The following is a 56871-nucleotide window of genomic DNA, read 5'->3' on the forward strand; positions in this document are numbered from 1 at the left end:
AGACGTGGATGCCCGGGACAAGCCCGGGCATGACGGAGTTTGTGGGGAGTCGCGCGCATATGCGATAGCCCTACGGATGCAGGCGAAAGGCTATTCTTTCGGCCGCTTGTCGTAAACACGTTTCGCCTTGCCGAGCGAACGTTCCAGCGTTTCGGGCGCAACGACGCGAACGCGGGTCGAGATGCCGATCGTGTTCTTGATGAAGGCGGAAACCTTCTCGGCATGCGCGGTCAGCCCTGCGCCGTCCCAGCTCTCGGGACGGGCCTCGGCGAGCACCGTCATCTCGTCCATGCGGCCTTCGCGGGTCAGCTCGATGACGAAGTGGCCGCCGCACCAGTCGGTCGCCAGCAGGGCCTCCTCGATCTGGGTCGGGAACACGTTGACCCCGCGCAGGATGATCATGTCGTCGGAGCGGCCGGTGACCTTCTCCATCCGTCGCATGCCGGGCCGCGCCGTGCCGGGCAACAGCCGCGTCAGGTCGCGGGTCCGGTAGCGGATGATCGGGAAGCCTTCCTTGGTCAGCGAAGTGAACACCAGCTCGCCCTTCTCGCCGTCAGGCAGCACCTTGCCGGTCAAGGGATCGATCACCTCCGGATAGAAGTGATCCTCCCAGATGTGCAAGCCGTCCTTGGTCTCGACGCATTCCTGCGCGACGCCCGGGCCGATCACTTCCGACAGGCCATAGATGTCGGTGGCGTCCATGTCGAAGGCCTGCTCGATCTCGACGCGCATCGCGTTGGTCCAGGGCTCGGCGCCGAAGATGCCGAACTTGAGCGACGACTTGCGCGGGTCGAGGCCCTGCCGCTTGAACTCGTCGAGGATCGCCAGCATGTAGCTCGGCGTCACCGTGATGATGTCGGGCCGGAAGTCGTTGATCAACTGCACCTGGCGCTCGGTCATGCCGCCGGAAATCGGGATCACGGTGCAGCCGAGCCGCTCGGCGCCGTAATGCGCGCCGAGGCCGCCGGTGAACAGGCCATAGCCATAGGCATTGTGCATCAGCATGCCCTTGCGGCCGCCGGCGGCGCGGATCGAGCGCGCCATCACATCCGCCCAGGTGTCGATATCAGCCCTGGTATAGCCGACCACGATCGGCTTGCCGGTGGTGCCGGACGAGGCATGGACCCGCACCAGTTGCTCGCGCGGCACCGCGAACATGTTGAAGGGATAATTGTCGCGCAGATCGGTCTTCACCGTGAACGGGAACTTGGCGAGATCGGAAAGCTGCCTGAAGTCCGTCGGGTGCACACCCGCGGCATCGAACGCCTTCTTGTAGTGCGCGACATTGTCATAGGCATGTTTGAGCGACCAGCCGAGCCGCTTGGTTTGCAACGCCATGATCTCGTCGCGCGAGGCGCACTCGGCTGCATCGAGCTCGGCATGATAGCCGCCATCCTTGACCTTGAGCTTTGCCGTTGCCATCGACGTTTCCCCCAAAACCTATGCCTTGATGTCCGTGTCCGGCAGCCAGGTGCCCTGGATCACGCGCGAATGTCCGCGGAATTCGGCGATCACGCTGTCACCGGCGGTGACGCGCACGTCGTAGATTCCGGAGCGGCCGCTGCGCGAGATCTCGCGCGCCGTCGCCACCAGGCGATCACCGAGCTTGCCCGGGCGGATGAACGTGACATTGCCCTGCGCCGCCACCGCGCGATCGTTGCGGCTGTTGCAGGCAAACGCGAACGCCGAATCGGCGAGCGTGAAGATGTAGCCGCCATGGCAGATGCGCTGGCCGTTGACCATGTGCGGCTGCACCGTCATCGCCATCGTCGCCTGCCCCGGCTTGATCTCGACCAGCTCCATGCCGAGACCCTTGCTGGCGTCGTCTTCCTTCCACATCGCATCCGCGCAGGCGCGGGCCAGATCTTCCGGCGTCAAGTCTTCTGATGATAGCGTGGCCTTCACGTTCACATCGAACTCCCTGTGGGCGAGCCCGTTACAGCGGGCCTCTTGGTGTCAAACTAATCTCAAGCGCAACGCTCGGCGGGTCAACGCTACTTCCGTCATTCCGCGGCGCGCGGAGCGCGAGCCCGGAATGACCGCTAGACATGGTCATAATCGACCACGACCTTGCCGGAGCACGGCTTGGCCTGACAGGTGAGGATGAACCCCGCCTTGAGCTCCCACGGCTCCAGTGAATAGTTCAGGTCCATCGGCGCCTCGCCTTCGACCAGCTTGGCGCGGCAGGTCGAGCACATGCCGCCCTTGCAGGCGAACGGCAGGTCCATGCCGGCGCGCAGCGCGGCATCCAGGATCGACTCGCCATCGGCCACCGGCACCTCGCGGCGCTTGCCGTCGATGATCAGTCCTGCGATCGCCTTCGGCGGCGCACCGGCGGCAACGACGACCTTCGGACGCGGCTTGCCGCCAAACTCCGATACGAAGCGCTCGACATGGATGCGCTCGTCGGCGATGCCGATCTCGCGGCAGGTGGCCTCGATCGTCTCGCTCATCGCGGCGGGGCCGCAGACGAAGACGTGATCGACGGTCGCGGCCGGCACCAGCGAGCGCAGCAGCAGGCGCACCTTGTCGCCGTCGAGCCGGCCGTGCAGGATCGGGATGTCCTGCTCCTCGCCTGAAATGACGTGGAACACCGACAGCCGCTGCATGAAACGGTCCTTCAATTCCTCCAGCGCCTCGCGGAACATGACGCCTTCGGTGGTGCGGTTGCCGTAGAACAGGAAGAAGCGGCTATCCGGTTCGCGCGCCAGCACGCCCTTGATGATCGAGAGGATCGGCGTGATGCCGCTGCCGGCAGCGAAGCCGACATAGGTCCGCGCTTCGCCTGCCGCGTGAGCGATGCCGAAACGGCCGGTCGGCGTCATCACGTCGAGCTCGTCGCCGGTTCTGAGTTCGTCGGCGGCCCAGTTCGAGAACGCACCGCCGTCGACCTTCTTCACCGCGATGCGCAGCTCGCCATCGTCGGGGCCGGAGCAGATCGAATAGGAGCGGCGAACCTCCTCGCCGTCCATCGTGGTACGCAAGGTCAGGTACTGGCCGGGCGTGAAGCGGTAATCGCCTTGCAGATCGTCGGGGATCGCAAAGGTCATCGATACGGCGTCCGACGCCTCGCGGCGCAGATCGCTGACGGACAGACGGTGGAATCGCGGGGTCAAGGACATCGCCTATCTCTCCCCGTCATTGCCAGGAGCGAAGCGACGAAGCAATCCATCTATCTCCGTGTAGAGAAATGGATTGCTTCGCTTCGCTCGCAATGACGGACTTGGCAGCTCGAAACGACATCATGATCAATGACACTTGAAGTAGTCGAAGGGTTCACGGCAGCTCTTGCAACGCCACAGCGCCTTGCAGGAGGTCGAGCCGAATTCGGAGAGCAGTTCGGTATCGCCGGAGCCGCATTGCGGGCACGCGACCGCCTGCTCGCCGAACAGCGCGCGGCGCGAGGAGCCCGGCAGCGGCGGCGCGATGCCGTATTCCCTGAGCTTGCGACGGCCGTCCTCGCTCATCCAGTCGGTGGTCCAGGCCGGCGACAGCACGGTACGGACCTTCGGCGCATGAATGCCCTCGCGCTCGAGCGCGAGCTCGATCTCTAGCGCGATCATGTTCATCGCCGGACAGCCGGAATAGGTCGGCGTGATCGCAACCTCGACACGGCCGTCGTGGACCGCGACGTCGCGCAGCACGCCGAGATCGGCGATGGTCAGCACCGGGATTTCCGGATCGACCACCTGCGCGGCCGCGCTCCAGGCGCGCCGGCGCAGATCGGCATCGCTGAGTGCTGCCGTCACCATGTCGCCCCCGGGAAGGTGCGCTGGAGGGACTGCAACTCGCTGAGCAGATGACCGAGATGCTCGCTGTGGCTGCCGACGCGGCCGCCCTGCTGCATCCAATCGCTCTTCGGCAGCGCCAGCGTCGCCTCGTCGACGATGTCGCCAATCGTCTTGAGCCAGCGCGCCTTGAGCGTCGCAGGATCGATTGCGATGCCGGCATCGATCAGGCCGCGCTCGCCATCGTCGACCGCGAACATCTCGCCGGTATAGGCCCAGAGGTCATCGATCGCGTTCTGCGCGCGGCGGTGGCTCTCCTCGGTGCCGTCGCCGAGCCGGACAATCCACTCCGACGAATGCCTGACATGATAGGCGCTTTCCTTCTCCGACTTCGCCGCGATCGCGGCCAGCGTCGGATCGGACGATGCCATCATCGCGCGCCAGTACAGATCGGCGAACGCCGCATAGAAGAACTGGCGCACCATGGTGCGGGCGAAGTCGCCGTTCGGCTGCTCGACCAGCAGCAGATTGCGGTACTGCCTGACGTCGCGCAGATAGGCGAACTTGTCCTCGTCGTTGCCACGGTCTTCGACCTTGGCCGCGTAGCTGTAGAGCTCGCGGGCCTGGCCGAGCAGATCGAGGCCCATATTGGCGAGCGCCATATCCTCTTCCATCGCCGGCGCATGGCCGCACCATTCGGACAGCCGGTGGCCGAGGATCAGCGCGTCGTCGGCGCGGCGCAACGCGTACAGCACCAGCGGCGTTTCGGAGACTTCGATGTTGGCGGTTGCCATGTTCTAGTTCACCTGCATCCACTTGCCCGGCGTCATCCTGAGGAGCCTGCGTAGCAGGCGTCTCGAAGGATGGCCGCGGTTACGATCGGGGCGTCGTGGTTCGAGACGCCGCATACGCGGCTCCTCACCATGACGGGTGAAATTCACATATGCCCGACTTCGTCGGGCACGTCGTAAAACGTCGGGTGGCGATAAATCTTGGATTCCGCCGGCTCGAACATCATGCCCTTCTCGGACGGGTCCGACGCGGTGATCGCGTTCGAGGGCACCACCCAGATCGACAGCCCCTCGCCGCGGCGGGTGTAGATGTCGCGCGCGGCCTGCAACGCGAGAGTCGAATCCGCCGCGTGCAGCGAGCCGACATGCTTGTGCGCAAGCCCGTTGCGGCTGCGGATGAAGACTTCCCAGAGCGGAACGTTCGGCGTGGCCATCTTGAGCGCTCCTTATTCGGCGGCTTGTGCGAGCTGGCGACGCTTGCGCTTCTCGGCATAGGCCGCAGCCGCCTCGCGCACCCAGGCGCCCTCCTCATGCGCCTTGCGGCGCGCGGCGAGGCGCTCGCGGTTGCAGGGACCGTTGCCGGCCAGCACCTGCTTGAACTCGTCCCAGTCGATCAGGCTGTGCACCCAATTGCCGTTCTCGTTCTGCGTCATGCCGGGATCGGGAATCGTCAGCCCGAGGAATTCGGCCTGCGGCACGGTGGCGTCGATGAATTTCTGGCGCAGCTCGTCGTTGGAGAAGCGCTTGATCTTCCATTTGGTCGAGGTGTCGCTGTGCTGGCTGACCTGATCCGGCGGGCCGAACATCATCAGCACCGGCCACCACCAGCGATCGAGCGCGTTCTGCGCCATCGCCTTCTGCTCGGCGGTGCCGCGGCACAGCGTCACCATGATCTCGAAGCCCTGGCGCTGGTGGAACGACTCCTCCTTGCAGACGCGGATCATCGCGCGTGCATAGGGACCGTAGGAGCAGCGGCACAGCGGGATCTGGTTCATGATCGCCGCGCCGTCGACCAGCCAGCCGATGGTGCCGATGTCGGCCCAGGTCAGGGTCGGGTAATTGAAGATCGAGGAATATTTCGCCTTGCCCGAGAGCATGCCGTCGACCAGCTCCTCGCGCGAGGTGCCGAGCGTCTCGGCGGCGGCGTAGAGATAGAGCCCGTGGCCGCATTCGTCCTGCACCTTGGCGAGTAGCGCAGCCTTGCGGCGCAGCGACGGCGCGCGGGTGATCCAGTTGCCCTCGGGCAGCATGCCGACGATTTCGGAATGGGCGTGCTGGGATATCTGCCGGGTCAGCGTCTTGCGGTAGGCCGCGGGCATCCAGTCGTTCGGCTCAATACGCTCATCGGCATCGATGCGGGCCTGGAACTGACTGGCACGGGCGACATCCTCGACGCCGCGTTCGTCGCCGTCGGATGAGTTGAGCGCCTGCGTGTACATGGCCGACCTCCCAGTGTGTTGTTAGGCAGTAATATATAACACAAATTTTGAAATGCAACCTATTTTTGTAATATGTTCAGACATCCTCGAAACGGCGTGCCACAGCCCCGTTGGGCCTTGGCAGCGCCCCGTCTTCATTGGTTGCGTGCGCGTCAAGCCATTGTTCCGACAGCGAAAGCACGCCACGATAGATCTCGCCGCAGAGTTTTCGCGCCGCCCTGCCCGGCCAGTCCTTCGGCAGCAACTGATAGGGCAGCAGCGGGTCGCGCAGCACGACCCGGCGGTAGTGGTGGATCAGCAGGATGCGCGCGGTGAAGGCATCCGCGTCGCTCAGCGTCTCGCCCCGGACGATCGCGCCGTGCAGCGGCGCGAACGTCTTCATGAACTTCAGATAGGCGTCCGCGGTGCGATCGAGCGGCCAGCTCTCGCTGAGCAGGCGGCGGCCGCTGTCGTCTTCCGCTGACACTTCGAGACGGATCGCGCGCGACGCTTCATCGGGGATCGGCACGCCCGACGGCGCGACCCACACACCGGGCAGCGGACTGCCGAAGCCGGCATTCTTCAGCGCCTCGCGCGCGGCGTCGCGGTCCTCGGCATTGCCGATCAACAGCAGCTCGAAGCGGCCGGTCCAGTCCGACGGCGGCGGATCATAGATGTGCCGGGTCGCGGTGTCGAAGGTCTGCCGCCCCTTGGTGTTGAGACGATAGAAGCTGTTGCGGCCGAGCTTGCTGCGCTCGAGCCAGCCGTCGGCGGCAAGCCGCGACATCGCGGTGCGCACCACATTGCCGTCGATGTCGAGCGCCTTGAAGAATTCCAGCAGCGTGCCGAGCCACACCGCGCCGCCACGCGGCACGATGGCATCGCCGAACACGGTGATGATGATCGAGCCGGTGCGCGACGGTTCGCGCTTCAGTTGGTCGACGATGCGGGCAAGCGGCTGCGGCATGCCTCAACGCATAGCGCGTTTTGTCGAGTCACGACAATGCGGGTGCTTCCCCTTCTCCCCGCGTTCGGGGCCGAGACGAGCGAAGCTCGCTCTGAGAAAGTCGGGATGAGGAGGGCTCTCCGCGTTCACGGTGAGAGTTGCTCTCGTGGAGACTCCCCTCACCCGGATCGCATTGCGCTTCGCTTCATGCGATCCGGCCTCTCCCCGCAGGCGGGGCGAGGCAAGCAAGTCAGCGGTTCGGATCCGGATAGACGAAGCTGCGCCAGCCGCTGCGATCGAACGGCGCCCACTCGCCGTCCTTCTGCGCGAGGCGATCGGCGACGGCGTAGACCACGGCCGGGTGATGACCCATGCCGCAATGGCTGCTCTCGACCTCGATGCTGTCGGTCATCGACGAGGCCTGCTCGCGGCAACCCTGCCAGGCGCAGACGCCGTCGGTGCGGCTGAAGATCGCGGTGGTCGGCACCGGCGGCGCGCTCGCGAGCGAGCCACCGAAACGAGAATCCTCTTCGTCGGCACGGCGGCCGCTGGCCATCTCGTAGACGCGCCAGGCGTTGGTCGACTTCGGGCCGGCAGCGAACGGGCTACCGAGCGTGATCACCTGGCGCACGCGCTCCGGCATCATCTTGGCGAGCTGGCGCGCATAGAGGCCGCCGAGGCTCCAGCCGACCAGCGAGACCTTGCGGCCGCTGGTCTCGTTCATCTCCTGGAGCAGGTCGACCATGCCGTCCTGCACGCCGGAGCGCAGCCCGAGATTGCGGCCCTGGCGCCAGCCGCTGACGGCGTAGCCCTTGCTCTTGAGGAAGTCGCGCAGCGGCCGCGTCGACATGTCGGAGGCAATCAGGCCGGGCAACACCAGCACCGGATGCCCATCGCCGCGCGGCGCGAGGCTCAACAGCGGCAATGCACCCAGGAAAGCTCCGAGCTCGTGAATGGCGCGGCCTTCCAGAAACATCAGCGTCCGGGACGGCGGGCGTAGCGACTGCGCAGCAACCGACATTTCAGCTCCTCTTCACGGCCCCTGACGTCGCGGCGGCCGGCAATGGGATCATCAGGAATGGGTCAGCAGGATTGACGCAAACCCGGCGGAATCGTTCCGCAACGCAACAATCAACCTTGAAAAGCTAGGAAACCGATCACTTTCGCGCAAGCGGTTCAGGTCACACTTGCCACAACTAAAGTCACTTGCGTGCCCAATCGGTCACAGCAGCCGCAGCACGTATTCCAGCGTGTAAAGTGCGAGCCCGGCAAGTCCGCCGATCAGCGAACCGTTGAAGCGGATGTATTGCAGGTCCTTGCCGACATTGACCTCGATCAGCGCGATCAATTGCTCCATGTCCCAGCTCTTCATCTGGTCGGCGATGAAGCTCGAGACGCCGCTCTTCTGCTCGGCAACGACCGTGCGCAGGATCGCGACCAGGCCCTGGTTGATTTCGTTGCGCAGCTCGGCATCGCCATCGAGCGCATCGCCGGCTTCGACGAACATTCGCGCCAGCTGATGCTGCAACACCTGCGACTCGCCCGAGGCACTGCGCGCGATGAAATCCTTGACGTTGGCCCAGATGGTGCGCCCGAGATTGGCGAGTTCCGGCCGCGCCATCAGATCGCGCTTGAGGCCATCGATGCGGTCGGCAAAGGTCTTGTCGTTGCCGAGCCGGTCGACGAACGACAGCAGCATGCGATCGAACTCGCCGCGGAACGGATGCTGCGGATCGTTGCGCACCTCCTCGAAGAATTTCGTGGCCGAGGCGATGATCCGGTTCACCACGAACTTGTCGGCACGATAGAGCTTGAGCAGCGTCGGCATCTCCGCGCGGACCTTGTCGCGGATCACGGCCATGGTCTCCTGCTGCGTCAGCGTCTGGTGCAGCACGCGCAAGAGGTCGTCGAGCAGCCCCTCATGCTTGCCGTCCTGCACGAAGCCGCGCAGCGCGCCGGCGGCGAGCGGCGCGAGGTCGATCGAGAGCACCTGCGTCGTGACGCGGCGGCTGATGAACTGCATCAGGCCCGAGCTCTCGGTGGCCGCAAACGCTTCCGGCAGCATCCGCAGCACGAAGCGGGCGAGATCCTCCGACCGTTTGCGGTCGCGCAGCCAGTCGGCGATGAACGAGCCGAAATCGATCTCGCGCAGCTTGGCCTCGACCGGGCCGGCCTCCAGGAAATTGTTCTCGATGAACTCGCCGAGCTTCTCGGCGATGCGTTGCTGATTGCTCTGGATGATCGCGGTGTGCGGGATCGGCAGGCCGAGCGGCCGCTTGAACAGCGCGACGACGGCATACCAGTCGGCGAGGCCGCCGATGGTCGCGGCCTCGGCGAAGGCCGCGACGAAGCCGAAGGCCGGATGCAGCGGCAGCAGCGCCTTCGCCGCGATGAAGATGATCAGGGTCGCCACCAGCACGCCGGTCGCCAGCCACTTCACGCGCCGCAGCTCGGCGGCACGTTCGGCATCGACGGGCGTAGAGGCAAGGGCTGCGGGAAGGGTCATGGGGACTTTCGAATGTATGCTAGTTTACGTCCGCTCGCACCCCTCAGCTTGCTCAGTGTCATCACCCGCGCAGGCGGTGATCCAGTATTCCAGAGACGGTGGTGCTTGAGCGGATAGGCCTCGGCGTACTGGGTCGCCCGGTCGAGCCGGGCGACGACACCTGTGGATGAGGACTAGCTTCACGTCAGGATGACGACTGTGAGGCAAAAAAGAAGGCCCGCGACATGGCGGGCCTTCGAAAAGCGGCAGTTGGTCGGCGCGAGCGCGATCAGGCGGTCTTGCCGTAGACCTTGGCGAAGTTGTCCTGCGCGGACTTGGCACCGTCGGTGACGAGCTTGCCGAGATACTCGGTGGTGGCCTTCGCCCGCGAGACGAACAGTTCGCCACGCGCACGGACCAGGTCCGACTGGATCTGGGCGGCTTCGCTCAGCGACTTGGCGGACGCGAGCTTGTCGATGCCGGCGAAGAACGCCTCGGCGTCGTGGTAGATCGCCTGCTGGATGTTGCGGCTGATCTTGGCGGCTTCGGTCACCGAACCGGCAACAGCGGACTCGATCACGGAGGTCACCTTCTCGGAGCCGGCATAGGCATCGGCGGCGCGGGTCTTGCCGGCCTCGGCCTGCTTCTTCACGAACTCACGGGCGGCTTCCGGAACTTCCAGGTTCTGGAGCTTGGTGAACGCCTCGGTGACGGGCGCGAAGGCTTCCTTGACGCTGTTCAGCACGGAATTGGTTTCGGTGGTCATTGGGGTCTCTCCATCCTCAGGTTTGAGCTATGGGCTCACCCCGTCCGGATTGGCCCGGGGCAACGGTGTTATGGCACACCCCATGGTGCGCTGCAATATTAATGTTGCAGCGCGATATCACGAACCTGTGAATTGGATGAAAATCCGGCAGATTGCCTAACGCGTCAGCGGTTAACGGTTTCTAATTACCCCCAACCGCGTCCGACACCCCATATGCCTCCATTTGCGCCCGGACCTGCGCCACATTGTGCCCGAGCACGACGATGTCGTGGGTCTTGCCCTCGACATCGCGGACATGGTCGCGCAGCAGGGCCTCCGCCTTGAAGCCGAGGCTTTCGAACAGCGCGATCGCCGCGCGCTGGTCGACCGTCATCTGTACCGAGAACTTCTCCAGCCCGGCGCCAAGGGCAATGGCGAACGTCTCCTGTGACAGCGCCCGGCCGACGCCCTGCCCGCGCACGTCGAGCGACACCACCATCCGGATCTCGCCGACATGCGGCGACCAGGAGTGCGGATCGCGCACCAACGTGCCGCAGCCGACCACCTTGCCATCCTTGATCGCGAGCAGGCTCGTGATGTCACCGCGCTCGATCTCGTTGACCCAGGCCGACAGCACCTTCGGCTGGCTGATGTTGCGCGGCAGGAACAACAGATCGTGCGTCGGCAGCTTCTGCGCGAAGGCCAGCACCGCGGCCTCGTCGGCCCGCGTCATCAGCCGGAATTCGATGTCGCCGGCCTCGGTCGTGACGTGGCGCGGATAGGAACGTTGTTCGGTCATATCGATCTCTTGCCCAACCAGTTGTCCAGTTTCGGCCACAGCCGCTTGATTGCATTGGCGCCGGCGACCAGCGAGACGTGACCGCCTTTCAGCATCACCTCCTCTTTGTCCTCGGAGCCGATCTTGGTGATCAGGTGCTTTGCCGCGTCATACGGCACGATGTGGTCGTGCTCGGCGACCGCGTGCAGGATCGGCACCTTGATGTCGGCAAGCCTGGCCGCGCGGCCGCCGACCGTCATGGTGTCGTTGTAGAGCTTGTTGTCCCACATCAGATCCTTGGTGATGGCGCGGAAATATTCGCCGGCCAGCGGCAGCGTGTCGGTCGCCCAGCGGTCGAACATCCGGTACGATTTGACGAACTCGTCGTTCCAGATGTTGTCCCAGAGCTGGATCTGGCCAGCTACGCGCGCGGCCGGCCGCAACATGTCGAACGATTGCAGGATCAGCTCGGGCGGCATGTTGCCGGTGCTGTCGATCAGGCGGTCGACGTCGAAGTAGCGGCGGTCGGCAAAATTCGAGAACAGCTTCATCTCGCGGAAGTCGATCGGCGTGGTGAAGCAGATCAAATTCTTCATCGGCCCGTCGTTGAAGATCGAGCCGTAGAGCAGCGACAACACGCCGCCGAAGCAATAGCCGATCACCGACACGTCCTTCTCGCCGGAGACCTGCTGCACACGGCGGACCGATTCCGGAATGAAGTCGAGGACGTAGTCCTCCATGCGCAGCGACTTCTCCTCGGGCTTCGGCGCGGTCCAATCCAGCATGTAGACATCGAAGCCGCGCTTGAGCAGAAATTCGATGAAGCTCTGCCCCGGCACCAGATCGAGGATGTAACCGCGGTTGGTGGTCGCCATCACGATCAGGACCGGCACGCGATAGACCTCGTCGGCCTGCGGCCGGTAGTGATAGAGGTTCATGGTGCCGCGCGAGTACAGCACGTCCTTCGGTGTCTCGCCGAGCGTGGGGCCCGAGCTCGAGAAATACTCGACGCCCTTGATGCTGCGCTGGATCGCACGCTGCACCTCGGACTGCACCCGCTCGGAGATCGAGGCGAAATCAAATCCGGTGGGAGCATTCATGTGCCGTCTCCCTCGGATGGCGGGCGCTTGGTGCGCGGCGGCCGCGGCGTCGCGCCATAGCCGTCATCCGGCGCCAGCGAATTGTGATGCACCTGCTGCAACAGCGTCTTGATCTCGTTGAGCTGGGTCTCCATCGATTGCAGGCGCTCGGCCATGCCGACGAGCTGGGCGCGGCTCGGCAGGTTCATCGCCAGCAGATACTTCTCCATCAGCTCGCCGAGCTGCTTCTGCGCGCCGGCCGCGACGCCGCCGGCCTGGTTCATCACCTTCGAGAACTCAGGCGAGCTCATCAACTGGTTGCCGAAGGAGTTGAACCCCTTCTCCATCTCGCCAATCATCGTCTGCCAGATCACGGCAGGGTCGTTGCCCTTGTCGGCCATGCGGCCCTCCTCCTCACCAATCCCGAGCGCTTGTCGCGCTTCCACTTGTTCGTGCCATACGACACTGTTGCCGCTGATCGGTCAACAGCGCGGCACGACCCGCGGCGTCGAAGCCCTTCTGCGCTGCGTCAATCCATGGCAGCATGCAGGTTCCTGACCTCGAATCCGGAAGAGGACGCCCGTGACCACGCTCGCCCATCAGCCGCCGCAGCTTGCCCGCGCCAACAACATCGACATCTGCTACGAGGTCTTTGGCGATGCGAATGCCGAGCCGCTGCTGCTGATCATGGGCCTCGGCGCCCAGATGATCCATTGGGACGACGAGTTCTGCCGGCAGCTCGCCGCGCGCGGTTTTCGCGTGATCCGATTCGACAACAGGGATATCGGCAAGTCGTCGCGGATGAGCGGCGGCAAGCGGCTGACCGCGCTCGAGCTGATCAAGCTGCGCTTCCTGAAGATTCCGGTCGCCGCGCCCTACAAACTCGCAGACATGGCCCGCGACACGATCGGGCTGATGGACGCGCTCGGCATCCGTACCGCGCATCTGGTCGGCGCCTCGATGGGCGGCATGATCGCGCAGGAGGTTGCGATCACCTTCCCCGAGCGGGTGCGCTCGCTGACCTCGATCATGTCGACCACGGGCAATCCAAAGATCCCGGGCCCGACCCGCGAAGCGACCGCGGTGCTGATGGCACCGCCGCCGAAGAGCAAGGAGGAGTATTTCGTCCGCTTCGGACAGACCTGGAAAGTGTTGCGCAACGGCTCGTTCCCGGAGGATGAGGCGCTCGATCCCGAACGTGCGCGGCGCACCTTTGAGCGCGGTCTCAATCCGGAGGGCGTCGGCCGCCAGCTGCGCGCCATCCTCGCCTCCGGCAGTCGCAAGGAGCGCTTGCGCAGCGTCAAGGCGCCAACGCTGGTGATCCACGGCACCATCGATCCCTTGGTGCATCCCGAGGGCGGCAAGGACACCGCGGTCTCGATCCCGGGCGCCAAGCTGCTGATGATCGAAGGCATGGGCCATGCGCTGCCGATCCCGATGTGGCCCGAGATCATCGACGCCATCGACAAGCACGCGCATGGCGCGGCGGCGAAGGCGGCATAGGGCCGGTATCTCCCGGTGACCATGTGAGCCAGGAGTGCGTTCTTTCGGGCGGGGGATGGACGCTGTAGAGAGCGCTATCCATCGCTCAGCCTCGGGAGCCTCCAGATGAACACCCTTCTCCGGCCACGGACAGTCGTCGCCGCTCTCCTCCTTGCGCTCGCGTCGTCGTCGGCTATGGCCGCGACCAGCGAAGCGCAGCAGGAAGCCAACCGCAAGGCGGTGCTGGCCTTCTACGAGAAGGGACTGAACCAGAAGGACGCCGACGCGGCGCTGGCCTATGTCGGCAACCGCTATGTGCAGCACAATCCCGGCGCGGCCGACGGACCGGACGGCTTCCGCAAGTTCATCGCCTTCCTGCGCGAGAAGTTCCCGAACTCGCACAGCGAGATCAAGCGCTCGTTCGTCGACGGCGACTATGTGATCCTGCACGTTCATGCCGTGCGCGAGCCCGGCACCCGCGGCAACGCGATCATCGACATCTTCAAGCTCGAGGATGGCAAGATCGTCGAGCATTGGGACGTGGTGCAGCCGATTCCCGAGAACCCGGCGAACAGCAACACGATGTTCTGAGCGGTTGAGGTTGACCTCTCCCTTGGGAGAGGTCGGCGCGTAGCGCCGGGTGAGGGTTTACGGTCTCTCGTTGGAGCTGCGCCCCTCCCCCGATTTGCTCCGCAAATCGACCTCTCCGCAATGCGGAGGTAAAGCGAGCACGGAGCCAACGCGCTTCGATTTGAACCCATCATGCGCTAGCCGCTGCGGCCGAGCCAGCGCTGGGTCGGGAACAGCTGCCATTGCCAGCGCCGCGCCGCCGCGCCCCACACGCCGCGCGGCATGAACAGCATGATCAGGATGGCGAGCGTGCCGAGCACGACGAGGTAGAGGCTGCCATATTGGGCGAGCCAGGTGACGAGCCCCCAGAGCAGCAGCACGCCGACCATCGGGCCTTCGATGGTACGCACGCCGCCGATCACGACGATGAAGATCACATAGGCGGTCCAGTCGGTGACGCTGAAGGCGGCGTCGGGCGATATGCGCGCTTTCTGGAGGTAGACCACGGCGCCGACCATGCCGGTGGCGAACGCGACCGCGATCCACAACACGTGCCGGATCCGCGCGGTGCGCACGCCGACGCTGCGCGCTGCCGCCGCGTTGTCGCGGCTCGCCGCCAGCGCCAGGCCATGGCGCGAGCGCATGAAGGCATAGATCGCGAGCGTGACGAGCACGGCGAGCAGCAGTGCCAGCCAGTAGACCAGCACGTCGCGCGCCGCTGCCGGGCGCAGGCCGAGCACCGCCTGTACCGCCTTCAGCCCGAACATCTGGGACAGTTCGCTGGGCGAGATCGACATCCCGGTGCCGCCGCCGAGCGATTTGAACTGCGCGCAGATCAGCCGCAAGGCTTCGGCGGCGACCCAGCTGCCGATCGCGAAATATGGCCCTTCCAGCCGGAACAGCAGCGGCCCGAGCACGGCCGCGCTCAGCGCCGCGAACAGCCCGGCCAGCGGGATCGCCGCCACGGGATCGAGCCCGGCCATCACGATGCCGGCGAACAGCGCATAGGCGCCAAGCCCGACGAAGGCCTGCTGCCCGACCGACACCAGTCCGCCCCAGCCGGCCAGCACGTTCCAGAGCTGCGCCAAGGTCAGCATGGTGAGAACGAAGATCAGATCCTGGATCAGATTGCGCGATGCGACCGCGGGCAGCACCGCGAGCACCACGACCAGCACCACGCCGGCCATGGCCGCGACGCGCGACAGGCGCGTGCCAACCCGGACTTGCCACACCGGCACATCGGCCTGACGATCCTTCCGATCTGCCGGGATATCGATGCTCTCGACGCTCATGTCCGCCTCGCCGGGAAGAGACCGCGCGGCCGCACCATCAGCACGGCCAGGAAGGTGAGATGGCCGGCCAGGATCTGCCATTCCGGATTGATCCGGCCGCCGATCGCCTGCGCGAGCCCGAGCACGATGCCGCCCGCCAGCGTGCCCCACAGGCTGCCGAGGCCGCCGATGATCACGGCCTCGAACGCGTAGAGCAGCCGCGCCGGCCCGATCGACGGATCGAAGCTGGCGCGGATACCGAACACGACAGCGGCGATCACCGACACCGCGAGCGAGAGCCCGACCGCGATGGCATAGACATTGCGCTCGTTGACCCCCATCAATTGCGCGATCGCCGGATTGTCGGCGGTGGCGCGGAAGGCGCGGCCGAGCGAGGTGCGATAGAAAATCAGCTGAAGCAGCGCGACGGCGGCGATCGCCGTCACCAGCGCCGTCAGCGGCGCGAGGCCGACGCTGAGACCCGGGGCCAGCGTGACCGATGATGATTCGAACGCGCCGGCTTGCAGGCGACGGCTGTCCGCGCCATAGCCGAGCAGCAGCCCGTTCTGGATCACGATCGACAGGCCGAAGGTGACGAGCAGCGGCGGCAGGATGTCGTCGCCGAGCACGCGCTCCAGCACCAGCCGCTGCAACACGAAACCAAGCACGAACATCACAGCGACGACCAGCAGCGAAGCGACCGCAAGCGGCACGCCGAGCGCGGTGGTGGCGCTGAGCACCAGATAGGCCGCGAGCAGGATCAGGTCGCCATGGGCCAGGTTGACGAGACGCATGATGCCGAAGATCAGCGACAGGCCGAGCGCGAACAGCGCATAGACGCCGCCGAGCAGCACGCCTTCGATGATGGTGTCGAATCCGCTCATCGCTCCCTCATGCTCCGAAATAGGCCGCGCGGATCGTGTCCTGATCCACATCGTCAGGCTTTCCGCTCAAGGTCACCCGCCCCTCCTGCAAGCAATAAAAACGATCGGCCGCCCGCAGCGCGCGGGCGATGTCCTGCTCGACCAGCACGACCGCGGTGCCGCCCGAGCGGATCTGCGGCAGCATGCGGTAGATGTCCTCCACCACGATCGGCGCGAGGCCAAGGCTGATCTCGTCGCACAGCAAGACCTGTGGGTTCGACATCAGCGCGCGGCCGATCGCCACCATCTGCTGCTGGCCACCGGACAGCGCCGTGACGGCGCCGCGCCGGCGCTCCTTGAGCACCGGAAACATCCGGTACACCGCGGCCAGATCCCACGGTGTGGTGCGCTCGCCGCCGTAAGCACCGATCAGCAGATTCTCCTCGACGCTGAGCGAGGGAAACAGCTGGCGCCCCTCGGGGACCAGCGCCAGCCCGAGCCGCACGATGCTGGCGGCGGACGCATCGCCGATCGCGCGCCCGTTGAGACGGATGGCATCGGAGCGGTTCTTCACGAGACCGGCCAGCGATTTCAGCATGGTCGACTTGCCGGCGCCATTGGCGCCGATCACCGCGACCGCCTCGCCCTGGCCGAGCTCGAAATCGACGCCGAACAGCGCCTGGAAGTCGCCATAGAACGCATCGAGCGCAGACACATTGAGCAGCGCGGTCATGCTGGCACGCCCATATAGATGGTCTCGACCTCGCGCGAACGCATCACCTCGGCAGGCACGCCCTGGGCCACGACCTTGCCGAAATTGAGCACGACCAGCCGCTGCACCACCGCGAGCAGTGCATGCACCACATGCTCGATCCAGACGATGGCGACGCCCTCGGCGTGGATGGTTCTGATGGTCTCGACCAGCTCATGACATTCGGCATCGGTGAGCCCGCCTGCGATCTCGTCGAGCAGCAGCGTGCGCGGTTTGGTGGCGAGCGCCCGTGCCAGCTCGAGCCGCTTGCGATCGAGCAGTGGCAGGCTGCCGGCAAGACGATTGGCCTTGGCTTCGAGGCCGGTCAGGTCAAGCATCCGGCCGCAGTGCTGGACCGCATCCGCCTCCGACAGACCGCCGCCGAACTGGGCGGCGACCGCAAGGTTCTCGAACACCGAGAGGTGGTCGAACGGCTGCGGGATCTGGAACGAGCGCCCGATGCCGGTGCGGCAGCGCGCCTCCGGAGAGAGATGCGTGATGTCGGCGCCATCGAGGACGATACGGCCGGCATCCGGCCGCAACAGGCCGGTGATCAGGTTGAACAGCGTCGACTTGCCGGCGCCGTTCGGCCCGATCACGCCGAGCGCCTCGCCGGACGACAGCGTCAGGTCGATGGCATCGGCGACCACGATGGCACCGAACCGTTTCGAGACGGAATGGAGTTCGAGCATGTTCGCTCACCGCATGGGTTCGCTGGGAGAGGATGCGCGGATGGGACGCGCATCCTCGATCGATGTTGTGCCGGTGACGCGCTCGCTAGCTCAGCGCCTGCATGTCGCCGCCGAGCGGGATTTGCGGCGCCAGTCTGTTGTCGGTGATCACCATGTCGTATTTGTCGCCGCTGAGCCGCCATTGGCCGCCGACCAGCGGCGTCTTGGCGATGTTCTTGGCCGCGAATGGCGGCACCGCGCTGGAGCCGAACGCGACCTGGCCCACTATCGTATCGAGCTTGGTGGCTCCGATCGCCTTCGCGAGCGCCGCGCCGTCGCCCGGGTCGCCCGAACGCTTGATCGCGTCGATCGCGACCTCGAACAGCGAATGCACGAAGCCGATCGGCTGGGTCCATTGCTTGCCGGAGGCCTGCTCGTAGCCCTTGGCGAGATCCTTCGCGCTGACACCGCTGAGGCTCGATTTGTAGGGATGCGTCGGCGTCCACCACACCTCGGTCGAGATGTTGTTGCCGCCCTTGCCGAGCGCCTGCACCGACGCAGGAAACAGCAGCGCCTTGGCGACGGAGACGACCTTCGGCTTCAGTCCCTTCTGCCGCGACTGGTTCCAGAAGGTGGTGAAGTCGGGCGGGATGATCACGCCGGTGATGATCTCGGCATCGGCGCCACGGAACGCGGCGATCTGCGAAGAGAAATCGTCGGTGAGATTCTGGAAACGGCCGGGATCGGTCAGCTTGAAGCCCTGCTTGGCCAAGACGGGCGGGAAGCCGATCGTGGTGTCGCCCCAGGCGTTGCCGTCGGCATCGTTCGGGAACAGCGCGCCGACCGATTTGTTGGTCGCGACCTGGCTCCACATGCTGGTGAAGACGCCGATCACGTCCTCGAGCCCCCAGAAGTAGTGGAACGTGTAGTCGAACGGCCTCCAGCTCTTGGGATCGCCGGGATTGGCTTGCCGGCCGATGAAATTGGTCTGCCATGGTGCAACCGTGGAGATGCACGGCACCTGCTCCAGCTCGCACTGCGTCGCCACCGGATTGTTGGTCTCCGGCGTGGCCCCGACCACGATCAGGCTGACATTGTCGCGGGTGATCAGCTCCTTGGCGACTTCGGCGGCGCGGTTCGGATTCGACTGGCTGTCCTTGGTCACCACCTCGACCGAATAGGTCTGCGGGCCGACCTTGACGCCATCCTTGATGAATTTCCGGAATTCACCGAGCACGAAATCGTCAGCCTCGGCGAAGGCGGCCAATGGCCCGCTCTTCGGCGAGACGTAACCGATCTTGATCGGCTTGTTGGCGGCGCGGACGGCCGGCGCGAACAATGTCGTCGTGCCTGCTGCGGCGAACCCACCGGCGATGCCTTGCAGCACGCGGCGACGATCGAAAGACATGATGTTCAAATGATCCTTGGACATTTTCCCCTCCCTTGAGGCAAGCCGGTCGCACGCCGGCTGCCGTTCATTTCGTTCTGAAAAACAATCGCCGGCGCCCCGCCGCATCAGGCGGCGGCGACGGACTTGGCTTGCGCACGGCCGAGGATCTGGCCGAACACATCCAGCAGCACGTCGCTGGCATTGGCCGCCGCCTCCTTGGCACGCCAGGCGACATACATGTCCGGTCGCACCAACACGCAGCCGTCCTCGTCGACCTCGCTCTGGCGATACCAGTCGGCATAGATGTCGAGCGCATCGCAGCCCTGTGGGCCGATCGTCACCACATCGACCGGCAGGCCGTAAGCCTTCTCGACCGCCGCCGCGGCCGCCTTCCAGCCATCGCCACCGATCCCGGTGAGCAGCGTGAAGCGGCCCTTGCCGGTGAGATCCAGCGTCGACTTGCGCTCGCCGTGATGCTCGACCCAGACATGCGGCAGATGCGCGCCGGGCCAGGTGGTGGCCTGATAATAGAGTTCGTGATCCCTGGTGAAGGCCGGCATCGGCGTGCCGTCGGATACGACCGCGGTCGATCCGTAGCGCTGGTTCAGCTCGACGCCGTGGCAGTTGAACTCGTAGCTCTTGTTGGCGATCGCCTCGTAGAGCTTCTTGCGCCGTGCCTTGCCCTCGGCGGTCGGCGCCTTGCGCGCGGCAATCGCCTTGCGCGCCTCGGCGGGATCGGTCGAGGCGACGAGGCCGACGGCCTCGAAGATCGGCGGGAAGTCGCCGATGCTCTTGTTGGCGCGGGTCACGATTTGCTTGCCGACCGGCTGACGCTCCGCCGAATAGGTCTCGAGCAGCGACGGCGCGGCATGGCCTTCGAGCACCAGCTTGAGCTTCCAGCACAGATTGAAGGAATCCTGGATCGAGGTGTTGGAGCCGAGGCCGTTGGTCGGCGGATGGCGGTGCACAGCGTCGCCGACGCAGAACACGCGGCCCGACGAATAGTGGCCGGCATACATCTCGTTCACGGTCCAGGTCGAGGTCGAGCGGACTTTGACCTCGAGCGTCTCGTCGCCGACGAGGTTACGCACGATCGAGATCGCCTCGTCGTTGGAGAGCTTGCGCTCGCCCTGCTCGATGTCGTAGCCCCAGATGATCAGCCATTCGTTCCACGGCCGCACCATGCGGATCAAGCCGGCGCCGATGCCGCCGATCTCGGCCCCCGGCTGCAGCACCCAGTACAGCACGCTCGGACGGTGCGCGACGTACTTGCTGAGATCCGCCTGCACGATGATGTTCATGCTGCCGGCGCGGCCCATCTGGCCCTCCATCGGCAGGCCGATCACTTCAGCGACCCGGCTGCGGCCGCCGTCGGCGCCGATCAGATATTTGGCGCGGATCTGGTAGGTTTCGCCCGACAGGCGATCCTTCACCGTCGCCGTGACGCCGTCGGCATCCTGCACGAGGTCGACGAACTCGGTGTTGAAGCACAGCGAGGTGCCGCGCTGGCCGGCGGCCTCGATCAGGATCGGCTCGAGGAAATTCTGCGGTAGGTCGCAGATGCGGGTCGGGCTTGCGAGATCGTAGTCGGCCTTGCGTGACGGATGATTGCCCCAGGAGTACAGCCGACCGAATTCCTCGCCGGCGAGGCTTTCGCAGAACACGTTGTTGGCCATCAGATTCTGCGGCACGGCCTGCGCAACGGCCTTCTCCTCAAGACCGAGATCGCGCAGCACTTCCATCGCACGCTGGTTGGAGATGTGCGCGCGCGGCGTATCGGCGAGCCAGCCATATTTCGTCACCAGGATGTGCTTGACGCCGTACATGCCGAGCAGCGCCGCGGCGGTCGCGCCGGCCGGGCCACTGCCGACGACGAGCACGTCGGTCTCAACGGGTTTGCTGGTCATGGTCCTCTCCTTGGTCGTGTTGTTGGTTGTGATCGTTATTCCGCGGCCATCATCGGCTGCGGCACCAGGCCGGCGCCCGGCTTCATCTGGAAATCGTAGGTCATCAGGTGCCACGGGCCGGAGACCCGCTCGCTGTTCGGCAGCACCGGATCGCGCTTCGGCTCGACGCGGGCCACGAGTTCGTCCTTGACGCCGAACACCACGTCGCTGCGCAGATACTCGTCGCCATCGAGGAAGACGTGGGTAATCAGCGGCTCGTAGCCCTCGGCCTTGACCAGGAAGTGCACATGCGCCGGCCGCATCGGATGACGTTTGGTCGCGGTGATCAGGGCGCCGACCGGGCCGTCGGTCGGGATCGGATAGCTGCACGGCAGGATGGTGCGGAACGAAAAGCGGCCGTCGGCATCGGTGACGAAGCGCGCCCGCAGCGACGGACCATGCGCGGCGTAGTCCGCTTTCTGCGAATCGTAGAAGCCGTCATCGTCGGCATGCCAGACGTCGATCTCGGCGCCGGCGAGCGGCTTGCCGGCAAGATCGGTGACGCGGCTCTGTACGAACATCACTTCGCCGTCGATCCCCTCCGAGATATTGGCGCCGTGCGGCGTGACGCGGTGCTCGCCGACATAGAACGGCCCGAGCACCGTGGTCTCGGTCGCGCCCTCGCGCTCGCGATGGTTGACCGCGTCGACCAGCATCGAGACGCCGAGCACGTCGGACAGCAGGATGAACTCCTGGCGCAGCGGCGTGCAGGTCTGGCCGGTGCGGGTCAGGAACTCGATCGCCTGATTCCATTCCTCGAAGGTAAGCTCGGTGCGGCGCACCAGGTCGTGCAACGACTTCACCGTCTCCTCGATGAGGAATTTCAGCCGTGGGTTCGGCGTGTTGGCGAAGCTGCTGATCACTTCGTCGGTGAGATCGTGCTCGTTGAAATTGGTCATCGTGTTGTCCTTTGATCTTGAGAAGTCAGTGCCGTGCGGGCGCGTCGCCGCGCCAGGCCGCCGCGATCAGGTGCTGGATCGCGACGCGCTCCACAGGTCTTGGATTGGCATAGGGGTTGCGCACCGCCATCTCGGCGGAGCGCGCGATGCCGTCCTCGGGCATTCCGATGTCGGCCAGCCGGCGCGGCAGTGCGAGCCGCTGCGCCAGCTCGAACAGGCCTTGCGGCGCATCATCGGTACGCAGCGCGCGCGCGATCCGGGTCATCGCCTCCGGTGCCGCGGCGGCGTTGTAGCCGGTCGCATGCGGCAGCACGATCGCATGGGTTTCGGCGTGCGGCAGGTTGAACATGCCGCCCAGCACGTGGCAGAGCTTGTGGTGCAGCGACATCCCGACCGCGCCGAGGCAGACGCCGCACAGCCAGGCGCCGTAGAGCGCGTCGCGCCGCGCGACGGGATCGGCAGGCTCGGCCACGATGCGCGGCAGCGCGCGGGCGAGCGCGGCGATGCCGTCTTCCGCCATCAGCGAGGTCAGCGGATTGGCGTCCGGCGCATAGAGCGCCTCGACTGCATGGGCGATCGCATTCAGGCCGCTGGCGGCGGAGACATGCGGCGGCAGGCTGACGGTGAGGTCGACGTCGTAGATGACGGCGTCCGGCACCAGATCCTGGGAATGCTGCGTGGTCTTGATGCCGTTGGCGGTCTCACCGAGGATCGGCGTCATCTCCGAGCCGGCATAGGTGGTCGGGACGGCGAGATGCGGCAGCCCGGTGCGCAGCGACAATGCCTTGCCGAGCCCGACCGTCGAGCCGCCGCCGATCGCGACCAGCCCGTCGATGTCGCGGGATTCCACGATGCGAAGCGCTTCGTTGGTGACCTCGACCGGCGTATGCATGCGCGCGCCGGCAAATAACCCTGCGAGCCGGTCGCCGAGGCCCGCGCCGAGCCGGTGTCCGAGGTCCTGCTGCTCGGGGGTGGTCAGCACCAGCGCCCGCTTGATGCCGAGGCGCTCGGCCTCCTCGCCCAGCCGCGCCGAGGTGCCGGCGCCGAACAGCACGCGATATTGCTGCGAGCAATAGGCGAACGTGCCGCTGCCGGCATCTCCAGCCGCCGCGATCGGCGGGCGTACGGCATCGAACGCTGCGATGCTCATGGCATTTCTCCCAGCCGGCGGACCGGCACATCTCGTTTTGTTGGGAGAAGCTAGCGGCGGGCGGCGGTCGCGGGCCTGCACGAAACCGGTGAGAATCTGCACAAAACCGGAAAAATCGTCAGTGGGGATACGGCGAGGCAGCGCCCTCACCGTCCCGGCTCGCAGCGTGCTAAAGCGGGATGAGTTTCGGCTGAATCGGCTTGGTGCGGTCTTGCTTCACCTCTCCCCGCCGGGGAGAGGTCGGATTGCGAAGCAATCCGGGTGAGGGCTCTTGCTCTCTCGATAGACCGTAACCCCTCACCCGATTTGCTGCGCAAATCGACCTCTCCCAAGGGAGAGGTGAACCTCCGACGCCGTTCCAGCTCAACCCAATCTCATGAGGCTTTAGTGGCTGCGCCGGTATCGTCCCGGCGTCACGCCGGTGAAGCGGCGGAACATGCGCGTGAAATGCTCCTGATGCGAGAAGCCGCAGGCCAGCGCGATGTCGGCGAGGCTCTGCGTCTCGTCGGCGAGCAGCGCCCTGGCGCGCTCGATGCGCAGATTGAGCACGTATTGGTAGGGCGAGATGCCGCTGGTGGCCTTGAACAGGCGCACGAAATATTCGGTGCTGCGGCCGCACAGCTCGGCCAGCTGGTCGAGCCGGATATCGGTCTCGAGATTGGTATCGACGAACTCGCGGATGCGCGCCATCTGCCTGACGCTGAGCAGGTTCGGATGCTTGCCGGCCTCGACGCTCGGCTTGTGGAAATTGATCGCGACAAAGCGGTTGGCGATCGCCTGCGCGATCGGATCGACGAACAGCGACGAGGCCGGCAGGCCGCTGGTGATGGTCTCGCCGATCGCCGCGGCGAGATGTTCGAGCACGGCATCCTGATCGCCGAGCATCGGCGCCAGCCCGCCGACCAGGCTGGACGCGCCCTCCCGGCCCGCGAACAGATCGGACCGCAGATAGATGTGGGTGGATTCCAGCGCCTCGCGCAGCACCACGTTGCAGGCGTGCCCCGCCGGCAGGAAGAACACGCCGCCGCGCGGGATCTGCCTGGCCACCGACTTGCCGTCCATCACATAGGTGATCTCGACCGGACCGCCCCGATGCAGCACCATGAGATTGTCGGAGAGTGCGTGGAAATGCCCGTCAAACGGCCGTTCGCGCTGCACCGACGCGAACGCCGACGACCAGCCGAGCCCCTCGCTCGAGCCGCGGAAATCAGCCTGGAAGCGGTTCAGGATCCCGTGCGTCTCCTGCACCCCGAAATTCGACGTCGCCTGCATCCGACAGACCAAAGGGCTCGAGGCTTCACGTGCCGCCGAGTGAAACCCAACGGCCCCGGATTTTCAATACAATCAGAACAAGGACGCCCAGCCAGCAATCTTGCTGCATCGCAATAGCGGCGCCGATTACTCCTTCACCGCGATCCAGATCACGTGCCGTACACCGCGGCCCCGGCCGGTGGCGCGGACGGCAATTTCGTTGACCGCGAACCCAGCCCGGGACAGCGATTTCGGGAACTTGGCATTCGGGCCGGAGGACCAGACCGCGAGCACTCCGCCGCGCCGCAGCGCGGTGTGTGCGAGCTTCAGCCCGGAGACATCGTACAGCGCGTCATTGGCCTTGCGGGTCAGGCCCTCGGGGCCGTTGTCGACATCAAGGAGAATGGCATCGAAGCTGCGTGGATGACGCTCGATCACATCGGCGACATCCACCTCCTTGATGCTCACGCGCGGATCGCTCAGGCTGTCGCCGAAGATCGCGGCCATCGGGCCTCGCGCCCAGGTGACGACCGCCGGCACGAGTTCGGACACCGTGACGGTCGCTTCAGGTCCGAGCACCTTGAGCGCTGCCCGCAGCGTGAAGCCCATGCCAAGGCCGCCGATCAGAAAATGCGGCCGCTCGACCTTGTCGATCTTCTTCGCCGCAAGTGTCGCCAGCGCCTCTTCCGAGCCCGACAGGCGGCTGTTCATCAGCTCGTTGGTACCGAGCATGATCGAGAATTCGCGGCCACGCCGCATCAGACGCAGTTCGCCTTCGGTGCCGGGAATGCCCGCGGTGTCGATCTTTTCCCAGGGAATCATGCCGCGGCTTCTAGCATGGCCGGCGCCTTTGCCGAAGGCTAGCCGCCAGCCCAGACGTCGAGCACGTAGCGGTTCCTGGTTCCCATCTCCTCGATCCAGCGCGTGGCCGCGGCGGCATCGGCACCGCTGCGCTCGCGATAGATCGACATCAAGGTCGCCTTGACGTCCGGCTCCATCTTGCCGCCGTCACCGCAGACATAGACGATCGCGCCGTTCTCGATCAGCTCCCAGACCCGATCCTTCTGCGCGGCGACGAGGTGTTGCACATAGGTCTTCGGCCCCTCGGCGCGCGAGAATGCAGTGTGGAGCTCGGCGACGCCATCGGCCGCAAACGCCTTCAGCTCATCCGCATAGATGAAATCCTGCTCCGGATGACGGCAGCCGAAGAACAGCATCGCGGGGCCCAGCGTCGCGCCCTGCGCCTTGCGCGCAGCACGCTCCTGCAAGAAGCCGCGGAACGGCGCGAGCCCGGTGCCCGGCCCGATCATGATGATCGGCACGGCATTGTCGTCCGGCAGGCGGAAGCCGGCCTTGGTCTCCTTGATGGTGGCATGAACGGTGTCGCCGGCGCGGCGGCGCGCCAGATAGTTCGAGCAGACGCCCTTGTAGATGCCGTGGCCCGAGCTGGCGGGCGCTTCGACCACGCCGACGGTGACGCTGCAATGCTGCGCCTCGCCGGCCGGGGACGACGAGATCGAGTAATAGCGCGGCGCCAGCAGCGACAACATTTCGAGATAGAGATGGAACGGCAGCTCGCAGGCCGGATGTTCCTCGAGCAGGTCGAACACCGATTTGCGCCTGGCCAGCACCTCGCTCCGATAGCGCTCGGCCGAGGCGTCGTCGTCGCCGACATAGGCCATCAGTTTCGGCTTGGTCACCGGGCAGCGGGTGTGCTCGGCCATGATCTGGATCTGCTTGCGGGTCGCGACCTGCTGCAACTCGACGAACTCGGTGAGCAGCCGCCCGACCGACACCGCGTTGCCGACCGGCAGTTGCGCGCGGCGGCCTTCCGAGACCTGCAAACGGATCTGGTCGGCGGGCAGGAAGCCGAACCGGCGCGCAACGGAATCGACCAGGGTCGGATCGTTGCGCGGCACCACGCTGAGATGATCGCCGACGCGATATTTCAGGGTAGCCGGCAGCTCGACCTCGATATGCCGGGTCGAACGCTCCGATGGATGGGCGCCGTCCTTGGTCTGCAACTCGGTGTTGGCGAGCACCTTCATCTGCACCGCGCCGCCCTGCGTCACGATGGTGTTGACCGCGCCCTGCGCTACCGGCTCGATCGCGTAGAGCGGCTCGTCCTCGGCGGTGCGGGTGAAATTCCAGTCGATGCCGAATTCCTTGGTCGCGACCTTCGCCGCTTCCGGGAACCATTTCTGGAACTGGCCGTCGAGATCGCTGCGCGCATCGCCCTCGCCGCGCGGATAGACCGCGCGTGCGCCATGCTTGGTCAATTGCTCATCGATCAAGCGCGGCACCGACTGGTAGGTCGCGGCCCAATCGCTGTTGCCGCAGCCGAACACGGCGTAGCGCACCTTGGCAAAGGCATCCTTCGGCAGGTCGCTTTCGAGCCATTTGACGAATTGCGTCGCGTTGTCCGGCGCCGCGCCATTGTAGGAGGCGCAGATGATCAGGACCCCGCCCTCCTCCGGCAGCTTGCCGACATAGTCGTCCAGCGGGCCAAGCCGGGTGGCAAAGCCATTGATCTCGGACAGATCGGCCATGCGGGTCGCCAGTTCCTCGGCCGAGCCGAGGTTGGAGCCGTAGAGCACGAGCATCGGCGTGTTGTGGCCGGGCCGCGTGGTCGGTGCGCGCGGTGCCTTCGGCGCGGCGGCCGCAACCACGCCCGTGCTGCCGGCGAATGCGCCGCGATCCTTGTCGTCACGCGGCCGCACCTTGATCCTGAAGCCGTCGGGCTTGACGGTCAGCGTCTCCTTCAGATGCATCTGGTAGCGATGCACGTCGAGCAGCTTGAAGCGTTGCAGGATCATCCCGATCGCGAGCGCCGCCTCGTGCATGGCAAAGCCACGCCCGATGCAGGCGCGCTGGCCGTTACCGAACGGCTTCCAGGCATTGATCGGGCGATTGGCTTCGGCCTCGCGGCTGAAATTCTCGGGATCGAATACGTCGGGGTTCGGCCCCCAGACCGAGGGATCGCGGTGCAGCGCCATCACCAGTATGGTGATGAACGTGTTCTTCTTCAGCTTGTATTTGCCGCCGATCGTCTCGTCGTTGAGCGGCGCGATGCCATAGGCCGGCGCCGGCGGCCACAGCCGCAGCGCCTCCTTCAGGCATTGGGTGATGTAGGTGAGCTGCGTCACCTGCTGATAGGTCGGCCTGGCATCGACGTCGGGGCCGAGGACGCGATCGACCTCCTCATAGGCCTTCTTCAGCACCTCGGGATGCTTGAGCAGCGCGTAGATCGTGCACGACAGCAGACCGCTGGTGGTCTCGTGGCCGGCGATCAAAAACGTATTGATCTGGTAGCGGATGTTGACGTCGTCGAGCTGCTCGCCGGTGGCGCGGTCGACGCCGGTCATCATCGCCGCCAGCATGTCCTTCTTGTCTTCGGTCGCAGCGGTATTGCCGCGCCGCTCCGCGATGATCTCGTCGACCATCTTGTTCATGAAGGCGACGTCGTCGGTCAGCGTCTTGCGGCGCTTCTGCATCCACAGGCCTTCGAGCGGCAGGCCGCGGGTCATCATGATGGTTTCGAGCGAGCGCACCAGCGATTCCACGAAGGGGTGATAGTCGCGGCGATAGAACGAATTGAACCGGTAATCGAAACCGCAGAGGCCGATGGTGTCGAGGGTCAGCGCCGTCATGTCGTGGACGACCTCGATCTCCTCGTCGGCGTTGAGGCGCTCCCATTTCTTGACCAGCTGCTCGGCGATATCGACCATGCTCGGGTGATACGACTGCATGGCGCGATTGCCGAACGGCTGCATCAGGATGTTGTGCGCCTTGCTCCAGTTCGGCTCCCTGGTGTCGGCGGTGAACAGCCCGTCGCCGCCGACCGCGCGCACCCGGCGCAGCGAGCCGCGCACCGCCTTGTCGAAACGCTTCTCGTCGGAAAGTTCATCGACCAGATCGTGGCCGGACACGATCACGATCGGCGCGCCCATCATGTCGAGCCAGAAGATCGGCCCGAACTCCTTGGAGAGCTTCACCAGATGCTGCACCGGCGCGGTCGAATCCAGCGACAGCATGTTGCCGACCACCGGCTTCGTCGGCGGATGCGGGATCGGACTCAGTCTGTTGCCGGACGCCATCTTGGAAGTGCCCCCTGTGTCGCTTCAATCCCGCTCGTTATTCCGGGATGCGCCGCAGGCGCAGGCCCGGAATCCATACTCACGATCATGGTTATGGATTCCGGGCTCGCGCTACGCGCGCCCCGGAATGACGACCGCCGGTCGTCAACCAAATCGTCTCTTGCGCCATTCGATCAGCTTGGCGCTGACTTCGTCAGGCTTTTCCTGCTGCGTCCAATGGCCGCTGTCCTTGACCAGGTATTTCTCGAGGTCCGGCACCAGCCTCTCCATGCCATCGGCGGCCGAGGGCGGCAGCACCGCGTCGTTCTCGGCCATGATCATCAGCGACGGCACCCGCACATTGTGATCCAGTCCGGCCGAGCGTTCCCAGTTGCGGGTGAAATTGCGATACCAGTTGATGCCGCCGGTGAAGCCGGTCCCGGTGAAAGTGTCGACGAACACCTTCTTCTCCTCCGCCGACAGGATCGGCGTGCGTGGATCATGCCTGGCATCGTAATTCGCGATCATCTGCGGGAACGCCAGATTGAGCCGGGCCGATGCGCCGACGCCCGCGATCGGCTGTTCGGGCGGCGCATCGGCGGGACGCGGCGCCGGCTTGCGCATGAAGGCATCGAAGGTCTGCTCGACCCTGCTGCCGAAGATGCGGTCGGGTTCGCGCGCCGGATCCTGAAACTGGACGATGTACATCTGGTCGCCGAAGCGCTGCCGAAACAGCGCGATCGGGTCGACAGGCGCGCGGTCCCAATGCGGCGTGTTGACGCCGACGACACCGGCGACCCGTGACGGGTATCGTAGCGGCATCTGCCAGACGACGAATCCGCCCCAGTCGTGACCGACGAAGATCGCCTTGTCGATCTTGAGATGGTCGAGCAGGCCGACGAGATCACCGGTCAGGTGCTCCATGTCGTAGGCTTCGACCGGCTCCGGCCGGTCGGTCGCGCCATAGCCGCGCTGATCGGGTGCGATCACCCGGATGCCAGCCTCGCCCAGCGCCTTGATCTGGTGACGCCAGGAGAACGCCAGTTCGGGCCAGCCGTGGCAGAGCACCACAGGCGGCGTGTCGGTCTTCGGGCCCGCTTCGTAAAACCCCATGCGGATGCCGTTCGTCTCGGCGAACTGGAGCGGTGGCATTTCGATCATTGACAGCAATTCCTATTCGGCCGCGCCCTTGATGTCCGCAGGCGGGGGAGCGAACGCCGCCTCGAGTGCATCGAACTCGAGCGGCAGCATGTCACACATCACCTGCACATGGGGAATGATGTTGGCACCCACGATGAAGCCGAAATCGAGCTGATCGCGGTAGCTTTGCACGGTGATGTTGAGTGCAATGCCGTGGGTCGAGATCGAGACCGGGAAGATGTGCAGCAGCTCGGCGCCCGCCGCATACAGCGTCTGCCGCGGTCCCGGCACGTTCGAGACCGTGATGTTGGTGGCCGGGGGCAGCACGTTGGAGAGGTCGGAGCGGCTGTACAGCAGCGCCATGATCTGCACCAGGATCGGCGCGCCCAACATCGAGATGTTGGAAACCTGCGGCATCAGGGCACGCAGCGGATGCGACATCTCCTTGGACTTGGTCGACTGCGCGATGATGGTTTCCAGCCGCTTCTTGGGGTCCTCGATGTCGCTCGCAATCGAGCAGATCATGCCGAACACCTGGTTGTTGGAATCGGCATTGCCTTCCTCGCGCAGCGAGATCGGCACCCCGGCCGTCAGCGACTTGTTCGGCAACGCGCCCTGGCTGATCAGATAGCGCCGCACCACGCCGGAGGCGAGCGCCAGCACGACGTCGTTGAGCTTGCCGCCCGAGGCCTTGGCCAGCGCCTTGGCGCGCGACAGCGAGATCGAGGTGCCGGCAAAGCTGCGCTCCGACGAAATCGCCTTGTTGAGGATGGTCGGCGGCGAGGCCATCGCTTGCAGGCTCTCGCGCGACCTGGGATCGGCGACCTTGGCGACGACGTCGGACAGGCTCTTCAAGACCGTCGGCATCGACCCGGCGAACTTCACCGCGCTCTCGATCTGGAACATGGCGTTGTCGAACAGGATCGAACCGAGGTCGCTCTTGCCGGAGCGCGGCAGCTCCAGGCTCTTCTGCGCGGCGGCCGCCGCCTCGAACGGCTGGGTCCAGAGCTGCTGATAGGCGTCGATCAGATTGGCCGCGATGTCGCGCGGCTCCGGCGCGACCTTCTTTGCGCTTGGCGGCTCGATCTCGCGCGGCACCGGCGTCAGGTCGTAGATCATGCTGGTCAGCGCGGCACCGGCGCCGCCATCGATGCAGGCGTGGTGCATCTTGGAATAGAGCCCGATCTCATTGTCCTTCATGCCCTCGAAGACGTAGAACTCCCAGAGCGGGCGGGCGCGGTTCAACAGCTTGGCGTGCATCCAGCCGACGATCCGTTCCAGGGTGGCGCGGTCGCGCGGCGCCGGCAGGCTGGCACGGAAGATGTGGCGGTCGATGTCGAACTGGTCGTCCTCGACCCAGGACGGATGATCGATGTCGAGCGGCGCCTTCTGCAAGCGCGCCTTGAGGATCGGCGCGATGTGCAGCCGCGAGGCGATCATCGCCTTGAACTCCTCGAAGAAGTCGCCCTTGTAGCCGTCGGGCAGCCGGAAGATCGCCATGCTGCCGACATGCATCGGCATTTCCGGCGTTTCCAGATACAGAAACGATGCGTCCAGCGAGGACAGCTTCTTGGCGTCGCTCATGATCTCCTCCCGAGAGCCAACTCACGCGGGCGCCTTGGCGGCGCTTCTCGTCGTCTGGTCAGGATAGTGCCTGTTCTGCCGCCCCGTAGGCAATGGCAAAGGGGCCCGACCGGTCAAAATGCCGGAACTCGCCTTCCGGCTGCGCCAGCCGGTCCGCGATGGCCCACAGCGCCGCGGGGTTGACCCCGAGACCGAGATGACTGGCGAAATGCACCTCGATGTTCTCCGCGGTTGCCGACGGCCGCAGCCGCGACGTCCGCCAGTTCACGATGCCGTCGGTGCGGGAATAGATCGAGGTTGCCGGCACCGGCATGTCGCCCGCGATCGCCGCGCGAATCTCCGGGATATCGTCCACCCTCTCACCGGAGAGCAGCTCGTACAGCCGGGTCGCGTTGGTGGCACGGATGTCGTCGGCGAACGGACTGCCGAGCGTGATGACGGAGCGCACCAGCTCCGGCATCTGCGATGCCAGGTCGCGCGCGTAGACGCCGCCGAGGCTCCAGCCGATGATCGAAACCTTGCGCCCGGAGGCCTCGTGGATCCGCTTCAGCAGGTCACGCAGCGCGTCCCGCCTGGAGGCGATGCCGCCGAAATTGCGGCCCATGTTCCAGGCGTAGGCGTCATAGCCGAGCTGCTTCAGGTAGCGCCGCATCGGCGCCATCGAAAGGTCGCTGGCAAGGAAGCCGGGCAGCGCCAGCACCGGATGACCGTCGCCTTTCGGCGCCTGCATCAGCAGCGGCGAAAGCAGCAGGCTCGAATTGAGTTCGAGCAGCCCGCGGCCTTCCGCCAGCATCAGGAACAGGCTTGGCGGACGCAACCGGCGCTCGGTCCCTTCAACGCTCCTGTCCATGCCGGTCACTATTTCTTCTTGGCCACGCTGCCGAAGCCGGCCATTGCCGCGAACATGTCCTGGAAGCGCTCGGCGAGCTTGGGATCGAAGGTGAACCAGCTCTGCATCAGCGATTCCGGCGAGATCTTGTCGATGTTCGACGTCATCTGCTGCTGCAGCTTGTCCATGACGGCGGCCTGCATCGGCGCCACATCCGGCAGACCGAAGAATTGCCGCGCTTCAAGGGGCGTACAATCTATCTCGACATTGACCTTCATATCCACCTCCTCAAATGCGCCTTGGCCCGGCTCAGTATCGCCGCGTCGGGGTGCGTTGCGCAAGCGAGCCTTGGCTGCCCCATGGTGCAGTCGGCCTCAATCATCCGTTATGGTCAACCAAACCGTTTGCGGCGGCCGGCATGCACGGCTCGTCGGCGATCATTCCGTAACCGGCGAGCGGCGGTCCGAAAGTCGAATGTCACGCGCTCGTCCCGGCCGCCTATGCTCGACCGCGCCGCACTGCGCTGCACCAGCGCGAACGGGTGCCCCTCGGGGAAATCGCGCTTGCGCGGCCGTTAAACTCTGGCAACATGCATCAATAATACCAGCCGGACAAAGCAGCCGGCGGATAAAAACGGGGACGCGGGTTCACATGTCGGTACGTTGGAGTTTGTTCGCGGCGGCCACTGCCGCACTCGTCGCCTTTGCATCGCCGGCGTCGGCCCAGACCTTGAGATATGCCAACCAGGGCGAGCTGAAGTCGCTGGATCCTTATACGCTGAAGGAAACCACCACGATCGCGCATCATGGCCATGTCTATGAAGGCTTGGTGGCGCGCGACAAGAACCTGAAGATCATCCCGGCGCTGGCGGAAAGCTGGGAGACGCTGAGCCCGACCAAGTGGCGCTTCCATCTGCGCAAGGGCGTGAAATTCCACAATGGCGACCCCTTCACCGCCGACGACGTGCTGTTTTCCGCCGATCGCGTCCGCGCCAAGGGCTCCAACTTCCTCAGCAATGTCCCACCCGACGCCAAGTTCACCAAAGTCGACGACTATACGGTCGACGTGACGCTGGACTCGCCCAATCCCATCCTGACCTCGCAGTGGGATAGCTGGTACATCATGGACAAGAAATGGTGCGAGGAGAACAACTCCGTCGCACCGACGCCGGCCTCGGCGACCACGCCGAGCTACGCGGCGCTGCACGAGAACGGCACCGGCCCCTTCATGATCGAGAGCCATCAGCCCGGCGTGAAGACCGTCTTCAAGGTCTACCCGGGCTACTGGCGCAAGCCGGAGCATAATCTCAAGGAAATCATCTTCACGTCGATCGCCTCGGACGCCACCCGCGTCGCCGCGCTGCTCTCGGGCGACGTCGACGTCATCGAGCCGGTTCCGATCCAGGACATCCAGCGCGTCAATTCGAGCGGCACCGCGACCGTGCTGACCGGTCCGGAGATCCGCACCATCTTCATCGGCATGGACATGGCGCGCGACGAGCTGCTGTTCTCCAACATCAAGGGCAAGAACCCCTTCAAGGACATCCGCGTCCGCGAAGCCTTCTACAAGACGATCGACGTCGATCTGATCAAGACCCGCGTCATGCGCGGCATGTCGACACCCTCGACGCTGATGATCGCGCCCGAACTCTACCCGCTGTCGAAGGAATTCACCCGACCGAAGCTCGATCCGGAAGGCGCCAAGAAGCTGCTCGCCGACGCCGGCTATCCGAACGGCTTCGAGGTCACGATGGACTGCCCGAACGACCGCTATGTCAACGACGCCCAGATCTGCCAGGCGGTGGTCGGCATGCTGGCCCGCATCGGCATCAAGGTGAACCTGCTGGCCCAGCCGAAGGCGCAGTATTTCGCCAAGGTGCTGAAGCCCGGCGGCTACCAGACCTCGTTCTTCATGCTGGGCTGGACACCGGCGACCTCGGATTCCCACAACGTGCTGCACGATATCCTCGGCTGCCGCAACGATCCGAAGGATCCCACAAGGGGCGAAGCCAATCTCGGCGGTTATTGCAACAAGGAAGTCGACGCGCTCACCGACAAGGTCCTGGTCGAGAGCGACACCGCCAAGCGCGACCAGCTGATCAAGCAAGCCTATGAGATCGTGATCAAGGATTACGGCTATATCCCGCTGCATCAGCAACCGCTGGTGTGGGGCGTGTCGAAGAAGGTCAAATTGACCCAGCGCGCGGACAACCAGGTGCTGCTCTACTGGGCGACCAAACAGGGTGAATAGTGGTTTCAGCGAATTGGGTCCCGGAAGCGCAGGCTTCCGGGACCTCTCGTTTTCCGGCAGCGCAAGGCCGCGCGCCGCATGTCAAAAGCAGTGAAAGGTAGAGATGTTCGCTTTCACTCTTCGCCGCTTTCTGCAGGCCATCGGCGTGATGCTCGCCGTGGGCGTCATCGCGTTCGCGATGTTCCGCTTCGCCGGCGATCCGGTGAACCAGATGGTCTCGATCGATACCTCGGCTGCACAGCGCGCCGAGATCCGCCGGTCACTCGGCCTTGACGATCCCGTGCTGGTGCAGTTCGGCCGCTACTTCATCAATGCAATGCAGTTCAAGTTCGGCGTGTCCTACCAGTTCCGCCTACCGGTCTCGTCGCTGCTGGCGGAACGCATGCCGGCAACGCTGGAGCTTGCGATCTGCGCGACGCTGTTTGCAATGGTGGCCGGCATCCTGATGGGGGTCTATTCGGCGCTGCGTCGCGACACCATGCTGGCAAGATTATTCCAGGCGATATCGCTGATCGGCATTTCGCTGCCGACCTTCCTGATCGGCATCCTCTTGATCTATCTGTTCGCCGTGACCCTGGGCTGGCTGCCCTCCTTCGGCCGCGGCGAGGTGGTGAAGCTCGGCTGGTGGTCGACCGGGCTCCTCACCGTCTCCGGCTGGAAGGCGATCATCCTGCCGGCGATCACGCTCGGACTGTTCCAGATGACCCTGATCATGCGGCTGGTGCGCGCCGAAATGCTGGAAGTGTTGCGGACCGACTATATCCGCTTCGCCCGCGCCCGCGGCCTGACCACGCGCGCGATCCATTTCGGCCACGCGCTGAAGAACACCCTCATCCCGGTGATCACGGTGGCCGGGCTGCAATTTGGCTCGGTTATTGCTTTCTCGATCATCACCGAAACCGTGTTCCAGTGGCCGGGCATGGGACTTCTGTTCGTGCAGGCCGTGCAAAACGTCGATATCCCGATCATGGCCGCGTATCTCCTGATGGTCTCGCTGATCTTCGTCACCATCAATCTCGTGGTCGACATCCTCTACACCGTGGTCGATCCGCGCTTGCGCTCGACCGTCGGCCGCGCGGCGTGAGGCACGGGCCGATGTCAGACGCCGTCGTCTCCGATCGCTCCGAGGTTCGCCAGGCACCTGCCGGCTGGTTCAAACGCGCGCTCGACAGCGACATCTTCCATTCGTTCCGCCGCTCCAGGCTGACGATGGTCGCCGCCGCGATCACGCTGCTGTTCTTCCTGCTGGCGATCTTCGCGTCGTGGTTCGCGGTGCAGAACCCGTTCGATCCGGCGCAGTTGCAGCTGATCAACTCGCGGATCGCGCCGCTATGGACCGCCGACGGCCAGAGCCCGTTCCTGCTCGGCACCGACGAGCAGGGCCGCGACGTGCTCTCCGCGATCCTGTACGGCCTGCGCATCTCGCTGGCGGTCGGCATCGCCGGGGTGGTGTTCGCCGGCGCGCTAGGCATCGCCCTCGGCCTGGTCGCCGGCTACTTCGGCGGCGTGGTCGATACCGTGATCATGCGGATCGCCGACGTCCAGCTCACCTTCCCCGCGATCCTGATCGCGCTTCTGGTCAACGGCGTTGCCAAGTCGCTGCTCGGCAACCGGCTCGACGAGATGAGCACGTTCGGCGTGCTGATCATCGCGATCGGTCTCAGTTTCTGGGTGCAATATGCCCGCACCGTGCGCGGCTCGGTGATGGTCGAGAAGCACAAGGATTATGTGGCGGCGGCACAGCTGATCGGCCTGCCGGCGCCCAAGATCATGTTCCGGCACGTGCTGCCGAACACGATGGGCCCGATCCTGGTGATCGCCACCATCAACCTCGCGCTCGCGATCATCACCGAGGCGACGCTGTCGTTCCTCGGCGCCGGGATGCCCGACACCATGCCCTCGCTCGGCACCCTGATCCGGATCGGCAACAACTATCTGTTCGCCGGCGAATGGTGGATCGTCGCCTTTCCCGGCATTGCGCTGGCGGGCCTGATCCTCTCCATCAACCTGCTCGGCGACTGGCTGCGCGACGCGCTCAACCCGAAACTCCGATGACCCAGCCCGTTCTCTCCGTGCGCAATCTCGAGGTGGAGTTCGTCACCCGCCGCGCCACCTTGCGTGCCATCAACGGGGTATCGTTCGACATCGCCAAGGGCGAGGTGCTCGGCATGGTCGGCGAGTCCGGCGCCGGCAAGTCGGTCACCGGCCTTGCCGTGATCGGGCTGATCGATCCGCCCGGCCGCATCTCCGCCGGCGAGATCGAGCTGTCGGGCAGGCGGATCGACCATCTTCCGCCGGAAGAGATCCGCCGCATCAGGGGCAAGCGGATCGGGATGATCTTCCAGGACCCGCTCACCAGCCTCAATCCGCTCTACAAGATCGGCGACCAGATCGTCGAGACCATCCGCACCCACACCGACTTGAGCGAGAGCGCCGCGCGCAGGCGCGCCATCGATCTGCTGGCTGAAGTCGGCATCCCCGCGCCGGAGAAGCGCATCGACGGCTACCCGCACGAATTCTCCGGCGGCATGCGCCAGCGCGTCGTGATCGCGCTCGCGATCTGTGCCGAGCCCGAATTGATCATCGCCGACGAGCCGACCACAGCGCTCGACGTCTCGGTGCAGGCGCAGATCATCGCGCTGATCAAGCGGCTCGGCCGCGACCACGGCACCGCCGTGATGCTGGTGACCCACGACATGGGCGTGATCGCCGAGACCTGCGACCGCGTCGCGGTGATGTATTCCGGCCGCATCGCCGAGATCGGACCGGTGCAGGAGGTGGTACGCAACCCGCTGCATCCCTACGCCAAGGGGTTGATGGGCGCGATCCCGACGCTTGCGGGCGAGGACAAGCGCCTGGTGCAGATCCCCGGCGCGATGCCACGGCTGTCGGCGATCCCGCCGGGCTGCCCGTTCAATCCGCGTTGCGCGCTCGCCTTCGATCGCTGCCGTGTGGAACGCCCCGAACCGATCCGACAGGGCAACCAATCCGTCGCCTGCCATCTGTTCGCGCCGGCCAAGGAGACGGCGGTATGAGCGGGACGTTGATCGAGGTCAGGAACCTGCGCCGCGTCTTCGACGTCTCGAAACCGTGGCTCAACCGTGTGATCGAGGGCGGCCATCCCGAATTCCTGAAAGCGGTCGACGGCGTCTCTTTCGACATCAAGCGCGGCGAGACCTTTGCGCTGGTCGGCGAATCCGGCTCCGGCAAGACCACGGTCGCGCGCATGGTGGTCGGCCTGCTGCCGCCGAGCTCGGGTGAAGTCGTCATCGACGGCGTCTCGATGACCGATCCGCGGCAGGCCCCGGCGCGCCGCCGGCTGCGCCGGCGCATCCAGATGGTGTTTCAGGACCCCTATGCGAGCCTCAACCCGCGCTACCGGGTCACAGCCATCGTCGCCGAGCCGATCCGTGCCTTCGACCTGATCCAGGGCGAGCGCGACATCAAGGGCAGGGTCGGCGAATTGCTGTCGCTGGTCGGCCTGCATCCCGACGACGGCCAGAAATTCCCGCATGAATTTTCCGGCGGCCAGCGCCAGCGGATCGCGATCGCCCGCGCGCTGGCGTCGGAGGCCGAGTTCATCGTCTGCGACGAGCCGACCTCGGCGCTCGACGTCTCGGTGCAGGCCCAGATCCTCAATCTGATGCGCGACTTGCAGGACAAGTTCGGCCTGACCTACCTGTTCATCAGCCACAACCTCGCGGTCGTCCGCCACATGGCGAGCCGGATCGGCGTGATGTATCTCGGCCGCATCGTCGAGATCGCCGAGGGTCGGCAATTGTTCGCGAATCCGCGGATGCCCTACACCAGGATGCTGCTCGGCGCGGTTCCGGACCTCGCGATGTCCGGCCGCCAGCGCATTCCGGTCAAGGGCGAGATCCCGAACCCGATCAATCCGCCGCCGGGCTGTTCGTTCAACCCGCGCTGCCCCCTCGCCTTCGACCTCTGCCGCGAGAGGACGCCGGAACTGATCGATGGCGTCGCCTGCCACGCGGTCAACACTCCCGCCGCCGTTTCGGCGTGATCACGCGGATGGGAGCCGCCATGTGCACCAAGCGGTTGGCATACCAGCCCGGCTGTGATCAAGTGCGCGCGCGCAAGAAACCCAACAAGCCGCCCAACGGTCCATCGCCATGAGCAACATCAACCCCGATCCGTTCACCACAAGGCCCGAGATCGAAGGCACCTTCGGGGTCGTCACCTCGACGCACTGGATCGCGACCGCGGTCGGCATGGGCGTGCTGGAAAAGGGCGGCAACGCCTTCGACGCCGGGGTCGCGACTGCCTTCACGCTTCAGGTGGTCGAACCGCATCTGAACGGGCCCGGTGGCGACGTCCCGATCATGGTGCACGACGTCAAGCGCGGCAAGGCCGAGGTGATCTGCGGCCAGGGCCCGGCGCCGGCGAAGGCGACCATCGCGCACTACCGCAGCGAGGGCCTCGAAATGGTGCCCGGCACCGGTCTGCTCGCCGCCTGCGTGCCCGGCACCTTCGAAACCTGGATGCTGCTGCTGCGCGACTACGGCACGTTAAGGCTGCGCGACGTGCTGGAGCCCGCGATCGGCTATGCCCGCGACGGCTACCCGCTGGTCGAGCGTGCGGCGGCGACCATTCAGACCGTCGAGCAGTTGTTCCGGAAATACTGGACCACGTCGGCGGATGTCTATCTCCCGAACGGCGAGGTGCCGCGGCCCGGCAGCATCTTCACCAACAAGAAGCTCGCGGAAACCTACACCCGCATCCTGGAGGAGGCGGAGAGCGCCGGCCCCGACCGCGTGGCGCAGATCGAGCGCGCGCGGCAGGCCTGGTCGAAGGGCTTCGTGGCCGAGGCCATCGATAAATTCTGCCGCACCCAGGAGGTGATGGACGTCTCCGGATCGCCGCATCGCGGCGTGCTCTCGGCCGACGACATGGCGCGCTGGCAGCCGACCATCGAGGCGCCGCTGACCTACGATTATGGCCGTTACACCGTGCAGAAGTGCGGGGTCTGGAGCCAGGGTCCGGTGATGCTGCAACAGCTCGCGCTGCTGAAGGGCTTTGAGCTCGACGGCCTCGATCCCACGGGCCCCGACTTCATCCATTTGCAGATCGAAGCCGCCAAGCTGGCTTATGCCGATCGCGAGACGTTCTATGGCGATCCCAAATTCACCGATATCCCGATCGAGACGCTGCTGTCCGATGCCTATAACGACGAGCGGCGCAAGCTGATCTCAAAGGACAAGGCTTCGCTCGACTTCCGTCCCGGCTCGGTCGCAGGCTTCGGCGGTGTCGTGAAGCTGCGCCACGCCGAAGGACATCGCGAAGCGGTCGGCGCGATGGGCGCCGGAGAGCCGACCGTCGGCCGGTTCGGCGAGGTGCGTGGCGACACCGTGCATTTCGACATCATCGACAAGGCCGGCAACATGATCTCGGCGACGCCGTCCGGCGGCTGGCTGCAATCCTCACCGGTGATTCCCGAACTTGGCTTCTGCCTTGGCAGCCGCGCCCAGATGTTCTGGCTGGAGGAGAACCATCCGGCCTCGCTGGCACCGGGCAAGCGGCCGCGCACCACGCTGTCGCCGACCATGGCTTTGCGCGACGGCGAGCCGTATCTGTCATGGGGCTCGCCGGGCGGCGACCAGCAGGACCAGTGGATCACGCAATTCTTCCTCCGGCATGTCCACGCCAAGCTGAACTTGCAGGAGGCGATCGACGCGCCGGCCTGGCACTCCGAGCATTTCCCGATCTCGTTCTGGCCGCGCACCTCGCGGCCGGGCGTGCTGGTGCTGGAAAACCGCGTGCCCAAATCGACCATCGACGAATTGAAACGCCGCGGCCATGTGGTGGAGATTGGTCCCGATTGGTCGGAAGGCCGCCTCACCGCGGCCTCGAAGGTCGGCCCCCGCCGCCGCGCCGCCGCCAATCCGCGCGGCATGCAGGGCTACGCTGCCGGCCGCTAAGACAAGGTGACCGCCACAGCATGATGACATCGCGTCGGACCGCAGAGCGAGCCTCCAACTCCACCTCGCCCCGCTTGCGGGGAGAGGTCGGAATTCAAGCAAAGCTTGAATTCCGGGTGAGGGGGAATCTCCGCGCGTTTCGATTTGCACCGTCTTCGCGGAGCGAGCCCCTCACCCCAACCCTCTCCCCGCGAAGAGCGGGGCGAGGGAGAAGAGATCTGAGATGACCTGGTCGATCATCGCCCGCGACAGCGCCACCGGCCAGCTCGGCATCGCCGTCGCGACGCGGTTCTTCGCGGTCGGCGCCCTGGTGCCCCACATCGCGCCCGGGATCGGCGCCATCGCGACGCAGGCGCTGGTCAATCCCTACTACGGTATCGACGGCCTCGCGCTGCTGCGCGGCGGCAAGAGTCCGCATGATGCGATCGCTGCGCTGATCGCGTCCGACAGCGGCCGCGAGAGCCGGCAGCTGCATGTCATGGACGCCAAGGGCCGCATCGCCGCGCATTCCGGCAAGGACTGCATCGACTGGTTCGGCCATATCGCCGGCGACGGTTTTTCGATCGCCGGCAACATGCTGGCCGGGCCTGCGGTGCTCGACGAGACCGCGCGCGCCTATGTCGCGAACGAGAAGCTGCCGTTCGCGGAGCGGTTGATCAAGGCGATGTTCGCCGGCGAAGCGGCCGGCGGCGACAAGCGCGGCAGGCAATCGGCGGCCCTTGTGATCCATGGCATCGAGCAATGGCCGTTGCTCGACCTGCGGGTCGACGACCACGCCGATCCCCTGCGCGAGTTGGAACGGCTGGAAGCGGTCAGCCGCGAGCACTGGGTGGCGTTCCGGAACTTCATGCCGACCCGGGACAACCCGGCTGGAATCAGCGACCGCGCGACGATCGACGCCGGCATCGCAGCGGCCGCCGCGAGCCGCAAATGACCGCCGGCCCGTTGATCGAGATCGAGGGCCTGCGTGTTTCTTTCCAGGGCGACGATGGCCGCGTGACGCATGCGGTCGACAGCGTCGATCTCTCCGTCGCCAACGGCGCCACGCTCGGCCTGGTCGGCGAGTCCGGTTGCGGCAAGAGCGTGACCTCGCTTGCGATCATGGGCCTGTTGCCAAGGCAATCCGCCGAAGTCTCCGGCGCGATCCGCTTCGACGGCTTCGACCTGCTCGACGTCCCGGATGCGACACTGCGCGACCTGCGCGGCAATCGCCTGGCGATGATCTTCCAGGAGCCGATGACCTCGCTCAACCCGAGCTTCACCATCGGCGACCAGATCACCGAGACGATCCTGCGCCACCGCGGCGGCTCCCGGCGCGCGGCGCGCGAACGCACCATCGAGCTGCTGCGCCGCGTCCACATCCCCTCGCCCGAGAAGCGCATCGACGAGTATCCGCACAAGTTGTCCGGCGGCATGCGCCAGCGCGTGATGATCGCGATGGCGCTGGCCTGCGATCCGCAGCTCCTGATCGCCGACGAGCCGACCACCGCGCTCGACGTTACCTTGCAGGCGCAGATCCTCGATCTGATGCGCGAGCTGAAGGCCGCAAGTGGTGCTGCGATCATCCTGATCACCCACGACCTCGGCGTCGTCGCCGAGGTCTGCGACGAGGTCGCGGTGATGTATGCCGGCGAGATCGTCGAGCGCGCGCCGGTCGACGAGCTGTTTGCCAACCCACAGCATCCCTATACGGTCGGCCTGCTCGGCTCGATCCCGCGGCTCGACCGCCGCACCAGCCATCTCGCAACCATCGAGGGCATGGTGCCGAACATGGCAAACCCGCCTTTGGGCTGCCGCTTCGCCGCGCGCTGCCCGTTCGTGGACGATGCCTGCACGAAGTCCCCTCCGCCGCTCGCGATGTTGAGCGCAACCCACGCCTCGCGTTGCATCCGCGCGCCGCTGGAACGGCTGGTGTCATGACCGCGCTGCTCGAGGTCGACGGGCTGGTGAAGCATTTCGTTGCCGAGCGTTCGGTGTTCGGCCGGCCGACGGCGCATGTGAGGGCGGTCGACGGCGTCAGCTTCACGGTCGAGGCCGGCAAGACGCTGGCGCTGGTCGGCGAATCCGGCTGCGGCAAATCCACCGTCAGCCGGCTGGTGCTGCGGCTGATCGAACCGGACGCCGGTCGCGTCACGTTCGAGGGCCGCGACCTCGGCACGCTCAATGCCGAGCAGTTGCGCGCGTTCCGCCGCGACGCGCAGCTGATCTTCCAGGACCCCTACGCCTCGCTCAACCCGCGCATGACGGTGAGCCAGATCCTGACCGAGCCGCTGGCGCTGCACGATCTGGTGCCGTCGGCCCGCCGCCGCGAGCGGGTCGACGAGCTGCTGCGTCTGGTCGGCCTCGAGCCGCGCTTTGCACGCCGCTACCCGCACGAATTCTCCGGCGGTCAGCGTCAGCGCATCGCGATTGCCCGTGCGCTCGCAGTCGAGCCGAAGCTGATCATTTGCGACGAACCGGTGTCGGCGCTCGACGTCTCGATCCGCTCGCAGATCCTGAACCTGCTGCGCGACCTGCAAGACCGCCTGAAGCTCGCTTACATCTTCGTGTCGCACGACCTTGCCGTCGTGAAGCACATCGCCGACCGCGTCGCGGTGATGAATCTCGGCACCATCGTCGAGACGGCGGATGCGCAGGCGCTGTTCGCCGCGCCGCGGCACCCCTACAGCCGCGCATTGTTGTCGGCGATCCCGGTGCCGCGGCCGCGCGCCAGGCGCAGCCGCATCGTGCTGGAGGGCGAGCTGCCGAGCGCACTCAATCCACCGTCCGGCTGCCGTTTCCATACCCGCTGCCCTTATGCGATCGCGCGCTGCCGCAGCGAGGTTCCGCAATTGCTGGCAGATGTCGCCGGCCACTTCACGGCCTGTCACCGCACAGCAGAGCTACCGCCCGCGGAGAATATCGTTCCCTCCGATGGCGGCTTCTCGCCTGCGCTGGAGAAACTGGTGGCGGCATTCAGCGGAGCGTCGGAAGACGCCCGGCGCGGCGGGGTTGGTAACGGGACGGTGCCGCAGGCATGATCATGGGAGTTGCGCGATGAGGATGTTTCGTTTGGCTGCGACCGCCGCCACCCTGCTGCTGTCGCTGGTGGCAGGCGCCCAGGTCCAGGCCGAAGCCCAGACCACGCTACGGATCGGGCTTGCCGAGGATCCCGACGTGCTCGACCCGACCATGGCGCGCACCTATGTCGGCCGCATCGTATTCGCCGCGCTATGCGACAAGCTGTTCGATATCGACGAGAAGCTCAACATCGTGCCGCAGCTCGCGCTGTCGCACGAGATCTCGGCCGACGGCAAGGAAGTCACGATCAAGCTGAGACCCGGCGTCAAGTTCCAGGACGGCGAGCCGCTCGACGCGGAGGCAGCAAAGTTTTCGCTGGAGCGGCATCTGACCTTCCCCGGCTCGTTCCGCAAGCCGGAGCTCGCCAGCATCGATCACGTCGACGTCGTCGATCCCCTGACCATCAAGCTGGTGCTCAAGGCGCCGTTCTCGCCGCTGATCGCACAGCTCACCGACCGCGCCGGCATGATGGTATCGCCCAAGGCCGCCAAGGCGGCCGGCGACAAGTTCGGCCTGCACCCGGTCTGCGCCGGCCCCTACAAATTCGTCGAGCGGGTGCAGCAGGACCGCATCGTGCTGGAGAAATTCGCCGACTACTGGAACAAGGACAACGTCTTCATCGACCGCATCGTCTATCTGCCGATAGTGGACGCCACGGTGCGGCTCGCCAATCTGAAATCCGGCGGGCTCGACCTGATCGAGCGCGTGCTCGCGACCGACCTGAAGGACGTACGCGCCGATTCGCGCCTGAAGGTCTCGACCGCGATCGAGCTCGGCTATCAGGGCATCACGCTCAACATCGGCAAGGACAAGGCCAAGGGTCCCCTGAGCCAATCCGCCAAGGTCCGGCAGGCGCTCGACCTCTCGATCGACCGCGATGCGATCAACCAGGTCGTGTTCAACGGCGAGTTCAAGCCTGGAAACCAGTGGATCAGCCCGGACCATCCCTACTACCAGAAGGAATTTCCGGTCCGCCCGCGCGACGTCGCGAAGGCCAAGGCGCTGCTGAAGGAGGCCGGCGTCACGCCGCCCGTCAGTGTCGACTTCATGGTGCCGAAGGGACCGGAGGCCGAGGGCACCGCGCAAGTCGTGCAATCGATGGCCGCTGAAGCCGGCTTCGACATGAAGATCCGGGTCACCGAATTCGCGACCTCGCTGAAGCAGGCCGAGGCCGGCGAGTATCAGGCCTATTTGCTGGCCTGGAGCGGCCGCATCGATCCGGACGGCAACTCCTATGTCTTCCTGCACAAGGATGCGCCGCAAAACTACAGCGCCTGGGCCAATCCCGATGCCGACAAGGCGCTCGACGACGCCCGCCTCACCACCGACATGGCGCAGCGCAAGGCGATCTACGCCAAATTGACGAAGCTGGAACAGGAGGACGAGCCCCTGCTCTATATCTATCACCGCCGCATCATCATCGCGCACGCCACCAGGCTCGACGGCTACAAGCAGATGCCCGACGGGCTGGTGCGCGTGATCGGGCTGAAGCTGAAGTGATGATCGGCCGCGGACCTATCGCGGGACCGATACGGTCCCGGTTCAGCAGCGCAACATTGCGTGCTGCGCCGCGCCCGGGACACGAGGCTGAGACATGCTGAACTTCCTCGCCAAGCGGCTGGTTCAGATCGTCCCGACGCTGTTCTTCGTCTCGGTGCTGATCTTCTCGCTGCAACATCTGCTGCCAGGCGATCCGGCGCTGGTGATGGCCGGCGAGGAGCGCGACCCGGCCGTCATCGCGCAGATCCGCGCGCAGTACCATCTCGATCAGCCGATCCCGGTGCAGTATGTCTACTGGATCAAGGGCGTGCTGTCGGGCGATTTCGGCGAATCGCTGCGCAACAAGATGCCGGTGCTGGAGCTGATCGCGCAGAAGCTTCCGGTGACGTTGCAGCTCGCCGCGATGGCGATCGTGATCGCCTTCCTGATCGGCATTCCCGCCGGCATCGTCTCGGCGGTCAAGAAAGGCACCGCCTGGGATTACGGCGCCAATCTGTTCGCGCTGTGGGGCATCTCGACGCCGAACTTCTGGCTCGGCATCATGCTGATCTTCCTGTTCTCGATCGAACTGGGCTGGCTGCCCGCCTCCGGCTATGTCCCGCTGACCGAGAACTGGCGCGCCAGCCTTGCCGCCACCATCATGCCGGCCTTCGTGCTCGGCAATGCGATCGCGGCGGTCCTGATGCGGCATACCCGCAGCGCCATGCTCCAGGTGCTGGAGAGCGACTATGTCCGCACCGCGCGCGCCAAGGGCCTATCCGAGCGCACGGTCATCCTCAAGCATGCGATGCGTAACGCGCTGACGCCGATCATCACGCTCGGCGCGCTCGAGCTCGGCACCCTGCTGTCGGGCGCTGTTCTCACCGAGCAGATCTTCTCGATCCCGGGCTTCGGCAAGCTGATCGTGGATGCCGTCTTCAATCGCGACTATGCCGTGGTCCAGGGCGTGGTGCTCACGACCGCGACGATCTACATCACGCTCAACCTGATTGCCGACATCGCCTATATCCTCGTCAATCCGCGACTGAGGGGCTGACCGGGATGACGGACGCAGCAATCGCGACATCGGCTTCACTTGCCGCCGCCGAGACGCTGGAGAGCCCGGCGCGGCGCGCCTGGCGGCGGCTGATGCGGCGCAAGGGCGCCGTGCTCGGCCTCGCCGTGATCGTGCTCTTCATCGTGCTCGCGGTGTTCGCGCCGCTGCTCGTCCCCTATGATCCGATTGCAACGAGCTGGTCGCTGGTGCGCAAGCCGCCGTCGCTGCAACACTGGTTCGGCACCGACGAGCTCGGCCGCGACGTGCTCGCCCGCGTCGTGTTCGGCGCCCGCGCCTCGCTGCTCGCCGGTGTCATCTCGGTCGGCATCGCGCTGGCGATCGGCGTGCCGCTCGGGCTCGTCGCCGGCTACCGCGGCGGCTTCATCGACGGACTGATCAGCCGCATCACCGATGCGATGCTGGCCTGCCCGTTCCTGATCCTGGCGATCGCACTCGCGGCCTTCCTCGGCCCGAGCCTCGGCAATGCGATGATCGCGATCGGCGTCTCGGCGACCCCGATCTTCATCCGCCTGACCCGCGGCCAGGTGATGAGCGTCAAGGTCGAGGACTATGTCGAGGCGGCGCGCGCCATGGGCAATCCACGCTGGCGGATCGCGCTGGTCCATATCCTGCCCAACATCTTGCCGGCGCTGCTGGTGCAGGCGACGCTGTCGATCGCGGCCGCGATCATCGCCGAGGCCGCGCTCTCGTTCCTCGGCCTCGGCCAGCAGCCGCCCGCACCATCCTGGGGCAGCATGCTCAACGCTGCGCAACGCTTCCTGACCAGCGCGCCGTGGATGGCGATCTGGCCGGGCCTTGCGATCTTCATGGTCGTGCTGTCGTTCAACCTGGTCGGCGACGGCCTGCGCGACGCGCTGGACCCGAAGGCGCGGTGACACGCCACAGCGGCCACGAATTCCTCACCGTCATGCTGAGGAGGCCGCGAAGCGGCCGTCTCGAAGCACGACGGCCCGACTGTGGCCGTGCATCCTTCGAGACGCGCTACGCGCTCCTCAGGATGACGGGGTTAGCAATGCCCGCCCCAAACCACACCCGTCTAAATCACCACTTCCCTTAACACCCTGCGGCAGTCCATCTCGTATTCGAGATCGACCACCGGCGGGCGGCAGAAGTGCCAGGTCAGCCCCGAGCGCGTGGCGCCGCGGCGGACCAGTTCGTCGACGACCACGGGATGGATGTCGTGCACGGTGTAGGCCTGCACCGCCGTCGTCGCTTCCCAGCCGAAGCTGAACTCGGCGAGGCGACGCTCCATCTCGCCGGCGGTGAAGCGCACCTTCTCCCCCCACGCGCCGGGACTGAGATCGCGATAGCAGACGATGCGATCGGGATAGCTGGCGGTGCCGCTGCGTGCCTCGGCGCCACCCGCGATCACGAAGGACGGCGATGCGTTCGTGCTCGGACGCGTGAACGAGAACGCATAAAACGACGGCTCGGCCGGCGGATCGATCTCGGGACAGACATTGCTGCGGGCCACCGGATTGATGGTGCCGTCGAACAAGCCCCATTCGGCGAGCGTCTTGACATAGTGCTGGTTGAAGGCGCGGAAACCCTCCTCGGTGAAGGCCGCCGGCGAGCGCAATTCGCAGGCGCAGAACGAGGTCAGCGGCCGGCCGGCGTCCTTGATGTAGGCTGCGATCCGCGCAAAGCCTTCGGCAAGCGGCAGCAGACGATCGAAGCGCACCCGCTCGATCTCGTAGCCGGCGTTCGCTTGCGCGCCGCTAGAATATTGGAACACAGCCGGAATGAACCGGTAATTGCCCGCCGCAAATTCGCTCGCCATGACAGTTTCCTCCAGAACCTCTGCCTGCCCAAAGGCTATCACGAGACAAAGAAAAGGCGGCAGTGGCTTTCGCCAGTGCCGCCTTCTCCGCGAGCATGAGCTTGGAGGGCTCAGGTCGGTTTCAATGCGCCGCCACGGCCTTCAAGCTCGTAATCGGCGATCTGCTTGGCGCGGTCGGAACGGGCCGCGGCCTGGTGGTCGGTCGCGATCACCGTGTAGACCATCGGCAGCACGAACAGCGTGAACAGCGTGCCAATCGTCATGCCGGTGACGACCACGAGGCCGATCGAGAAGCGGCTGGCGGCGCCGGCGCCCGAGGCTGTGAGCAGCGGCAGCAGGCCGGTGACCATGGCCGCCGTCGTCATCAAGATCGGGCGCAGCCGGATCCGGGCCGACATCTCGATCGCCGACCGACGGTCCAGTCCCTCGTTGAGCTGCAACTCGTTGGCGAACTCCACCATCAGGATGCCGTGCTTGGTGATCAGCCCGACCAGCGTCAACAGGCCCACCTGGGTGTAGATGTTCATGGTGGCGGCACCGAAGAACAGCGGGATCAAGGCGCCGACGATCGCCATCGGCACCGAGATCATGATCACGAACGGGTCGCGCAGGCTCTCGAACTGCGCCGCCAGCACCAGGAAGATGATAATGATGGCGAACGCGAAGGTGACCAGCAGCTGATTGCCTTCGTTGACGTACTGCCGGGAGTCGGCGAGGAAGTCGAAGCTGAAGCCGGACGGCAGCTTCTTGGCTTCACCTTGCAGGAACTCGACCGCCTGCCCCATCGAGACGCCAGGCATCGGCACGGCCTGGAAGGTCGCCGAGTTGAGCTGGTTGTAGTGGGTCAACGCGTTCGGATCGACGCCGGTCTCGACCGAAACCACCGTCGACAGCCGCACTAGCTGACCGGTCGCGGTCGGGACGTAGTAGTTGTCGAACGACTCGGGCGCGAGCCGGTTGGCGCGCGGCACCTGCGGGATCACCTGGTAGGAACGCCCTTCGAGATTGAAGCGGTTGACGTAGTTGCCGCCGAGCAGCGTCGCCAAAGCACCACCGATCGACTGCATGGTGATGCCGAGGTCGCTCGCCTTGGAGCGATCGACCTTCACCCGGACCACCGGCTGGTTGAAGTCGAGGTCGCTGTCGGTGACGATGAACAGGCCGCTCTTGCGCGCGGCGTCCTTCAGCTTGTTCATCTGGTCGAACACCTGCTGGAATCCGGCCGTCGAAGAGATCACCATCTGCACCGGCAGGCCGCCGGGGCCGCCGGGCAGCGGCGGCAGGCTGAACGCGAACGCGCTGACGCCTTCGATCTTCGACAGCTCGTTCTGCACCAGCGGCTGCAGCGTCTGGGCCGAACGCTTGCGCTCATCCCACGGCTTCAGCAGCATGCCGGCGAAGCCGCCCTGCGGACCGGTGATGCCGTTCAGGATGAACCGCAGATCGGTCTCGGGAAACTTCTGGAACTCCTTGTCCATCTTGTCGCCGTAGAAATCGATGTAGTCGATGTTGGCGTATTTGGGCGCCTTGGTCACCGCGAACACGATGCCCTGGTCTTCCTGCGGCGCCAGCTCCTTCTGGATGTGCATGTAGAGGAAGCCGACCAGGCCGAGGATGGTCACGGCGAACAACGCCGTGATCGGACGGTAGTCGAGCGAACGGTCGAGCTGGCGGCCATAGGCGCGCGTCACCGCGCCGAACACGCGATTGACGAGCTTGGCGAAACGCCCCTCCTCCGTGTTCTTGAGGAACACCGAGCACATCATCGGCGACAGCGTCAACGCGATCACGCCGGACACGATCACCGAGCCGGCCAGCGTGAAGGCGAATTCGCGGAACAGCGTGCCGGTCACGCCGCCGAGGAAGCCGATCGGCGCGTACACCGCCGCCAGCGTGATCGTCATCGAGACGACCGGGCCGACGATCTCGCGCGCGCCCTTCAGCGATGCCTGCACCGGTGGCAGGCCCTCCTCGAGATGTCGATGGATGTTCTCCACCACCACGATGGCGTCGTCGACCACGAGGCCGATCGCCAGCACCATCGCCAGCAACGTCAGCAGGTTGAAGCTGAAGCCGGCCGCCAGCATCAGGATGCAGACGCCGATCAGCGACAACGGAATGGTGACGACGGGGATGATCACCGAGCGGATCGAGGCCAGGAACAGGAAGATGACGACGACGACGATCAGCACCGCTTCGGTCAGCGTCTTCTCGACCTCGTCGATCGACGATTGGATGAACTTGGTGGAGTCGTAGGCCACCTTCATCTTCATCGACGGCGGCAGGTTGCGCTCGAGGTCGGGGAACAGCGCGCGCACGCCCTTCACCAGGGTCAGCGGGTTGCCTTGCGGGGTCGCCTTGATGCCGATGAAGATCGCATGCTCGCCGTTGAAGGCGACGCTGGCGTCGGTCGACTGCGCCGCGAGCTCCACCGTCGCGATGTCCTCGATGCGGACAAAGCCGCCGTCCTTCGACTTCACGATCATGCGCTTGAACTGATCGATGTTCTGAAGGTCGGTGTTGGCCGAGACGTTGGAGACGATGAAATAGCCCTTGGTCTGGCCGGCCGCCGCCTGGAAGTTGTTGGCGGCGATCGCGGCCGCGACGTCGTTGGGCGAGACGCCGCGCCCGGCCATCCGGGTCGGATCGAGCCAGACGCGCATCGCGAAGGTCTGGCCGCCGAGGATGTCGGCCGATGCGACGCCGTCAACCGTCGAGAGCACCGGCTGCACGACGCGGGTCAGATAGTCGGAGATCGCCGATCCGTTCAGCTCTTCGCTGGAGAAGCCGAGATACATCACGGCGATGGTGTCGCCGGTCGCCTTGGTCACGACCGGATCGAAGGCTTCCTTCGGGATCAGGTATTTCACCGAGTTGACCTTGGCGAGCACCTCGGTGAGCGCCTGGTTCGGATCATGATTGAGCTTGACGTAGACCTGGATCGTCGAGGTGCCGAGCACCGAGTTCGAGGTCATGTAGTCGACGCCTTCGGCCGAGGCGACGGCCTGCTCGATCGGCGTGGTGATGAAGCCGTTGATCAGCTCCGGCGCCGCGCCAGGATACACCGTGGTGATCGTCACCACGGTGTTCGAGAGGTTCGGATATTGCCGGATCGGCAGCACCATGGCCGCGCGCAAGCCGATCAGCAGGATCAGCAGGCTGACGACGACCGACAGCACCGGGCGCTTGATGAAAATATCAGTAAAGGCCATCGCCAACTCGATTCGTGTTGTCTGCCGGTTCGCGGCAACATTGGGCGGAGGGCCAATCGGGCCTCCGAGTTCAAGTGATCGGGCTAACGCGCAACGAGATCGGGTGAGATCATCATCGCGCGTCAGCTTCTTCCTTGGGCACAATCAATAGGGAAGAATGCTTCGCACGCTTCCGGATCATGCCTTAGTAGCGCGGCGGCTCGGCCGGCACCGGCGGCGCCGGATCGGCCGAGATCGCGACTGCCATGCCCGACTGCAGCTTGATCTGGCCGACGGCGACGACCCGGTCCCCGGGCTTCAGGCCCTTGAGGATCTCGACACGCCCCTCGATGCGGTTGCCGGTCTTCACGAAGGTGCGCTCCGCGGTCAGCGTCGACTTGCCGTCGTCACCCTTCTTCTCGGTAATCAGGAACACGGAGTCGCCATACAGCGTGTAGTCGACCGCGGTCTCGGGAATGGTCACGACCGGCGGCTTCTCGGGCAGCACGATCGTGGCGGTCGCGAACATGCCGGGCTTGAGGATGCTGTCCGGATTCTGGATCGTGGCCTGGACCCGGATGTTGCGGGTGTCGGTCGCGATCTGCGGCTCGATGGTCGTGATCTTGCCATCGAAGGTGCGGCCCGGATAGGCATCCACCATGATCCGCACGGCCTGGCCGACCTTGATCTGCGAGCTCTGCTTTTCCGTCACGGTCATGTTGGCGTACAGCACCGACAGATCGGTCAGCGACACGATCTGGGTGCCGGCCGTCAGATACTGGCCGACTTCGACCTGACGAACGCCGAGATCGCCTTCGAACGGTGCGCGCACCAGCTTCTGGGAGATCAGCGCCTCGGTCTTGGCAATGCCCGCCTTGGCCTGGTCGTAGGTCGCCTGCGCCGTGTCGACGGTCGACTGCGGCCCGAACTGGCGCGACGCCAGCTGCTTGGCGCGGTCGAGCTGCTGCTCACCCACGATGGCCTGCGCCTTGAAGCTCGCGAGGTCGCCCTGCTCCGGCGCGTCGAACAACTGCACCAGCGGTGTGCCCGCCTTCACATGGCTGCCGGCGGTGAACATGATCTGGGTGATGCGGCCCGGCACGTCGGTCGTGACATTGACCTGGTGCACCGCGACGAGATCGCCGACCGCGGTCAGCAGGTTCGGAATCACCTCGGACTTCGCCTCCGCGGCCGTGACGTTCGACGGCGGCGGCTTGTTGTTGGCGAAGAACTGCGCGATCATGTGGCTGCGGAAGGCGTTGAAGCCAACCAGCGCGCCGACCAGCAGGGCCAGCAAGAGGCCGACGATGATGAACCAGCGCACCAGGCGAACCGGGCGCTTGGCCTGCTTGTCCTTGATCGGTTGCCCCGAGATGTGGCTTTCGGTCTGAATATTCATGTCATGCACTTTCTGCAGTTACCGACGGTCCTGCGCTCGGCGACGGCTCGCGGCCCAAATGAGTTGAGATTGCGGCTTCGGTAAGTCCGATGCCGCGAAGGATGAATTGGCAAAGCTGCCGCTCGGCCGCGGCGGCATCGCCGTAGGGGAGACATGGTGTCGCAGGCAGCTGCGTCAGCGCGCCCATAAGCACGGTATGGTGCGCAAACCAGAACAGGTTGATCGGCTCGTCGCCGATCCGCGTCGCCTCGCCGGCCGCGATCGCCCGTTCGAGCGATGCGGAGAAGGTCGGGCCGATCAACTTGCCGATCTTGTCGTAGAGCAGGCGCGCAAATTCGCCGTCGTCGAGATGGCTCGTCACCATCAGTCGCATCCGTTGCGCCTCTTCCTGGTCCGGCGCGTCCCGCAGCTGCATGAAGTGGCCGACCATGCCCTGCACCAGCTCGATCAGCGTCGCGGTCGAGGGCTCCTGGCCGAGCAGATGCGCGAAATCGGGATCCGCTTCGCACTCCTCGGCAAGGATTTCAGCGTACAGCGCAGCTTTCGACGGGAAATGCTTGAACAGCAACCCTTCCGAAATGGCAGCCGCGGCCGCCACGCTCTTGGTCGTGGTGCCAGCGAAGCCGCTGCGGGCGAAGCATCGCTTTGCAGCGCTCAGGATCAGCTGACGCCGCAAGTCACTTGTCATGCGTAAGGTAGACATTTGGGGTCGTGAGTAATCACTCACTTTACCAAAAGTCAAGGTTCTATTGCACCGCAGAAGTCGTTTTATATCGGAGTGTGTCCGATCGACCCTCTGATGCGGTTGACGATGTAGGTGCCGTCGCGGCTCGACAGCACCCGCTCCAGATTGGCCCCGTCAATCTTCACGCTAGCAAACCGAGGTCCCGCCGTAACGTCCTGTAAAGACGAGGCAAAAGTCTCGACCTCGGTCATCGTGCTGATTGCCCGGCTATCTCCGATTCCGCACGCTTTGGCAACAGCCACGAGATCGGTGGTGCCACCGGTATGGCTGGCCTGGCCGCCGGTCTCGCCATAGGCCTCATTGTCCAGCACGATGATCGAGAGGTTTTTGGGCTGCTGCAGCGCGACGGTCGCAAGGCTCCCCATCCCCATCAGCATCTCGCCGTCGCCGGTGATCACGACGACCGGCAGCGTCGGCTGCGCCAACGCGAGGCCAAGCCCGATCATCACGGCGCCGCCCATGCCGCCCCAGAGGTAGAAATTGCGGTCGTGGTCGCCGACGGCGGCGATGTCATAGGTCGAGGCGCCGAGGCCGCCGACGGCGAAGGCGCCCTTGCGATCCCTCAGCAGTTCGGAAACCACGGCGCGGCGGTCGAGGAGATTGGCTTTGCTCATTTGGTGAAGACCTTGGCCCCGATCAGACGCTGCGACAGCAGGACGGCGGTCGGCGTGCAGGCGTTGTAGGCCTGCGCCGCACCGGCTTCGACGACTTCGCGCACTTCATCAGGACGCGAAGCGCGCAGCACCTTGATCCCCGCCAGTTCGAGGATGCCTTGCGTGTTCGATCCCATCGGCACCTGCCAGGGATTGAACTCGCCCCACTCGCCGCGCATCGTCACCAAAGTGAGAAACGGCAGACGGAAGATCTGCACCAGCGAGAGCATGTTGATGCAATTTCCGACCCCGCTCGATTGCATCAGCAGCACGCCGCGCTGGCCGCCCGCCCAGGCACCTGCGAGCAGCGCCACGCCTTCCTCCTCGGTGGTCAGCGCAATGCCGCGCATCGAGGATGAACCCAGCACCCGCTCGATCAGCTCCGAATGCCCGGCATCCGGCACGTAAGGCACCTGACGCACCTCGAAGCGCTGCAATATCGAGAAGATCTCCTCGGGCCAGGAGGCCGCGGTCTCGGCACGGGCATGCATTGGCGTTTCCGGCTCTCTGTTGATTGGCCGCGACTGTAGTGGGACGCACGCGCTTCATCAAAGCGCAAAACCGCATATGGCTCTGCGATATATTCGCACCACGCGGAGGGCGTCGCGCCGCTCCCGATACTTCCATATTGTGTTGCGCGGCGGCCGCCCGCCGCTTACGATAGTTGCAAATGAAACTAATTGGGTTGGAGTCGTCATGGATGGGCACGCGCGCGAGCTGGCTGATGGTTTCGACCTGGAGAAGCTGACGCCGGACTTCTACGCCGACCCCTACCCGACCTATCGCGCGCTGCGCGAACACGCGCCGGTCAAGCGGTTGCCGAACGGCTGCTATTTTCTCACCCGCTACGACGATCTCATCGCCGCCTACAAGAACACCAAGACGTTCTCCTCCGACAAGAAGAAGGAGTTCTTGCCGAAATACGGCGCCTCGCTGCTTTACGAGCACCACACCACGAGCCTCGTCTTCAACGACCCGCCGGCGCATACCCGCGTGCGTCGATTGATCATGGGCGCCTTGTCGCCGCGCGCGATCGCCGGCATGGAGCCGGACCTGATCGCGCTGGTCGACAGCCTGCTCGACCGGATCGAGACCCGAGACCGCTTCGAGCTGATCGGCGACTTCGCCTCGGCCATTCCGGTCGAGGTGATCGGCAATCTGCTCGACGTGCCGCACGACGAGCGCGAGCCGCTGCGCGACTGGTCGCTGGCGATCCTGGGCGCGCTGGAGCCCGTCATCAGCGAGGAGGCGTTCGATCGCGGCAACGCCGCAGTGAAGGATTTCCTTGCTTATCTCGAAACCCTGGTGGAACGCCGCCGCGCCAGGCCGGGCAATCCCGAGCGCGACGTGCTGACCCGATTGATCCGAGGAGAAGGTAATGGCGAGGACAATGGCGAGCGGCTGACCGCGAAGGAACTGCTGCACAACTGCATCTTCCTGCTCAATGCCGGCCATGAGACCACGACCAACCTGATCGGCAACGGGCTCGTGACGCTGACCCAATACCCTGAGGAGAAGCAGCGGCTGATCGCGCAGCCCGATCTGATCAAGACCGCGGTCGAGGAGATGCTGCGCTACGAAAGCTCGAACCAGCTCGGCAACCGGATGATCGTGGAAGAGACCGAGCTCGGCGGCATCAAGATGCCGGCTGGCACGCTGGTCACGCTGTGCATCGGCGCCGCCAACCGCGATCCCGCGCAATTCTCCGATCCCGAAGGCTTCGACGTCGCACGCACGCCGAACCGCCACCTCGCCTTCGGCACCGGCGCGCATCAATGCGCCGGCATGGCGCTGGCGCGTCTCGAAGGCGCCATCGCGATCTCCCGCTTCCTGAAGCGCCTCCCGAACTATGTGCTCGACGGCGAACCCGTGCGCGGCGGCCGGGTTCGCTTCCGCGGCTTCCTCAGCGTGCCATGCCGGCGCGACGCGTGATCCGATGACGACAGAGCAATTGCGCGAGCGCTGGGGCGATTCGCTGCTGACGGTGCTGACCGTGCTGCTGCTCGTCATGATGTTCGTGGTGGCGCCGCTACAGGCGTTGGGGCTGTTCGAATTCCAGGTGTTTGAGCTGCTGCTCGCGATCTTCCTGGTCGGCGGCGTGTTCGTGATGTCGGGCAGCGCGATCGCCGTCGTCACCATGCTGGTTGCGCTGTCGATGATCGTGACCGGCGCGATCCTCCGGCTGCGCTCGCCGTCGATCCTCGACCTCAACCTGTTCGCCGGTTCCTGGTTGCTGGTCGGCATCACGATGGCGGTGACGGTCGCGCGCGCGATCTTCGCGCCGGGACGTGTCACCTACCACCGGGTGATCGGCGCAGTCCTGCTCTATCTCACGGTCGCGGTGATCTTCTCCGCCCTCTACACCTTCATCGGCACGCTGGTTCCGACCGCATTTTCCGGCATGAAGGTCGAAGACAGCCCGACGCTGGCAAGCCAGTTGATCTATTTCTCCTTCGCGACGATGACCACCACGGGCTATGGCGATGTCGCGCCACTGCATCCGATCGCGCGCAGCCTGTGCAATGTCGAAGCGATCTTCGGCCAGCTCTATCCCGCGACGCTGCTGGCGCGGCTCGTCACGCTCGAGATCGCGCACCGCAATCAGGATTGACCTACGCCGGCACCGGTAGGCCCAACCGAATTTGGTGCCCAGCCGATCTTTAAGCCGCGTCGCGCGATCCCCAAATCAGCTATGATGCAGACTGGGCGATGCCTCCTTGGCGCCGCGCTGCTGGAGTAGCGAAACATGCCTCCGCCAGTCACCGACTTCATCGCAAGGGAAGCGCGGTTTGGCGCCCAGAACTACGCGCCGCTCGGCGTCGTGCTGACGCGCGGCGAAGGCGTCTGGGTTTGGGATACCGACGGCAGGCGTTACCTCGATTGCCTGTCGGCTTATTCGGCCGTCAATCAGGGCCACTGCCATCCAAAGATCCTCGCCGCCATGATGGAACAGGCGGGCCGGCTGACGCTGACCTCGCGGGCCTTCCACAACGACCAGCTCGCCTTGTTCTACGAGGAACTCGCCGATCTGACCGGCTCCCACAAGGTGCTGCCGATGAACAGCGGCGCGGAGGCAGTGGAGAGCGCGATCAAGGCGGTGCGCAAATGGGGCTACGAGGTCAAGGGCGTGCCCGATGGCCAGGCCGAGATCATCGTCTGCGCCGACAATTTCCATGGACGCACGCTAGCGATCGTCGGCTTCAGCACTGATCCGGCGAGCCGCGCGAATTTCGGGCCGTTCGCGCCGGGCTTCAGGATCATCCCGTTCGGCGACGCCAGGGCACTGGAGGCAGCGATCACGCCGAACACGGTTGCCTTCCTGGTCGAGCCGATCCAGGGCGAGGCCGGCGTCATCATTCCGCCCGCGGGCTATTTCGCCGAGGTCCGCGCGCTCTGCACGCGTAACAACATCATGCTGGTGCTCGACGAGATCCAGACCGGGCTCGGCCGCACC

General features: G+C 65.3%; 52 protein-coding genes (1 of these 52 only partly in view). 17 read left to right on the top strand and 35 right to left on the bottom strand.

The features are described 5' to 3' along the window. Positions 1 to 90: 90 nt before the first annotated feature. The 14 genes from paaK to B2W55_RS29650 form a co-directional block, all read right to left on the bottom strand. Complete coding sequence (gene paaK / locus B2W55_RS29585) at positions 91 to 1422, bottom strand: phenylacetate--CoA ligase PaaK (protein WP_024579344.1); 1332 nt, start codon at positions 1420 to 1422, stop codon at positions 91 to 93. Positions 1423 to 1440: 18 nt separating this feature from the next. Continuing rightward, entirely contained in the window at positions 1441 to 1911 is a 471-nt protein-coding gene (gene paaI / locus B2W55_RS29590) for a hydroxyphenylacetyl-CoA thioesterase PaaI (RefSeq protein WP_024579343.1), read from the bottom strand. 131 nt (positions 1912 to 2042) lie between these two features. Then, entirely contained in the window at positions 2043 to 3122 is a 1080-nt protein-coding gene (gene paaE / locus B2W55_RS29595; RefSeq protein ID WP_024579342.1) for a 1,2-phenylacetyl-CoA epoxidase subunit PaaE, read from the bottom strand. A 126-nt stretch (positions 3123 to 3248) separates the two neighbouring features. After that, positions 3249 to 3752: a 1,2-phenylacetyl-CoA epoxidase subunit PaaD gene (gene paaD / locus B2W55_RS29600; RefSeq protein WP_024579341.1), complete on the bottom strand. Its 504-nt coding sequence runs from the start codon at positions 3750 to 3752 to the stop codon at positions 3249 to 3251. Next, the gene (paaC, locus tag B2W55_RS29605; protein WP_024579340.1) at positions 3746 to 4522 is read right to left on the bottom strand and encodes a 1,2-phenylacetyl-CoA epoxidase subunit PaaC; all 777 of its coding nucleotides are present in this window, start codon (positions 4520 to 4522) and stop codon (positions 3746 to 3748) included. The genes paaD and paaC overlap by 7 nt, the downstream gene beginning before the upstream one ends. Before the next feature lie 143 nt (positions 4523 to 4665). Further along, complete coding sequence (paaB, locus tag B2W55_RS29610) at positions 4666 to 4953, bottom strand: 1,2-phenylacetyl-CoA epoxidase subunit PaaB (RefSeq protein ID WP_024579339.1); 288 nt, start codon at positions 4951 to 4953, stop codon at positions 4666 to 4668. A gap of 12 nt (positions 4954 to 4965) precedes the next feature. Beyond that, positions 4966 to 5958, bottom strand: coding sequence for a 1,2-phenylacetyl-CoA epoxidase subunit PaaA (gene paaA / locus B2W55_RS29615; protein WP_024579338.1), 993 nt, complete (start codon positions 5956 to 5958; stop codon positions 4966 to 4968). Positions 5959 to 6034: 76 nt separating this feature from the next. Then, positions 6035 to 6904: a phenylacetic acid degradation operon negative regulatory protein PaaX gene (gene paaX / locus B2W55_RS29620; RefSeq protein WP_024579337.1), complete on the bottom strand. Its 870-nt coding sequence runs from the start codon at positions 6902 to 6904 to the stop codon at positions 6035 to 6037. Positions 6905 to 7133: 229 nt separating this feature from the next. Next, a complete protein-coding gene (locus B2W55_RS29625) occupies positions 7134 to 7904 on the bottom strand; it encodes an esterase/lipase family protein (protein ID WP_024579336.1) in 771 nt (256 codons plus the stop codon). A gap of 201 nt (positions 7905 to 8105) precedes the next feature. Then, positions 8106 to 9389, bottom strand: a complete 1284-nt coding sequence (locus B2W55_RS29630) for a DUF445 domain-containing protein (protein ID WP_024579335.1) — start codon at positions 9387 to 9389, stop codon at positions 8106 to 8108. A 268-nt stretch (positions 9390 to 9657) separates the two neighbouring features. Then, on the bottom strand, positions 9658 to 10134 hold the full coding sequence (locus B2W55_RS29635) for a phasin (RefSeq protein ID WP_024579334.1): 477 nt from the start codon (positions 10132 to 10134) through the stop codon (positions 9658 to 9660). A gap of 181 nt (positions 10135 to 10315) precedes the next feature. Next, positions 10316 to 10912 (bottom strand): GNAT family N-acetyltransferase, encoded by a 597-nt coding sequence (locus B2W55_RS29640; protein ID WP_024579333.1) that lies wholly within the window; start codon positions 10910 to 10912, stop codon positions 10316 to 10318. Continuing rightward, positions 10909 to 11991 (bottom strand): PHA/PHB synthase family protein, encoded by a 1083-nt coding sequence (locus B2W55_RS29645; RefSeq protein ID WP_024579332.1) that lies wholly within the window; start codon positions 11989 to 11991, stop codon positions 10909 to 10911. Before B2W55_RS29645 ends, B2W55_RS29640 begins: the two co-directional genes overlap by 4 nt. Beyond that, positions 11988 to 12371, bottom strand: a complete 384-nt coding sequence (locus tag B2W55_RS29650) for a hypothetical protein (RefSeq protein ID WP_024579331.1) — start codon at positions 12369 to 12371, stop codon at positions 11988 to 11990. Before B2W55_RS29650 ends, B2W55_RS29645 begins: the two co-directional genes overlap by 4 nt. A 181-nt stretch (positions 12372 to 12552) precedes the next feature. On the opposite strand from B2W55_RS29650, the gene B2W55_RS29655 reads away from it, so the two are divergent. After that, on the top strand, positions 12553 to 13473 hold the full coding sequence (locus B2W55_RS29655) for an alpha/beta fold hydrolase (protein WP_024579330.1): 921 nt from the start codon (positions 12553 to 12555) through the stop codon (positions 13471 to 13473). A gap of 174 nt (positions 13474 to 13647) precedes the next feature. Continuing rightward, on the top strand, positions 13648 to 14043 hold the full coding sequence (locus tag B2W55_RS29660; RefSeq protein WP_371412453.1) for a nuclear transport factor 2 family protein: 396 nt from the start codon (positions 13648 to 13650) through the stop codon (positions 14041 to 14043). 176 nt (positions 14044 to 14219) lie between these two features. Here the strand turns inward: B2W55_RS29660 and B2W55_RS29665 are convergent, their stop codons facing one another. The 15 genes from B2W55_RS29665 to B2W55_RS29735 all read right to left on the bottom strand — a co-directional run bounded on the left by B2W55_RS29665 (position 14220) and on the right by B2W55_RS29735 (position 32121). Continuing rightward, positions 14220 to 15314, bottom strand: a complete 1095-nt coding sequence (locus tag B2W55_RS29665; RefSeq protein WP_200894376.1) for a branched-chain amino acid ABC transporter permease — start codon at positions 15312 to 15314, stop codon at positions 14220 to 14222. After that, on the bottom strand, positions 15311 to 16177 hold the full coding sequence (locus B2W55_RS29670; protein WP_024579328.1) for a branched-chain amino acid ABC transporter permease: 867 nt from the start codon (positions 16175 to 16177) through the stop codon (positions 15311 to 15313). Before B2W55_RS29670 ends, B2W55_RS29665 begins: the two co-directional genes overlap by 4 nt. A gap of 7 nt (positions 16178 to 16184) precedes the next feature. Next, positions 16185 to 16889 carry an ABC transporter ATP-binding protein gene (locus B2W55_RS29675; RefSeq protein ID WP_024579327.1) on the bottom strand — a complete coding sequence of 235 codons (705 nt, stop codon included), beginning with the start codon at positions 16887 to 16889 and terminating at the stop codon, positions 16185 to 16187. After that, on the bottom strand, positions 16886 to 17599 hold the full coding sequence (locus B2W55_RS29680; protein WP_024579326.1) for an ABC transporter ATP-binding protein: 714 nt from the start codon (positions 17597 to 17599) through the stop codon (positions 16886 to 16888). The genes B2W55_RS29675 and B2W55_RS29680 overlap by 4 nt, the downstream gene beginning before the upstream one ends. A gap of 85 nt (positions 17600 to 17684) precedes the next feature. Further along, positions 17685 to 19010: an ABC transporter substrate-binding protein gene (locus tag B2W55_RS29685; protein WP_371412452.1), complete on the bottom strand. Its 1326-nt coding sequence runs from the start codon at positions 19008 to 19010 to the stop codon at positions 17685 to 17687. Between the two features lie 83 nt (positions 19011 to 19093). Further along, complete coding sequence (locus tag B2W55_RS29690) at positions 19094 to 20875, bottom strand: FAD-dependent oxidoreductase (RefSeq protein WP_024579324.1); 1782 nt, start codon at positions 20873 to 20875, stop codon at positions 19094 to 19096. A 35-nt stretch (positions 20876 to 20910) separates the two neighbouring features. Further along, positions 20911 to 21813 carry an intradiol ring-cleavage dioxygenase gene (locus B2W55_RS29695; RefSeq protein ID WP_024579323.1) on the bottom strand — a complete coding sequence of 301 codons (903 nt, stop codon included), beginning with the start codon at positions 21811 to 21813 and terminating at the stop codon, positions 20911 to 20913. A 25-nt stretch (positions 21814 to 21838) separates the two neighbouring features. After that, the gene (locus B2W55_RS29700) at positions 21839 to 22963 is read right to left on the bottom strand and encodes a maleylacetate reductase (RefSeq protein WP_024579322.1); all 1125 of its coding nucleotides are present in this window, start codon (positions 22961 to 22963) and stop codon (positions 21839 to 21841) included. A gap of 384 nt (positions 22964 to 23347) precedes the next feature. Further along, positions 23348 to 24235 (bottom strand): helix-turn-helix domain-containing protein, encoded by an 888-nt coding sequence (locus B2W55_RS29705; protein ID WP_024579321.1) that lies wholly within the window; start codon positions 24233 to 24235, stop codon positions 23348 to 23350. 126 nt (positions 24236 to 24361) lie between these two features. Next, complete coding sequence (locus B2W55_RS29710; protein ID WP_024579320.1) at positions 24362 to 25036, bottom strand: spermidine synthase; 675 nt, start codon at positions 25034 to 25036, stop codon at positions 24362 to 24364. Between the two features lie 38 nt (positions 25037 to 25074). Continuing rightward, on the bottom strand, positions 25075 to 28311 hold the full coding sequence (locus B2W55_RS29715) for a bifunctional cytochrome P450/NADPH--P450 reductase (protein ID WP_024579319.1): 3237 nt from the start codon (positions 28309 to 28311) through the stop codon (positions 25075 to 25077). Positions 28312 to 28455: 144 nt separating this feature from the next. Then, a complete protein-coding gene (locus tag B2W55_RS29720; RefSeq protein ID WP_024579318.1) occupies positions 28456 to 29451 on the bottom strand; it encodes an alpha/beta fold hydrolase in 996 nt (331 codons plus the stop codon). Positions 29452 to 29463: 12 nt separating this feature from the next. Continuing rightward, positions 29464 to 31014 (bottom strand): WS/DGAT/MGAT family O-acyltransferase, encoded by a 1551-nt coding sequence (locus tag B2W55_RS29725; protein ID WP_024579317.1) that lies wholly within the window; start codon positions 31012 to 31014, stop codon positions 29464 to 29466. Positions 31015 to 31072: 58 nt separating this feature from the next. After that, positions 31073 to 31864, bottom strand: a complete 792-nt coding sequence (locus B2W55_RS29730; protein ID WP_024579316.1) for an alpha/beta fold hydrolase — start codon at positions 31862 to 31864, stop codon at positions 31073 to 31075. 8 nt (positions 31865 to 31872) lie between these two features. Further along, entirely contained in the window at positions 31873 to 32121 is a 249-nt protein-coding gene (locus B2W55_RS29735; RefSeq protein WP_024579315.1) for a DUF6489 family protein, read from the bottom strand. A 373-nt stretch (positions 32122 to 32494) separates the two neighbouring features. On the opposite strand from B2W55_RS29735, the gene B2W55_RS29740 reads away from it, so the two are divergent. From B2W55_RS29740 to B2W55_RS29795, 12 genes are all read left to right on the top strand, one after another. After that, positions 32495 to 34093 (top strand): ABC transporter substrate-binding protein, encoded by a 1599-nt coding sequence (locus tag B2W55_RS29740; protein WP_024579314.1) that lies wholly within the window; start codon positions 32495 to 32497, stop codon positions 34091 to 34093. Positions 34094 to 34196: 103 nt separating this feature from the next. Then, the gene (locus tag B2W55_RS29745; protein ID WP_024579313.1) at positions 34197 to 35177 is read left to right on the top strand and encodes an ABC transporter permease; all 981 of its coding nucleotides are present in this window, start codon (positions 34197 to 34199) and stop codon (positions 35175 to 35177) included. An 11-nt stretch (positions 35178 to 35188) separates the two neighbouring features. Next, positions 35189 to 36148 carry an ABC transporter permease gene (locus B2W55_RS29750; protein WP_024579312.1) on the top strand — a complete coding sequence of 320 codons (960 nt, stop codon included), beginning with the start codon at positions 35189 to 35191 and terminating at the stop codon, positions 36146 to 36148. Further along, positions 36145 to 37128, top strand: coding sequence for an ABC transporter ATP-binding protein (locus B2W55_RS29755; protein ID WP_024579311.1), 984 nt, complete (start codon positions 36145 to 36147; stop codon positions 37126 to 37128). The genes B2W55_RS29750 and B2W55_RS29755 overlap by 4 nt, the downstream gene beginning before the upstream one ends. Further along, positions 37125 to 38117 carry an ABC transporter ATP-binding protein gene (locus tag B2W55_RS29760; protein WP_024579310.1) on the top strand — a complete coding sequence of 331 codons (993 nt, stop codon included), beginning with the start codon at positions 37125 to 37127 and terminating at the stop codon, positions 38115 to 38117. The genes B2W55_RS29755 and B2W55_RS29760 overlap by 4 nt, the downstream gene beginning before the upstream one ends. A gap of 109 nt (positions 38118 to 38226) precedes the next feature. Further along, entirely contained in the window at positions 38227 to 40032 is a 1806-nt protein-coding gene (locus B2W55_RS29765; RefSeq protein ID WP_024579309.1) for a gamma-glutamyltransferase family protein, read from the top strand. Between the two features lie 223 nt (positions 40033 to 40255). Further along, positions 40256 to 40966, top strand: a complete 711-nt coding sequence (locus tag B2W55_RS29770) for a DUF1028 domain-containing protein (protein ID WP_024579308.1) — start codon at positions 40256 to 40258, stop codon at positions 40964 to 40966. Continuing rightward, positions 40963 to 41952: an ABC transporter ATP-binding protein gene (locus tag B2W55_RS29775; RefSeq protein ID WP_024579307.1), complete on the top strand. Its 990-nt coding sequence runs from the start codon at positions 40963 to 40965 to the stop codon at positions 41950 to 41952. Before B2W55_RS29770 ends, B2W55_RS29775 begins: the two co-directional genes overlap by 4 nt. After that, positions 41949 to 43052 carry an ABC transporter ATP-binding protein gene (locus B2W55_RS29780; RefSeq protein ID WP_024579306.1) on the top strand — a complete coding sequence of 368 codons (1104 nt, stop codon included), beginning with the start codon at positions 41949 to 41951 and terminating at the stop codon, positions 43050 to 43052. The genes B2W55_RS29775 and B2W55_RS29780 overlap by 4 nt, the downstream gene beginning before the upstream one ends. A 16-nt stretch (positions 43053 to 43068) precedes the next feature. After that, a complete protein-coding gene (locus B2W55_RS29785) occupies positions 43069 to 44592 on the top strand; it encodes an ABC transporter substrate-binding protein (RefSeq protein ID WP_024579305.1) in 1524 nt (507 codons plus the stop codon). Between the two features lie 94 nt (positions 44593 to 44686). After that, a complete protein-coding gene (locus tag B2W55_RS29790) occupies positions 44687 to 45628 on the top strand; it encodes an ABC transporter permease (protein WP_024579304.1) in 942 nt (313 codons plus the stop codon). Between the two features lie 5 nt (positions 45629 to 45633). Beyond that, the gene (locus B2W55_RS29795) at positions 45634 to 46524 is read left to right on the top strand and encodes an ABC transporter permease (protein WP_024579303.1); all 891 of its coding nucleotides are present in this window, start codon (positions 45634 to 45636) and stop codon (positions 46522 to 46524) included. A gap of 161 nt (positions 46525 to 46685) precedes the next feature. Here the strand turns inward: B2W55_RS29795 and cnbZ are convergent, their stop codons facing one another. The 6 genes from cnbZ to B2W55_RS29825 form a co-directional block, all read right to left on the bottom strand. Continuing rightward, complete coding sequence (gene cnbZ, locus B2W55_RS29800) at positions 46686 to 47429, bottom strand: 2-amino-5-chloromuconate deaminase CnbZ (protein WP_024579302.1); 744 nt, start codon at positions 47427 to 47429, stop codon at positions 46686 to 46688. 110 nt (positions 47430 to 47539) lie between these two features. Next, on the bottom strand, positions 47540 to 50641 hold the full coding sequence (locus B2W55_RS29805; protein ID WP_024579301.1) for a multidrug efflux RND transporter permease subunit: 3102 nt from the start codon (positions 50639 to 50641) through the stop codon (positions 47540 to 47542). Between the two features lie 184 nt (positions 50642 to 50825). After that, positions 50826 to 52019 (bottom strand): efflux RND transporter periplasmic adaptor subunit, encoded by a 1194-nt coding sequence (locus B2W55_RS29810; protein WP_024579300.1) that lies wholly within the window; start codon positions 52017 to 52019, stop codon positions 50826 to 50828. Position 52020: 1 nt separating this feature from the next. Continuing rightward, positions 52021 to 52722, bottom strand: a complete 702-nt coding sequence (locus tag B2W55_RS29815; RefSeq protein WP_024579299.1) for a TetR/AcrR family transcriptional regulator — start codon at positions 52720 to 52722, stop codon at positions 52021 to 52023. Between the two features lie 65 nt (positions 52723 to 52787). Continuing rightward, complete coding sequence (locus B2W55_RS29820) at positions 52788 to 53378, bottom strand: thiamine pyrophosphate-dependent enzyme (RefSeq protein ID WP_024579298.1); 591 nt, start codon at positions 53376 to 53378, stop codon at positions 52788 to 52790. After that, positions 53375 to 53908 (bottom strand): thiamine pyrophosphate-binding protein, encoded by a 534-nt coding sequence (locus tag B2W55_RS29825; RefSeq protein WP_024579297.1) that lies wholly within the window; start codon positions 53906 to 53908, stop codon positions 53375 to 53377. The genes B2W55_RS29820 and B2W55_RS29825 overlap by 4 nt, the downstream gene beginning before the upstream one ends. A 205-nt stretch (positions 53909 to 54113) precedes the next feature. Here B2W55_RS29825 and B2W55_RS29830 point away from each other — a divergent pair, with 205 nt between their 5' ends. The 3 genes from B2W55_RS29830 to rocD form a co-directional block, all read left to right on the top strand. Next, positions 54114 to 55349, top strand: a complete 1236-nt coding sequence (locus tag B2W55_RS29830) for a cytochrome P450 (protein ID WP_024579296.1) — start codon at positions 54114 to 54116, stop codon at positions 55347 to 55349. Positions 55350 to 55353: 4 nt separating this feature from the next. Next, positions 55354 to 56028: a potassium channel family protein gene (locus tag B2W55_RS29835; RefSeq protein ID WP_024579295.1), complete on the top strand. Its 675-nt coding sequence runs from the start codon at positions 55354 to 55356 to the stop codon at positions 56026 to 56028. A gap of 135 nt (positions 56029 to 56163) precedes the next feature. After that, positions 56164 to 56871, top strand: partial view of an ornithine--oxo-acid transaminase gene (gene rocD / locus B2W55_RS29840; RefSeq protein WP_024579294.1) — the 5' portion only. Its footprint extends 507 nt past the window's final position; only the first 708 of its 1215 coding nucleotides appear in the window; the start codon lies at positions 56164 to 56166; its stop codon lies off the right edge, out of view.

Origin of the sequence: Bradyrhizobium sp. UBA2491 (assembly GCF_002341725.1) — a bacterium.
Classification (GTDB): Bacteria; Pseudomonadota; Alphaproteobacteria; order Rhizobiales; family Xanthobacteraceae; genus Bradyrhizobium.

Excerpts from the sequence above, each read along its gene's own strand:
- B2W55_RS29645 (WP_024579332.1), bottom strand. The coding sequence starts at position 11,991 with ATGAATGCTCCCACCGGATTTGATTTCGCCTCGATCTCCGAGCGGGTG.
- B2W55_RS29685 (WP_371412452.1), bottom strand. The coding sequence starts at position 19,010 with ATGTCCAAGGATCATTTGAACATCATGTCTTTCGATCGTCGCCGCGTG.
- B2W55_RS29625 (WP_024579336.1), bottom strand. The coding sequence starts at position 7,904 with ATGTCGGTTGCTGCGCAGTCGCTACGCCCGCCGTCCCGGACGCTGATG.
- B2W55_RS29650 (WP_024579331.1), bottom strand. The coding sequence starts at position 12,371 with ATGGCCGACAAGGGCAACGACCCTGCCGTGATCTGGCAGACGATGATT.
- B2W55_RS29780 (WP_024579306.1), top strand. The coding sequence starts at position 41,949 with ATGACCGCGCTGCTCGAGGTCGACGGGCTGGTGAAGCATTTCGTTGCC.
- B2W55_RS29640 (WP_024579333.1), bottom strand. The coding sequence starts at position 10,912 with ATGACCGAACAACGTTCCTATCCGCGCCACGTCACGACCGAGGCCGGC.
- B2W55_RS29765 (WP_024579309.1), top strand. The coding sequence starts at position 38,227 with ATGAGCAACATCAACCCCGATCCGTTCACCACAAGGCCCGAGATCGAA.
- B2W55_RS29820 (WP_024579298.1), bottom strand. The coding sequence starts at position 53,378 with ATGAGCAAAGCCAATCTCCTCGACCGCCGCGCCGTGGTTTCCGAACTG.
- B2W55_RS29730 (WP_024579316.1), bottom strand. The coding sequence starts at position 31,864 with ATGGACAGGAGCGTTGAAGGGACCGAGCGCCGGTTGCGTCCGCCAAGC.
- paaK (WP_024579344.1), bottom strand. The coding sequence starts at position 1,422 with ATGGCAACGGCAAAGCTCAAGGTCAAGGATGGCGGCTATCATGCCGAG.
- B2W55_RS29815 (WP_024579299.1), bottom strand. The coding sequence starts at position 52,722 with ATGTCTACCTTACGCATGACAAGTGACTTGCGGCGTCAGCTGATCCTG.
- B2W55_RS29635 (WP_024579334.1), bottom strand. The coding sequence starts at position 10,134 with ATGACCACCGAAACCAATTCCGTGCTGAACAGCGTCAAGGAAGCCTTC.
- B2W55_RS29750 (WP_024579312.1), top strand. The coding sequence starts at position 35,189 with ATGTCAGACGCCGTCGTCTCCGATCGCTCCGAGGTTCGCCAGGCACCT.
- B2W55_RS29825 (WP_024579297.1), bottom strand. The coding sequence starts at position 53,908 with ATGCATGCCCGTGCCGAGACCGCGGCCTCCTGGCCCGAGGAGATCTTC.
- B2W55_RS29795 (WP_024579303.1), top strand. The coding sequence starts at position 45,634 with ATGACGGACGCAGCAATCGCGACATCGGCTTCACTTGCCGCCGCCGAG.
- B2W55_RS29690 (WP_024579324.1), bottom strand. The coding sequence starts at position 20,875 with ATGACCAGCAAACCCGTTGAGACCGACGTGCTCGTCGTCGGCAGTGGC.
- B2W55_RS29695 (WP_024579323.1), bottom strand. The coding sequence starts at position 21,813 with ATGACCAATTTCAACGAGCACGATCTCACCGACGAAGTGATCAGCAGC.
- paaD (WP_024579341.1), bottom strand. The coding sequence starts at position 3,752 with ATGGTGACGGCAGCACTCAGCGATGCCGATCTGCGCCGGCGCGCCTGG.
- B2W55_RS29665 (WP_200894376.1), bottom strand. The coding sequence starts at position 15,314 with ATGAGCGTCGAGAGCATCGATATCCCGGCAGATCGGAAGGATCGTCAG.
- B2W55_RS29830 (WP_024579296.1), top strand. The coding sequence starts at position 54,114 with ATGGATGGGCACGCGCGCGAGCTGGCTGATGGTTTCGACCTGGAGAAG.
- B2W55_RS29805 (WP_024579301.1), bottom strand. The coding sequence starts at position 50,641 with ATGGCCTTTACTGATATTTTCATCAAGCGCCCGGTGCTGTCGGTCGTC.
- B2W55_RS29675 (WP_024579327.1), bottom strand. The coding sequence starts at position 16,889 with ATGACCGCGCTGCTCAATGTGTCTGCGCTCGATGCGTTCTATGGCGAC.
- B2W55_RS29745 (WP_024579313.1), top strand. The coding sequence starts at position 34,197 with ATGTTCGCTTTCACTCTTCGCCGCTTTCTGCAGGCCATCGGCGTGATG.
- B2W55_RS29740 (WP_024579314.1), top strand. The coding sequence starts at position 32,495 with ATGTCGGTACGTTGGAGTTTGTTCGCGGCGGCCACTGCCGCACTCGTC.
- B2W55_RS29710 (WP_024579320.1), bottom strand. The coding sequence starts at position 25,036 with ATGATTCCCTGGGAAAAGATCGACACCGCGGGCATTCCCGGCACCGAA.
- B2W55_RS29660 (WP_371412453.1), top strand. The coding sequence starts at position 13,648 with ATGGCCGCGACCAGCGAAGCGCAGCAGGAAGCCAACCGCAAGGCGGTG.
- B2W55_RS29810 (WP_024579300.1), bottom strand. The coding sequence starts at position 52,019 with ATGAATATTCAGACCGAAAGCCACATCTCGGGGCAACCGATCAAGGAC.
- B2W55_RS29775 (WP_024579307.1), top strand. The coding sequence starts at position 40,963 with ATGACCGCCGGCCCGTTGATCGAGATCGAGGGCCTGCGTGTTTCTTTC.
- B2W55_RS29720 (WP_024579318.1), bottom strand. The coding sequence starts at position 29,451 with ATGATCGAAATGCCACCGCTCCAGTTCGCCGAGACGAACGGCATCCGC.
- B2W55_RS29725 (WP_024579317.1), bottom strand. The coding sequence starts at position 31,014 with ATGAGCGACGCCAAGAAGCTGTCCTCGCTGGACGCATCGTTTCTGTAT.
- B2W55_RS29755 (WP_024579311.1), top strand. The coding sequence starts at position 36,145 with ATGACCCAGCCCGTTCTCTCCGTGCGCAATCTCGAGGTGGAGTTCGTC.
- B2W55_RS29630 (WP_024579335.1), bottom strand. The coding sequence starts at position 9,389 with ATGACCCTTCCCGCAGCCCTTGCCTCTACGCCCGTCGATGCCGAACGT.
- B2W55_RS29715 (WP_024579319.1), bottom strand. The coding sequence starts at position 28,311 with ATGGCGTCCGGCAACAGACTGAGTCCGATCCCGCATCCGCCGACGAAG.
- B2W55_RS29700 (WP_024579322.1), bottom strand. The coding sequence starts at position 22,963 with ATGAGCATCGCAGCGTTCGATGCCGTACGCCCGCCGATCGCGGCGGCT.
- paaC (WP_024579340.1), bottom strand. The coding sequence starts at position 4,522 with ATGGCAACCGCCAACATCGAAGTCTCCGAAACGCCGCTGGTGCTGTAC.
- cnbZ (WP_024579302.1), bottom strand. The coding sequence starts at position 47,429 with ATGGCGAGCGAATTTGCGGCGGGCAATTACCGGTTCATTCCGGCTGTG.
- paaE (WP_024579342.1), bottom strand. The coding sequence starts at position 3,122 with ATGTCCTTGACCCCGCGATTCCACCGTCTGTCCGTCAGCGATCTGCGC.
- B2W55_RS29670 (WP_024579328.1), bottom strand. The coding sequence starts at position 16,177 with ATGAGCGGATTCGACACCATCATCGAAGGCGTGCTGCTCGGCGGCGTC.
- B2W55_RS29705 (WP_024579321.1), bottom strand. The coding sequence starts at position 24,235 with ATGCAGGCGACGTCGAATTTCGGGGTGCAGGAGACGCACGGGATCCTG.
- B2W55_RS29770 (WP_024579308.1), top strand. The coding sequence starts at position 40,256 with ATGACCTGGTCGATCATCGCCCGCGACAGCGCCACCGGCCAGCTCGGC.
- B2W55_RS29680 (WP_024579326.1), bottom strand. The coding sequence starts at position 17,599 with ATGCTCGAACTCCATTCCGTCTCGAAACGGTTCGGTGCCATCGTGGTC.
- paaB (WP_024579339.1), bottom strand. The coding sequence starts at position 4,953 with ATGGCCACGCCGAACGTTCCGCTCTGGGAAGTCTTCATCCGCAGCCGC.
- B2W55_RS29785 (WP_024579305.1), top strand. The coding sequence starts at position 43,069 with ATGAGGATGTTTCGTTTGGCTGCGACCGCCGCCACCCTGCTGCTGTCG.
- B2W55_RS29760 (WP_024579310.1), top strand. The coding sequence starts at position 37,125 with ATGAGCGGGACGTTGATCGAGGTCAGGAACCTGCGCCGCGTCTTCGAC.
- B2W55_RS29790 (WP_024579304.1), top strand. The coding sequence starts at position 44,687 with ATGCTGAACTTCCTCGCCAAGCGGCTGGTTCAGATCGTCCCGACGCTG.
- B2W55_RS29735 (WP_024579315.1), bottom strand. The coding sequence starts at position 32,121 with ATGAAGGTCAATGTCGAGATAGATTGTACGCCCCTTGAAGCGCGGCAA.
- paaX (WP_024579337.1), bottom strand. The coding sequence starts at position 6,904 with ATGCCGCAGCCGCTTGCCCGCATCGTCGACCAACTGAAGCGCGAACCG.
- B2W55_RS29835 (WP_024579295.1), top strand. The coding sequence starts at position 55,354 with ATGACGACAGAGCAATTGCGCGAGCGCTGGGGCGATTCGCTGCTGACG.
- paaA (WP_024579338.1), bottom strand. The coding sequence starts at position 5,958 with ATGTACACGCAGGCGCTCAACTCATCCGACGGCGACGAACGCGGCGTC.